The organism is Christensenella sp. KGMB01412 (assembly GCF_055522415.1).
On sequence record NZ_JBVFVW010000013.1, the window covers coordinates 1 to 44,427 of the forward strand.

General features: G+C 48.6%; 40 protein-coding genes. 14 read left to right on the forward strand and 26 right to left on the reverse strand.

The window, feature by feature from the left end; genetic code table 11:
* Positions 1-116 precede the first annotated feature (116 nt).
* The 6 genes from ACS5WU_RS13130 to ACS5WU_RS13155 all read right to left on the reverse strand — a co-directional run bounded on the left by ACS5WU_RS13130 (position 117) and on the right by ACS5WU_RS13155 (position 6,940).
* Positions 117-1,184, reverse strand: a complete 1,068-nt coding sequence (locus tag ACS5WU_RS13130; protein WP_046442311.1) for a sugar ABC transporter substrate-binding protein — start codon at positions 1,182-1,184, stop codon at positions 117-119.
* A 184-nt stretch (positions 1,185-1,368) separates the two neighbouring features.
* A complete protein-coding gene (locus tag ACS5WU_RS13135) occupies positions 1,369-2,271 on the reverse strand; it encodes a glycyl-radical enzyme activating protein (protein WP_302761843.1) in 903 nt (300 codons plus the stop codon).
* Positions 2,258-4,633 (reverse strand): glycyl radical protein, encoded by a 2,376-nt coding sequence (locus tag ACS5WU_RS13140; RefSeq protein ID WP_302761841.1) that lies wholly within the window; start codon positions 4,631-4,633, stop codon positions 2,258-2,260. The genes ACS5WU_RS13135 and ACS5WU_RS13140 overlap by 14 nt, the downstream gene beginning before the upstream one ends.
* 44 nt (positions 4,634-4,677) lie before the next feature.
* Positions 4,678-5,106: a secondary thiamine-phosphate synthase enzyme YjbQ gene (locus tag ACS5WU_RS13145; protein WP_046442314.1), complete on the reverse strand. Its 429-nt coding sequence runs from the start codon at positions 5,104-5,106 to the stop codon at positions 4,678-4,680.
* 14 nt (positions 5,107-5,120) lie between these two features.
* On the reverse strand, positions 5,121-5,972 hold the full coding sequence (locus ACS5WU_RS13150; RefSeq protein WP_046442315.1) for an amidohydrolase family protein: 852 nt from the start codon (positions 5,970-5,972) through the stop codon (positions 5,121-5,123).
* Between the two features lie 14 nt (positions 5,973-5,986).
* On the reverse strand, positions 5,987-6,940 hold the full coding sequence (locus ACS5WU_RS13155) for a carbohydrate kinase family protein (protein WP_046442316.1): 954 nt from the start codon (positions 6,938-6,940) through the stop codon (positions 5,987-5,989).
* Between the two features lie 246 nt (positions 6,941-7,186).
* On the opposite strand from ACS5WU_RS13155, the gene ACS5WU_RS13160 reads away from it, so the two are divergent.
* Both ACS5WU_RS13160 and ACS5WU_RS13165 read left to right on the forward strand, forming a co-directional pair.
* The gene (locus ACS5WU_RS13160; RefSeq protein WP_052740153.1) at positions 7,187-7,909 is read left to right on the forward strand and encodes a GntR family transcriptional regulator; all 723 of its coding nucleotides are present in this window, start codon (positions 7,187-7,189) and stop codon (positions 7,907-7,909) included.
* Between the two features lie 114 nt (positions 7,910-8,023).
* Entirely contained in the window at positions 8,024-8,746 is a 723-nt protein-coding gene (locus ACS5WU_RS13165) for a hypothetical protein (RefSeq protein ID WP_465089194.1), read from the forward strand.
* A 94-nt stretch (positions 8,747-8,840) separates the two neighbouring features.
* On the opposite strand, the gene ACS5WU_RS13170 is transcribed toward ACS5WU_RS13165, so the two are convergent.
* Both ACS5WU_RS13170 and ACS5WU_RS13175 read right to left on the reverse strand, forming a co-directional pair.
* Entirely contained in the window at positions 8,841-9,461 is a 621-nt protein-coding gene (locus ACS5WU_RS13170) for an HD domain-containing protein (RefSeq protein WP_235811568.1), read from the reverse strand.
* 79 nt (positions 9,462-9,540) lie between these two features.
* The gene (locus tag ACS5WU_RS13175; RefSeq protein ID WP_046442318.1) at positions 9,541-10,080 is read right to left on the reverse strand and encodes a ferritin family protein; all 540 of its coding nucleotides are present in this window, start codon (positions 10,078-10,080) and stop codon (positions 9,541-9,543) included.
* Positions 10,081-10,269: 189 nt separating this feature from the next.
* Here ACS5WU_RS13175 and ACS5WU_RS13180 point away from each other — a divergent pair, with 189 nt between their 5' ends.
* On the forward strand, positions 10,270-11,646 hold the full coding sequence (locus ACS5WU_RS13180; RefSeq protein ID WP_302762071.1) for an aldehyde dehydrogenase: 1,377 nt from the start codon (positions 10,270-10,272) through the stop codon (positions 11,644-11,646).
* Between the two features lie 68 nt (positions 11,647-11,714).
* Here the strand turns inward: ACS5WU_RS13180 and ACS5WU_RS13185 are convergent, their stop codons facing one another.
* Together ACS5WU_RS13185 and ACS5WU_RS13190 are read right to left on the reverse strand one after the other, a co-directional pair.
* Positions 11,715-14,084, reverse strand: coding sequence for a sensor histidine kinase (locus tag ACS5WU_RS13185; RefSeq protein WP_302762073.1), 2,370 nt, complete (start codon positions 14,082-14,084; stop codon positions 11,715-11,717).
* Positions 14,053-14,745, reverse strand: coding sequence for a response regulator transcription factor (locus ACS5WU_RS13190; RefSeq protein WP_046442321.1), 693 nt, complete (start codon positions 14,743-14,745; stop codon positions 14,053-14,055). Before ACS5WU_RS13190 ends, ACS5WU_RS13185 begins: the two co-directional genes overlap by 32 nt.
* A 250-nt stretch (positions 14,746-14,995) precedes the next feature.
* On the opposite strand from ACS5WU_RS13190, the gene ACS5WU_RS13195 reads away from it, so the two are divergent.
* Positions 14,996-16,078 (forward strand): DUF4349 domain-containing protein, encoded by a 1,083-nt coding sequence (locus ACS5WU_RS13195; RefSeq protein ID WP_046442322.1) that lies wholly within the window; start codon positions 14,996-14,998, stop codon positions 16,076-16,078.
* A gap of 55 nt (positions 16,079-16,133) precedes the next feature.
* Here ACS5WU_RS13195 and ACS5WU_RS13200 read toward each other — a convergent pair whose 3' ends face one another.
* From ACS5WU_RS13200 to ACS5WU_RS13220, 5 genes are all read right to left on the reverse strand, one after another.
* Positions 16,134-16,430 carry a winged helix-turn-helix domain-containing protein gene (locus tag ACS5WU_RS13200; RefSeq protein WP_052740157.1) on the reverse strand — a complete coding sequence of 99 codons (297 nt, stop codon included), beginning with the start codon at positions 16,428-16,430 and terminating at the stop codon, positions 16,134-16,136.
* Between the two features lie 172 nt (positions 16,431-16,602).
* Positions 16,603-17,010: a VOC family protein gene (locus ACS5WU_RS13205; RefSeq protein WP_059108919.1), complete on the reverse strand. Its 408-nt coding sequence runs from the start codon at positions 17,008-17,010 to the stop codon at positions 16,603-16,605.
* 76 nt (positions 17,011-17,086) lie between these two features.
* Complete coding sequence (locus ACS5WU_RS13210; protein ID WP_046442324.1) at positions 17,087-17,818, reverse strand: ATP-binding cassette domain-containing protein; 732 nt, start codon at positions 17,816-17,818, stop codon at positions 17,087-17,089.
* Positions 17,815-18,714, reverse strand: a complete 900-nt coding sequence (locus ACS5WU_RS13215) for a glycine betaine ABC transporter substrate-binding protein (protein ID WP_302761153.1) — start codon at positions 18,712-18,714, stop codon at positions 17,815-17,817. Before ACS5WU_RS13215 ends, ACS5WU_RS13210 begins: the two co-directional genes overlap by 4 nt.
* Positions 18,711-19,364: an ABC transporter permease gene (locus ACS5WU_RS13220; protein WP_059108921.1), complete on the reverse strand. Its 654-nt coding sequence runs from the start codon at positions 19,362-19,364 to the stop codon at positions 18,711-18,713. The genes ACS5WU_RS13215 and ACS5WU_RS13220 overlap by 4 nt, the downstream gene beginning before the upstream one ends.
* Positions 19,365-19,714: 350 nt before the next feature.
* On the opposite strand from ACS5WU_RS13220, the gene ACS5WU_RS13225 reads away from it, so the two are divergent.
* The 4 genes from ACS5WU_RS13225 (at position 19,715) to ACS5WU_RS13240 (ending at position 22,986) form a co-directional block, all read left to right on the forward strand.
* Complete coding sequence (locus ACS5WU_RS13225; protein WP_046442325.1) at positions 19,715-20,194, forward strand: DUF6530 family protein; 480 nt, start codon at positions 19,715-19,717, stop codon at positions 20,192-20,194.
* Positions 20,195-20,197: 3 nt separating this feature from the next.
* Positions 20,198-20,542, forward strand: coding sequence for a GIY-YIG nuclease family protein (locus ACS5WU_RS13230; RefSeq protein ID WP_302761157.1), 345 nt, complete (start codon positions 20,198-20,200; stop codon positions 20,540-20,542).
* A 167-nt stretch (positions 20,543-20,709) separates the two neighbouring features.
* Complete coding sequence (locus ACS5WU_RS13235; RefSeq protein WP_046442328.1) at positions 20,710-22,146, forward strand: 4Fe-4S dicluster domain-containing protein; 1,437 nt, start codon at positions 20,710-20,712, stop codon at positions 22,144-22,146.
* A gap of 132 nt (positions 22,147-22,278) precedes the next feature.
* Positions 22,279-22,986, forward strand: coding sequence for a hypothetical protein (locus tag ACS5WU_RS13240; RefSeq protein WP_302761161.1), 708 nt, complete (start codon positions 22,279-22,281; stop codon positions 22,984-22,986).
* Positions 22,987-23,052: 66 nt separating this feature from the next.
* Here the strand turns inward: ACS5WU_RS13240 and ACS5WU_RS13245 are convergent, their stop codons facing one another.
* Positions 23,053-25,248: a DUF2142 domain-containing protein gene (locus tag ACS5WU_RS13245; protein ID WP_059108924.1), complete on the reverse strand. Its 2,196-nt coding sequence runs from the start codon at positions 25,246-25,248 to the stop codon at positions 23,053-23,055.
* A gap of 162 nt (positions 25,249-25,410) precedes the next feature.
* Here ACS5WU_RS13245 and ACS5WU_RS13250 point away from each other — a divergent pair, with 162 nt between their 5' ends.
* The 3 genes from ACS5WU_RS13250 to ACS5WU_RS13260 are packed head-to-tail and all read left to right on the forward strand — an operon-like array spanning position 25,411 to position 27,242.
* On the forward strand, positions 25,411-26,115 hold the full coding sequence (locus ACS5WU_RS13250) for a glycosyltransferase family 2 protein (RefSeq protein WP_059108925.1): 705 nt from the start codon (positions 25,411-25,413) through the stop codon (positions 26,113-26,115).
* Positions 26,105-26,455 (forward strand): DUF2304 domain-containing protein, encoded by a 351-nt coding sequence (locus ACS5WU_RS13255; protein WP_059108926.1) that lies wholly within the window; start codon positions 26,105-26,107, stop codon positions 26,453-26,455. The genes ACS5WU_RS13250 and ACS5WU_RS13255 overlap by 11 nt, the downstream gene beginning before the upstream one ends.
* Complete coding sequence (locus tag ACS5WU_RS13260; RefSeq protein WP_059108927.1) at positions 26,448-27,242, forward strand: glycosyltransferase family 2 protein; 795 nt, start codon at positions 26,448-26,450, stop codon at positions 27,240-27,242. The genes ACS5WU_RS13255 and ACS5WU_RS13260 overlap by 8 nt, the downstream gene beginning before the upstream one ends.
* A 534-nt stretch (positions 27,243-27,776) precedes the next feature.
* Here ACS5WU_RS13260 and ACS5WU_RS13265 read toward each other — a convergent pair.
* The 7 genes from ACS5WU_RS13265 to ACS5WU_RS13295 are packed head-to-tail and all read right to left on the reverse strand — an operon-like array spanning position 27,777 to position 35,017.
* Positions 27,777-29,369, reverse strand: coding sequence for a CTP synthase (locus ACS5WU_RS13265; RefSeq protein WP_302760839.1), 1,593 nt, complete (start codon positions 29,367-29,369; stop codon positions 27,777-27,779).
* Positions 29,370-29,382: 13 nt separating this feature from the next.
* The gene (locus tag ACS5WU_RS13270; RefSeq protein WP_302760837.1) at positions 29,383-29,949 is read right to left on the reverse strand and encodes an ANTAR domain-containing response regulator; all 567 of its coding nucleotides are present in this window, start codon (positions 29,947-29,949) and stop codon (positions 29,383-29,385) included.
* A 13-nt stretch (positions 29,950-29,962) separates the two neighbouring features.
* Positions 29,963-30,676 (reverse strand): GltB/FmdC/FwdC-like GXGXG domain-containing protein, encoded by a 714-nt coding sequence (locus tag ACS5WU_RS13275; RefSeq protein ID WP_059108931.1) that lies wholly within the window; start codon positions 30,674-30,676, stop codon positions 29,963-29,965.
* Complete coding sequence (locus ACS5WU_RS13280; RefSeq protein WP_059108932.1) at positions 30,673-31,905, reverse strand: NAD(P)/FAD-dependent oxidoreductase; 1,233 nt, start codon at positions 31,903-31,905, stop codon at positions 30,673-30,675. Before ACS5WU_RS13280 ends, ACS5WU_RS13275 begins: the two co-directional genes overlap by 4 nt.
* 5 nt (positions 31,906-31,910) lie before the next feature.
* Positions 31,911-32,339: a 4Fe-4S dicluster domain-containing protein gene (locus tag ACS5WU_RS13285; protein WP_046442338.1), complete on the reverse strand. Its 429-nt coding sequence runs from the start codon at positions 32,337-32,339 to the stop codon at positions 31,911-31,913.
* A 5-nt stretch (positions 32,340-32,344) separates the two neighbouring features.
* Positions 32,345-33,850, reverse strand: a complete 1,506-nt coding sequence (locus tag ACS5WU_RS13290; protein ID WP_059108933.1) for a glutamate synthase-related protein — start codon at positions 33,848-33,850, stop codon at positions 32,345-32,347.
* A gap of 48 nt (positions 33,851-33,898) precedes the next feature.
* Entirely contained in the window at positions 33,899-35,017 is a 1,119-nt protein-coding gene (locus ACS5WU_RS13295) for a class II glutamine amidotransferase (RefSeq protein ID WP_302760832.1), read from the reverse strand.
* A gap of 326 nt (positions 35,018-35,343) precedes the next feature.
* On the opposite strand from ACS5WU_RS13295, the gene ACS5WU_RS13300 reads away from it, so the two are divergent.
* Together ACS5WU_RS13300 and ACS5WU_RS13305 are read left to right on the forward strand one after the other, a co-directional pair.
* Positions 35,344-37,428: a glutamine synthetase III family protein gene (locus ACS5WU_RS13300; protein WP_465089195.1), complete on the forward strand. Its 2,085-nt coding sequence runs from the start codon at positions 35,344-35,346 to the stop codon at positions 37,426-37,428.
* A 183-nt stretch (positions 37,429-37,611) separates the two neighbouring features.
* On the forward strand, positions 37,612-39,339 hold the full coding sequence (locus ACS5WU_RS13305) for an ammonium transporter (RefSeq protein WP_046442342.1): 1,728 nt from the start codon (positions 37,612-37,614) through the stop codon (positions 39,337-39,339).
* A gap of 79 nt (positions 39,340-39,418) precedes the next feature.
* Here ACS5WU_RS13305 and ACS5WU_RS13310 read toward each other — a convergent pair whose 3' ends face one another.
* A complete protein-coding gene (locus ACS5WU_RS13310; protein WP_302760828.1) occupies positions 39,419-41,236 on the reverse strand; it encodes a cupin domain-containing protein in 1,818 nt (605 codons plus the stop codon).
* A 222-nt stretch (positions 41,237-41,458) separates the two neighbouring features.
* Between ACS5WU_RS13310 and ACS5WU_RS13315 the strand changes: the two genes are divergently transcribed.
* The gene (locus ACS5WU_RS13315) at positions 41,459-42,478 is read left to right on the forward strand and encodes a LacI family DNA-binding transcriptional regulator (protein ID WP_302760826.1); all 1,020 of its coding nucleotides are present in this window, start codon (positions 41,459-41,461) and stop codon (positions 42,476-42,478) included.
* A 115-nt stretch (positions 42,479-42,593) separates the two neighbouring features.
* Here ACS5WU_RS13315 and ACS5WU_RS13320 read toward each other — a convergent pair whose 3' ends face one another.
* Complete coding sequence (locus tag ACS5WU_RS13320; RefSeq protein WP_046442345.1) at positions 42,594-43,133, reverse strand: inorganic diphosphatase; 540 nt, start codon at positions 43,131-43,133, stop codon at positions 42,594-42,596.
* Positions 43,134-43,152: 19 nt separating this feature from the next.
* Complete coding sequence (larAH6, locus tag ACS5WU_RS13325) at positions 43,153-44,400, reverse strand: nickel-dependent malate racemase, LarAH6 family (RefSeq protein WP_465089196.1); 1,248 nt, start codon at positions 44,398-44,400, stop codon at positions 43,153-43,155.
* Positions 44,401-44,427 lie beyond the last annotated feature (27 nt).

Here is a 44,427-nt window from a genome sequence, read left to right on the forward strand (position 1 = left end):
TTGCAAGGATTTTCCGCACTTGTAAAACATGTGAACAAATGGATAGTCTGCGGCGGCGATAGTTTCGCCGCCGCAGACTATTGTTTGTTCAGATAGAATTGGTATGAATCTTTTGCTTATGCAGCAGGCTTGAATGCTCCGTCTACGAGATCTCCCTGCCATACCGGCGTCGTTTCGTAGTAGATTACTTCCTGCTCGGACGGCACGCCGTTCTCCATGTATTCTTTGAGCTTCTCAACGCCCATGGAACCATATTTTGCAGGCGTGATGTCAATCGTGGAACGGATTACGTTGCTTGTATCTTTGATCTTCGCAACTGCTTCTTCCGTAGCGTCTGCGCCGCCTACGTAGAAGTTGTCAAGAACGTCCTGCGAGAAGTTCATGCCTTTGATCGCTTCGTTTGCGCCAAGTGCGCTCGAGTCATTTACACAGGCAATTACGTTTACTTCCGGATGTGCCTGCAGCGTGTTCTCCGTAACTGTCATAGCAGCGTCCGGGGAGTCGCCGGCCTGACGTGCAACGATCGTTGCCTCCGGGCACAGCTTCTGGATCGTTTCTTCGATACCGTCGCCTCTTCTTACAACGTCTTCCACGTTATCCTGGGAGATGATCAGTACGTTTGCTTTGCCGTCAAGCTTCTCATTGATCCATGCAGCAGCCTGTTCGCCGATAGCAGCGCCGTAGGTGTACTCGTCGATCGTAAGCTGAGCGTCAGCGTTCGGAACAAGCTGAGCCTGCGCTACAACCGGGATGCCCTCTGCTTTTGCTTTGTCAACAACGCTTGTGAGCGCGTTTGCATCGATCGGGCAGATGAACAATCCGTCCATACCCTGCGCGAGGAAGTTCTCAACGTCGGAAACCTGCTTTGCAACATCATAGTTTGCGTCAACAACAGTTACTTCCCAGCCGAGTTCTTTGCACTTTGCTTCAATGCCGTTCGCAACTTCGATGAAGTACGGATTCGACATGTTCTGCAGGGATGCGCCGATTTTCTTTGCGCCTGTTGAAGCTGCGCCGCCATCCGAAGCGGATTCAGAAGCTGCTGCCGAAGCAGATTCACTTGCTTCCGTTGACGCTTCTGTTGAAGGCGATTCACTTGCCGCCGGTGTGCCGCTGCATCCTACAAAGAGAGCCGCAACCAGCATAAGAGCTACTACAGTTGCTAAGATTTTGCTTTTTTTCATTTCTTTTCCTCCTAATAATATGGTTAGGTTATAGTGTATTTTCTGCGTTTTTTACGCAAAAAACTGAAAATCATTAAAATTTGATTATTTCTGACTGACTGAAAAAATAATGGATAATACCGTATTGTATTGATAGAAATCGAAAGTTGTACCCTATGGTTGCTCAGGTTCCCGGCGCGGATGGTTAACCCACCAATCGCACGCCGGTTTCCTTCGCCAGTTTCTGTAACCTCTTATAGTTATCGTGATCCTTTTTGGCATCCGCCAGTTCATTTTCTTTTCCAAGACGGATGTATTTTCCCGCTCCAAGCGGATTATATTCCATCAGCTCAAGGCTGATATTCCCCTTTGTATCCCTCACAAATTCTGCAATCTTGCTGATGTTGTCGTCTGAATCCGTACATCCGGGAATCACCGGTATCCTGCAGGTGATCGTGCAACCCTTCCCGGCAAGATACCGGAAATTATCTTTGATTACTTCATTTTGTACTCCCGTATATTTAAGGTGCTCCTGACCGTCAAAAAGCTTGATGTCTGTATAAAAATGGTCGACCAGCGGCACAAATTTTTCCAGCACTTCCCTCTTGCAGAAGAGCGACGTCTCAATCGCCGTATGCAGGCCTTCCTTCTTTGCCGCTTCAAGCAGCGCTAATGCGAATTCATACTGCTGCGTCGGTTCCCCGCCGGAAAGCGTGAGCCCGCCGCCCGAGATTCCGTAAAACGCCCTGTCCTTGCGTACGATTTCGAGTACTTGCTCCACAGTCATTTCCTGCGAGTCAAATTTGATTGCCGTCGTCGGGCAAGCCTTTGCACACTTTCCACAAAGCCTGCACCTGCCATGGTCGCAAATGATGCCATTGGCTGTCATTACGAGCGCTCCCTGCGGACAGGCATCGATACATGCTCCACATTTGATACATTCGCCTTTATTCTGCCAGATATATTTGTTTTGGCTGATTCCTTCCGGATTGTGACACCAGATACAGGAGAGCGGGCAGCCTTTGAGGAACACTGTTGTGCGTATGCCCTCGCCGTCGTGAACCGCAAATCTTTTTATTTCAAAAATCAGTCCCTTAGTCCCCTCCATGCGCTGTCCTCTCAATGATTTCGTCCTGCAGGTCATCGGCAAGCTCTACAAAATATGCCGTATATCCCGCCACGCGTACGATCAGGTTGGTATGCTGGTCCGGCTCTTTCTGTGCTGCCTTGAGCTCTTCCGCATCCATCACGTTGATCTGTACATGTGCGATCTTCTTCTTTACAAGCCCGCGTATGAGGGCGATAAACTTGCTCTTACCCTCCGCCGTATCAAACATCGATGGTAAAAATTTCATGTTCAGCAGCGAACCGTTGCTTGCATTGTTGTGCTTCAGGCGCGCAACCGAATTGATGAGCGCCGTAGGGCCGTTTTTATCCCTGCCGTACATTGCCGACACCCCTCCGTCCGCAAGGGGGGATTTTGCAAGCCTTCCTTCCGGCGTCGCCGCCACGTTGAGCCCCATCGGCACATGGGCCGATACGGTGTAAAGCCCCATTTGCACACGTCCGCCGCGTACGTTGGTATAGGTGTCGAGCTTTTCCGCGAAATAATCCGTCCATTTGGTCGCAATCGCGTCTACCCATTCAATGTCGTTGCCGTATTTCGGAACCTGGTTGATCAGTATCTGGCGTTCCTGCTCGTAGCCCTCAAAGTTGTTTCTCAGCATATCCAGCATTTGCTGTGCGCTGAACCGTTTCTCATCGAACACAAGTTGCTTTAATACCGCAAGGCTGTCCGCAAGATTTGCCGCCTGTATGAACTGTATGCCGGAGAAATTATAATGCGCTCCCCCTGCCGTAACGTCCACACCCTTTTCAATACAATCCGAGATTACGCTCGAAAGGAACGCGCTCGGAAGCACCCTGGCATGGCACACATCCACAAAAGCGTGGATTTCCATCATAATATCCATGAAATAGTCGATTTGCTTCTGGAAAGCATTTTCGAACTCTTCAAAGCTCTTAAAATCTGTCAAATAACCCGTCTGGGGACCAATCTGCTCGCCTGTGAGCATGCACACGCCGTTATTGACCGTAAGCTCAATCACCTTGACGACGTTGAACATTGCAGCATCGCTCCAGCCAAGGTTGTTCCCCGGCGTGGTAAGCTCCACACACCCGACAATCGCATAATTTTCGGCGTCCTTTTTGTCGATGCCCTTATCGATCATCGCATCCACGACAACCTCGTCGTTGAATATCTGTGGCATTCCGCCGCCCTTTGCAATCGTATCCACACATACGCTCAAAAGCTCCGCCGGAGATTCGTTGTATGCGCGCAGTGAAAGATTGGGCTGCGGCAGCCTGATGTGGTTTTGCGCTGCCAGGAAAATGTAGGAAAGCTCGTTGGAATCGTCTGTCCCGTCCAGATGCTTTCCGCCAATCGCTACATTAAAACCGATTGGAAATCCCGCAAAATAACGTGCGCTCATGTAGCAACGCAGGTATACAAGCTGGTTGAATTTAAGCCAAAGCCCTTCCGTCAGCTCGAGGATTCGTTCCTCGCTGACGCCTGCTTCCACGTCCTTTTTATAGTAGGGATAAAGTATCTGATCCAGTCTGCCCGGCGAAAAGGACGATGCGTTCGACTCAATCTGCAGCAGCACAAACAGGAACCATGTGCTTTGCAGCGCGCTGTGATAAGAATACGCGCCGCCCCTGGAAAGCCTGTCGCATACCTCTGCGACATCGAGCATCCGCTGTTTATCTTCTCCTTCAAGGTCTTCCGCCATTTTTTTCGCAAGCTCTGCGTAGCGCATCATGAAGCGGCACGCCGCCTGCAATACGATCACAAGGCTTCCGTAAAATTCATTGTGGTCAGGATTTTCCGCCATTTTCTGGCGAACCTCCTGGTAAAGCCCGCTGGGGCCAAGCCTGAGCCATTTTTCCACATCCGGGCAAATATGCCCCTGTGCGTGATCCGTCTGGTTGATTTTTACAACCTTGCCGACCTTCTTCATCAGGTCGCCGTATTTTCTCTCAATAACGTTTTCAAGGGTATCCTTGTCATCCCAGTATGGCTCAATCACCTTGCGGCAAATATCATAATCTCTCCCATAGACCGAAAACCGATCCTGGTCGCGGGTTTCAAGCGTATCAAGCTCTTCCCTGAGCCATGCCGTGCCGGACTCCGGGAAAATAACGCCCGCTTTTGAGCCTGCGGTACGGTTTCCCACGATATCCTCTTCCGGATAAATTTTAATTTCGATATTGTCTACTGAAGCCGCAAAGGAAAGCGCACGTTTTAACGGTACGGATACATCTTCGTTTTCCTGATACACATCTGTGATGATACATGCCTGTTCAGTTGAGATATACCGCGGCTCCGCCAAAACCTTTTCTTTCAGTTTGCGTATACGCTCAGATATTTCAATATCCAGAATTCTGTTTTTCGTATAGGTGCAATCCATTTTAACCTTACTTTCCGACCGGAACTCGTTCTTGTCTGTCCTGATTATTCTCCAATGATGCTGATCATGACTTTACGGTTCTGAGGCCCGTCCATTTCCACAAGGTAAGCGTCCTGCGCCGCCCCAAGGGCCAGCTTTCCGTCTTTTACAATAAAATGGCAATGGTTTCCAAACAGCATCCCGCGCAGGTGTCCCGTCGCATTTGCAGACGTTCTTCCGTAGGTGGGCAGGAAATGTGCGTGCGCATAATCGTCATTCACCGGCACTACCTTTCGCATCACCTGCATCATATCGTGCTCAAGGCATTCAAGGCCCTCGTTCACCGTGATGCCTGTTGTCGTATGCGCTGTTTCTGCAAGCAGCTGTCCGTTTTTGATGCCGGATTCCTCAACCGCTTTTTTCAGTTCGTCCGTAATCTTTATCATCTTTTCAAACGCGTCGCTTGAAACCACAAAATCTTTATAAAAAACCATATCCCGCTTCCTCCTTATTTATCAAGCCCAAGGAATACCTGTGCATTCCCGCCGAGGACACGCGCAAGCATCTCTTCCCGCAGCCCGATTGCTTCGAGCGCGCTGCGCATCCTGTGCTGTTCGATCCGCGGATAGTTTGAACCAAACATCACCTTCGTATTGAGGCTGCGGTCGATCCACGTCGCCTTTACCTCTTTGGAGAAACAATGCTCAAAGAACGAAACCGGCGCGTCGAAGTACAAAAGCGCTGTATCGACGTATACGTTTGGATATTTAACTGCCAGCATCGCCGCTTCCGTCATCCAAGGCCATGCAAAGTGCGCAAGCGAGAATTTCAACTCCGGAAAATCGATTGCCACATCCTCAAAGTGGATCGGCTGCGAATATTTGGAATTCGCATTCGGTTCCCAGGACATTCCTGCGTGGAAAATGATTGGAATATTAAGCTCCAGCGCTTTTTCATAAATCGGATATACGGCTTTATCATTCGGATAAAAGTCCTGAGAGGAAGGATTGAGTTTTAAGCCACGAAGACCAAGCTCCTTTACCGCATATTCCAATTTTTCCACTGCCTTCGGATCGTGCGGGTCGACAGAAGCAAACCCGATAAAACGGTCCGGCGCCATATCTACAAGCGTTTTAATCAGTTCGTTCGGCATCAACACTTCACCGTTATATTTACAGGAAGAATCAAGGGGCAAAAGCACCTCTTTATCCACTCCCGCGTTATCCATCTGCTTGATGTGCAAGTCGAGCGGCTCTACATGTACCTTATACAGCCCAAAAATATTCCGTTTTTCCGTTTCGTGCGAAAAATCAAAAATGTCTTTGATAAACGCAGGATGTGTGTGAACGTCAATAATCATTCGTGTTTTCCTCCCTAACGAGTTAATTCAATTCTTGTTTTATTTGAATTTAAAAATTCTTCAATCGTATTTTTGTCAACAGCGCCTTCCATCGGCCCCATCGCACTGATCGCAAAGCCGCCGGCCACATTTGCAAACCGCGCCGCTTCCTGCGGTGTTTTACCATCCACAAGTCCAGTAAGGAACGCCGCGCAGAACGTATCGCCCGCGCCTGTCGGATCGATCTCCGTCGCTTCAAAGGAAGGCACGTCCGTTACTTCGCCCTGATAGAAAATCCTGCTGCCCTTTGCGCCGCGTTTCTGGACGACCATTTTGCCCTGCTTCATCCACTTCATACAGCCGTCATAATCGTCCCCGCCAAAAAATTTGCTCGCCTCGCCTTTGCTGGGGAGGATCAGATCCGCCCGCTCGATCACAGGCCCTACCATTTCCATGATCTCTTCCTGCGTGTGTCCCGGCCGCAGATTCGGATCAAAGCTCACCTTGGTGTTTTTGTCCAGAACCTCCATCGTTTTATATACCAGTTCCTTGGCACGCGGCGAGGATTCCATCGTAAATCCGGTATAGTGCACCCATTTACAATCTTTAAAATATTCCCTGTCGACTTCCCCTTCATAAATCACTTCCGAGCCGGAGCCCTTGAGGTGATACATAAAGTCTCTGGAATCGTCTTCATTGTAATAAACAAATGTGGAGCCCGTATAAGTATTCGGAACAACGAGCGTATGTGTCATGTCTACTCCTGAATGCTTCATCCTGTCGAACACGCACTTACCAAAGCCGTCGTCTCCAACCGAACCAAGAAACCCGCAGTTCATTCCCATCTTTGCCGCCGCATGGATAAAGATCGGAGTATCCCCGCTTGGGAACGGCCCTGCAAACGTGCCCGCCTCACAAAACGTCCTGTTTCGTTCTATCCTGATGATTTCAACAATGAGCGGCCCCATTGTAATGATATCGAATCCCACTTTTCCTGTTCCTTTCCATGAGTTTCTTTTATCTGTTTTATCTCTATCTTATTTATCTATATCCGGTTAAATTATTGTTGATATTTTGTTCAAAATTGAGTATGATTGAATTATAACATCATGACATTATAATGTCAATACGTCATAATTGTATTTTTTGAAATTAATATTTTGAGAATACATTTTGTAATAAATTTGATATAATGTAAATGGGTTGGAATTTATATAGATCAGGGGGCTTTGAAAGTGAAAACAATCGCTTATCTAGCAGTTTATAACAGACTAAAAGAAATGATTGAAAATCATGTATATAAAGTAGGCGATATGCTTCCGCCCGAGCACGCGCTTGAAAAGATGTTTCAGGTAAGCCGTATAACCGTACGGCGGGCGGTCAAGCTTTTGATTGACGACGGTTATGTGATTATCAAGCCTGGAAAAGGTACGATGGTTGTAAACCGTACTGCCACGCAACGCCTGAATTATGTTTCCTCTTTTACGGAAGCGCTGAAAAACAAAGGATTTGATATTCAGCTCAACGATTGTTCGATTGAGGTAATAGATCCAACGCAGGAAGTTGCGGAAAAGCTGAAAATTTCTGAAAAGGAAAAGGTAGTTTGTATCAAGCGGGCGGTTTACGCAAACTCTGATCCGTTTGCACTCATTACAAACTACATCCCCTACTCCATGGTTCCCGGCCTCGAGCACGACGTGGGTCATTTTGTGTCTCTTTATTCCTTTCTGGAATACAAATTCAATTATACGATCGATACCGCTACCGATACGATTTCCGCAATCAACGCCACAAAGGAACTGGCTGAAAAGCTGAAGCTCGAGGAGGGCGCGGCTTTGCTGATCAACGTCCGTACCTCTTTTAAGGAAAGCGTTCCCGTGGAATACGCCATTACGATCGTGGACTCACGACAATTCAGCTATAGCGTCAATATGGTGGGACGCAACCTTTCAAACTGAGCCTGCCCATTTTCAACGCCTGCATTGCGGGCGTTTTTTTATACTTTTTATCTTCTATTAATATAAACCGTTTACGGCGTATATCCTGTGTGTATCGTATCGATATAACAGTTTATGGGGAATATGCTTACGATGTCACGTCTGTATAAAAACAAAAAAATAGTAGCGCTGCTCTTCTGCCTGATCGCCGTTTATACCGGTATGCTTGTTACAGACAGCGTATCTGAGCGCGAACCCGCTGCGCTTACTTTTAAATATCTTGGCGATATTTTTTGCCTGCTGATCGTTTTGGCAGGCTGGCGCCACGCTTACAGTAAGGCGGATATCACGCTTCTGCTTACGGGCTTCTTTTTTGTGCTTGGCGCAGACGCCCTGTTCCTGTTTGCAAGACAGCTGGATTTAGGCATTATATGCTTTGGTTTTGCTCATCTTGTCTTCATGCGCCGCTATCAAAAGAAACCTTCTCCCCTTTGGCCGATCCTGCTGCTGGCTGTGTCGGCCTTTTATGCCATTGGAATGCTGATAGGCCTTCAACTTCCCTATATCTACATTCTGTCTGTCGTTTATGCAGCTCTGTTGTTTATGGACGCGCATTCCGGCTTCCGCTCCGCTCTTCCAACGCCAAATAAAACACTGGTTAAGGTCGGTATGACATTTTTTATATTGAACGACGCAAACAATGCCCTGATGTATCTTGGCGCGCCCGGAAGCGTTTTAAACGAAATTACCTCTTATTTTGTATGGGTATTCTATTTACCTGCGCTTGTGTTGCTTGCACTGAGTGCATATGGCTACCAGGATAAAAATGCCGGCGAAGAGCGGCTGTACCGTGTTTGATTTGGCCAGAATCAACTGTATAACAAAGGGCTGCCTTCGTTTATTATTACAGGACAGCCCTTTTATTTCCAAAAATATTTAATTGTTGCCCGATTCAATCCGCAAAATACGTCGCGTACATATCCGCGATTGCAAGCGCCGGGGCGAGCCGATAAGTTTGAAAGGCATTTGATTGCGTCCTTCCGCCGATATAGCTTCGCGCCGCATCGTCATATCCGCCCATATGCCAGCGGATCGCAATCGCTTCCTCTTCCGTGAGGCGGATATGGCGCATCAAAAGAAAAACGGATTTTTCGCCATGCCCGAACGGAAGTTCGTCGTTTATGGCATAGACCTCTTTTTCATTCCATTCCCTTTTCCCCGGCGTTTTTACATTGCGAATTTCCCTGGTATAAAAGTTGGTTTTGCATACGTCGTGCAATAGCCCTGCGATCACGATGGAATCTTCACGCTCGCATTTGATCATTTTATTGAAATTTTTCAGGATTTTATATACGTTCAGGCTGTGAATGAGCAATCCCCCGTCAAAGGCACCGTGATTGTTTGTGCTCGCCGGAGCCGAATAAAAATCGGTCTCCTCCTCAAGCCACGCCAGTAAGGAATCCATATTCTCGCGCCCCGTTTCGAGCAAAAGCTCCCTGAATTCTTTTTTCTGTTCCTCAATTAGCTCCTGACTGATCATACCATGCCCTGCCATTCCATTTGTTTTTTTCATTATAACACATCCTGTACCGGCATAAAAAGGCATAAAAAATACGGGCAGCCGCAGCCGCCCGTATTGATCCACATTATTCTTATTTTACGACTCTGTCAAGCAGTCCCTGGAATGCGCAACCATGTCTTGCTTCGTCCTTAGCCATCTCATGAACCGTGTCATGGATCGCATCGTATCCAAGCTCTTTGGCGCGTTTTGCAAGCGCGAGCTTGCCAGCTGTTGCGCCGCACTCAGCGTCTGCGCGAAGCTGCAGGTTTTTCTTCGTATCGGCATAAACAACTTCGCCGAGCAATTCTGCAAACCTGGAAGCGTGATCCGCTTCTTCATAAGCCGCTCTTTTATAGGTCTCCGCAACCTCAGGATAGCCTTCTCTATCGGCCTGCCTTGCCATTGCAAGATACATTCCAACTTCAGTGCATTCTCCCATGAAGTTTTCTCTGAGCCCCTGAACTACTTCTTCGTCAAGTCCCTGCGCAACACCGATTTTGTGCTCGTCCGCCCAAACGCGTTCGCCTGCAAATTCATCGAATTTGGAACCGTCCGCACCACACTGTGGGCATTTAGCGGGCCTTTCGCCTTCCGCGGTGTAACCGCAAACCTGACATACATACTTTACCATTTCTTTATACCTCCCAATATACGATTGAGCAAAAAGCTCATCGATTTTAATATACACGGTCTCGGAAGTATTTAAACAAAAATTTTAATCTTTTTTCTGCCTGTTTTTTATCAAATTCCCAATACACGATTGCCAACCGCAAAATCGTGTTATCAATAACTATCAGAAAAAGAAACGAGGCGAGAAAAAATGAGCCACGCCGCAACAATCGTATCGATGCAAAACAACTATTTCTATACGGGGCAAACAAAGGACTATGAATTTCGCAGGGATGCGCTTATAAAACTGAAACAGGCTGTCGTCAAAAACGAGGCCGCAATTTTCGACGCTTTGAAAGCCGACCTGAACAAAAGTGCTTTTGAAGCCTATGAAACAGAAGTAGGCATTGTTTTAGACGAGATTTCTTATGCACTGAAGCACCTGAAAAAATGGATGAAGCCCCAAAAAGTGCATACGCCTATCGACCAGTTTCCCTCCAGAAGCTTTATTCTGCCGGAGCCTTACGGGGTTTGTCTCATTATGTCTCCCTGGAATTATCCCTTCCAGCTCACGCTGGAGCCCCTTGTGGGCGCCATTGCCGCCGGCAATACAGCGATCCTCAAACCATCCGATTATTCGCACAATACCTCGCAGGTGATTGCAAATATCATTCATTCCATCTATCCGGTGGAATATGTCGAGGTCGTTTTGGGTGGCAGGCAGTCTAATCAGGATTTGCTCCAGCAGCACTTTGACTACATTTTTTTCACAGGCGGGATTACGGTTGGAAAGCTCGTAATGGAATCAGCATCCAAATTCGTCACGCCCGTCACGCTCGAGCTCGGTGGAAAGAGCCCCTGTATCGTGGATCAGACTGCGGACATAAAACGTGCAGCCAAACGGATTGCGTGGGGGAAATTTTTAAACGCGGGCCAAACCTGCGTCGCTCCCGACCATCTGTTTCTGCATACGGATGTAAGGACGGAATTCCTGCAGGAATTCCAGGCGGCTATCACTGAATTTTATACTGACGATCCGCTGTCCTGCGCTTATTTGCCAAGAATCATAAACCAGAAGCATTATGACAGGCTTCGCGGGCTTATGGAGGGCGAGGAAATCCTTATCGGCGGAAAAAGCGACGATTCTTCCCTTACAATCGAACCCACCGTGATCGACCACGCAGAATATAACCATCCGATCATGCAGGAAGAAATTTTCGGTCCGTTACTTCCTGTTCTGGAATTCCGTAATCTTGACGACGTGGTCGTAGAAATCCAAAAGCATCCGAAGCCGCTTGCGCTTTACCTGTTCTCGCAAGATCATGGAACGGTCAAGCGTGTTTTAAGAGACGTTGCCTATGGAGGCGGCTGCATCAACGACGTCGTCGTTCAGGTTGCAACCTCGCAAATGCCATTTGGCGGCGTGGGTTCCTCCGGTATGGGCGAATATCACGGGAAAGACAGCTTTCGCACTTTTAGCCATTACAAAAGTATTTTGCACAAATCCAATAAAATCGACATTCCGATCCGCTATCTGCCGGGAACGCCCGATAAATTCAAAAAACTGCGGAAGTTTATCGGAAAATAAAAAAAACTTATCACCACAGATACAAAAAAGAGCGGACTGCAATCCGCTCTTTTTTATTTGCGATATTATTATCCTGTTTCACCCGGCATTTCCGGCATTTGCTCTTTGGGAAAACAAATCCGCACCTTGAACAGGTCTCCGTCGATTTCGATCCGGAATTCGCCATTCATCATCTGCATAAAGTTTTTTGCAATCGACAGCCCAAGTCCGGAACCCTCCGTGTGTCTTGATTCATCGCCGCGCTTAAAGCGTTCCATCAGTTCGTCCTCCGTCATATTGAGCGGATCGCGCGACACATTCTTCACCACAACACAGTTTGTTTCGTCCGTCTGCACAAAATCGATATATACGCGCGTTCCTGCCGCCGCATATTTAATCGCATTGTCGAGCACGTTTCCGATCACGCGCCACAAAAGCTTTCCGTCGGCCTCCACAAACATTTCCTTTTGTGGCGCCTCTACAACGAATTCAAGACCTGAGCCTTCAATTTTGTCAGACATTTCGCCAAGCGCCTGCTCCATAAACTGTACAAGTTCCATGCGCGCCATATCGACCGTCATATCCCCGCTGCTCGCCTTCGCCGCTTCAAACAAATCGTCCGTCAGGAATTTGAGACGCTTTGATTTCATATCCAAAACCTCAAGGTATCTGGGAGCATTTTCGCTCGTAAGGCTCTCTTTTTTAAGCAAGTCCACATAAGTCAGAATAGACGTAAGCGGCGTTTTGATGTCGTGCGATACATTTGTAATAAGCTCTGTCTTCATCTTTTCAGACTTCACCTCATGCGTCACAGCCGCTTCAAAGCCCTCGGCAATGTGCTCGATGCCGGAGGCTATCTCGTCAAGTTCCTTTCCTCCGCCTTTGGGAATCGTATAGCTGAGCGTACCCTCCTTGATGCAGGAAATCCCTTTTGCAATCTCCCGGATGGCCGCCGCCTTTTGCAGGATATATTTCAAAGCCGCCGCAAGATAGATTGCAAGGAATACCAGACCGATAAAAATACCGGTTCCACCCATCAGCAATCCAAATAAAACGGTGAGGCCCACAACGCCAAGCCCGCCAACGAGATACCAGACTGTAAATCCGACTCCCTTTGACTTTACGTCGCTTCTATCATAAGCATCCCTGAAGCCTGTAAAAATTCTTCCTACCAAAGTATAATTTTCTTTCCTTTTTACTCTGCGCGAAACCGACATGCTCCATAAAATGAGCAGTGCCGTCCCAATCGAGATATATATGGCAATCCGCACCGCTTGGACGGCGCTCCACGTGCCCGGCGTCCATACGCGCTCCGATGTAAAGAGCGCTGCCAGTAAAAATTCAATCAGCAGTAGCCCTATCCCGCCGATGTCAAGGTATATGGAATCCATAAACCCAACTTTTACATCGTCGTTGCGCGGAGACCTGCCCGCTGTATATAAAAGCCAGATAAACGCTCCTGCAAAAATCACGATACATACGACCATAAAGATGACCGTAATGAGATAAGCCCGATAGGTCTGTGCATAGTCAGCCATGCTTTGCTTGAAAAAATCGTTGGACATCCCCACATAGATAGGCGTTGCGCCGCCCGACAACAAATATGCTTCCGAACCTGTAGTTGTCCGCTGGTAGCCGTCATCCTGCGGCAAATCCTGAAAAAGCCCCGGCTGGACGCCGTTCCAAGAAAATTGTTTGTTGGAATCGAGGTCTCCAATCCATGCAACCGCATCATTTTTTTCAACATTCGTATGTGTAACTTTGCCGTTTTCCACCACTGCAAAATAGTAATTTTTATTTTCTGCCAAGTTGTCCTGCGCCTGCTGCTGCTTTTCCTTATATTCGTTTTTAATATAATCAGGCGCATCCGAAAGCAGCTTTGCATACTTCTGGTTGACCGAGTTCACCTGACGCTGCGTATATTCGTCCAGCGCAGGCAGTCCGTCCGCTGATGCTCCGCTTTCAGCAAACGCCACCCCGCTTTCTCCTGCGGTAACGCTCAGACTATCAGACTTGCTTTGATCCGCGCCCGCCACCGTCTCTTTTGATGTAGCTGCCGCACTTTCTTCGCTGCCGTCAATCTGCGCTGCAAACTCTTCCTTAAACTTTGCCATATACTCTTCATAATATTCACCTTCCAATTCCGAACTTCCAAGAATGTTTCCGAGCTCTGATTCATAAGAGCTCCTGAGCGTTGAAATATAACTATTTAACTCGGTTGCCATGGCGTCCTCGCCATAACCGAAATATGCTTTGTTTACAGATTCCACATAATCTGTCATTGTGGTGAGATATTCCATACTCTCAACATATTTATCACTGGTAATCGTGTTTGAAGAATCATATTTGGCAAGCCTCACGCCTGAAAAAGCAATGAAACACATCGAGAAGAGGCAAAGTACCCATGCTATGATCTTAAACCTGATATCATACTTTGATTTTATCGATTTTGTATCCAATGCCCCATACCACCTTCAAATATTTCGGTTCCTTCGGATTGATTTCTATCTTTTCCCGAATCCTTCGAATATGCACCGCTATTGTATTTTCAGCGCCTACGGCCTTTTCGTCCCATACGCTCTCATAGATTTGCGTTGTGGAAAGAACCCGTTCCATATTCTGCATCAGATACCGCAATATTTTATATTCCATGGGTGTCAGCTTTACGATTTCCCCGTCAACCGTCACCGTTTTTTTCATGTCGTCCAGCACAAGCCCACCGGTCTGGATGACGCCCTTTTCGGTTGCCATGCTTCCAAGAGACGTATACCTGCGCAGCTGCGATTTGACTCTTGCCATAAGCTCGAGCGGATTAAACGGCTTTGTCAGGTAGTCGTCCGCGCCGGAATTCAACCCCAATATCTTATCGTTGTCTTCAGACTTCGCGCTCAGCATGATCACCGGTATATTTGCATATTCGCGAAGCTTCATCGTTGCCCGGATACCATCCATTCCCGGCATCATGATATCCATAATGATGAGGTGAATCTCTTCATCCTCCGCATATTTCACAGCCTGTGCGCCATCATAAGCCTTCAATACCTCATATCCTTCATTGACCAGATAAATCTCTATCGCATCCACGATTTCTTTATCGTCGTCGCATACCAGAATCTTCATTGCATAAACCTCCGTATCGTGATATCTCATTATACCACAGATACGGCCTTCTCGTTTTTTACTGTCTTTACTATAACGAATAAATCTTAAGATACAACAAATGAATTTCTTAACATATTATGAACTTCATACCCTGCGCTTGCCAAAAAGCGTCATTCCTGTATAATGAAGTTAACTTCATAAATGGTACATTTCTTTAACTCTACTTACCATAATCATGAAAATTAACTGACAGACTGGAGGGAATTACATGAAAAAACTGATTGTTTTGCTCGTTTGTGTAACGCTGCTTTTGACTGCGTGCGCCGCACAATCGCCGGCATCGGAAAACGTCTCCTCGAGCGCAATGGACGCGGGAGGATATTCCGAGCAGGCTATGAGCGCTCCCGAGGCTTCCGCAGAAAAGGCGGAAACAGGGGAAGGCAGTACGGACGCCTTTGCGGATACACCCGTAAATGCCAATCGTAAGATGACCTATTCCGCATCGTTCAGCATCAACACAAAGGCATACGATTCGGATTATGACCAGATCAAAGCAGAGCTTACGGCAGTGGGTGGTTATATCGAAAACGAGGACAGTACCGCTATCCCGTCCGATGGCAGCCGGATTTATGGACGCAGCTCTTACTTCACACTACGCGTGCCGGTTGATCAGCTTGACGGTTTCCTGGAGCGCCTGTCCGAAATTGGCGAGGTGACCAACAAGCAACAGTCGGCAACGGACATTACGGACCAATATACGGATACCGATTCGCGTATCGCCGTGTTGGAAGAACGGAAAAACCGTCTGATGACGCATTTGCAAAACGCAACCGAAACAGAGGACGTGATTGCCATTGAAAACCAGCTTGCGGATACGATCTATGAGCTGGAGCAGTTGCAGGGCAGCAAACGCCATATGGATAATGTCGTGGATTACGCAACGGTAAGCGTATCCCTGACGGAGCTGATCACTCCGGAGACCATCGGCAGCGACGGACAGCCGCTTGGCGACCGCGCCTCCGACGCCTTTGCAATGTCAATGTCCGGCGTTGGCGAATTCATGGAAAACTTCGCGATCTTCTGGGCGGCGGCAGCGCCGGTGCTGATTGTAATCGCGATTTTCGCTGTGATTATTTTCCTGATCATAAAGCTTGTACGCTTCCTGATGAAAAAATACCGTGCGAAGCATCCAAAGCCCGTCAGGCCGCCGGTTTACCAGCAGCAGCCTTATATGCAGCAGCCGATGCGCCCCATGGCGCCGCCGCAGCAAGCGCCAATACCGCCGCAACAGCAGGCTCCCGTGCCAGGGCCCGAAGAGCCCAAAACGGATAACAACGGCGATAAGAAATAACCGGCCATAAGGCAAAAAAAGAGGTATGCGCTGCATACCTCTTTTTATATTGCGTTTAAGCTGTCAAAGAATATCCTTGTTTCCGAAATGTCTTGATCAGTTTTTTATTATGTCCGTCATCGATTTTTGCCCTCAAAAATCTGATATATACATCTACTACGTTGGAGAAACAATCGTAATCGCAATCCCAAACGTGCTCCAAAAGCTCGGAGCGCGAAACAATTTTATCTTTGTGAAGTGCAAGGTATTTCAAAACCTCATACTCCTTCGCGGTTAATTTGATCTTTTCATCGCCACGCTCGACCGTCCGATTATCAATATCTACCGCCAGATTATCTACAATGATACGCATAGTGTTCCTTCCTTTCTTCTTTTGTGCATACCACCCGTTATATTGATAATCTGTTTGGGCATAAGCTAATCACATTTCATGAAGAAAATTGTAAATATTTCATTAACAAGAAAGTCTCGAAAATACCTTTCTTATCGCAAAAACGGAACACTGCCAGTCCTTTGCCGCCTTCCTAAAAAGGCATGATTTCATTAATCTCCAAATGCTCTCCGTCCGGCCCGCGGAAGGTAAGCCATTTTGTCCCGTTTGGGAATACCGATTCGCCAAACAGTACTTCCTTTGTTTCAAACTCCACACCGCGATCTTCAAGCATCTTCCTTACCGACTCAATATCCTCTACCGCAATCGCGATATGGTCTACCCAGCCATCCTGGCGTTTTTGCGGATTTGCAGTTTCCACAAGTTCTATAACCAGATTGCCGTTTTTGATAAACGCAATTTTGGTATAGGAACCATCCGCTTCCGTAATGCCGCCCTCAAAGATCGTCTCAAAGTCGAGCACATCCTCATAGAATTTTCTGGATTTGCCAATCTCCGTAATAAATACGCCCACATGGGCAAGCCCCTGCATTTTTGCCATAGTAAAAATCCCCCTTTTCTTTTATCAGATCCTTACTATACAATATTACTTTTTTTATGGTCATGCAAGCAAAAAATCAAATACATTCAAGCTGCTCCAAAAGCCTTTTCACATACTCCCCGTCCGGATAGTCTATGATCTGCTGCGGAGTCCCCTGCTGGACGATTTTTCCTTCGTTCAGGATCAGCAGCCTTGTCCCCAGCCGTACCGCCTCGCGCAGGTCGTGCGTCACAAAAACGATCGTCACGCCCGTCCGCTCGTGGATATGCAAAATCTCGTCCTGTAACTGCTTGCGCGTAATACCGTCCACCGCGCCAAACGGCTCGTCCATCAGGATGATATCCGGCTGTGCCGCAAGTGCGCGGGCAATCCCCACACGCTGCTGCTGGCCGCCGGAAAGCTCATTTACGTTACGGTGCATCAGGTCTTTGGGCAGCGCCACCATTTGCAGCAGTTGCTCTACCCGTTCCTCCGAGAGGCTGTTTTTACGCAGGCGCGGCACATATTCGATATTCTCGCGCACATCGAGGTGCGGAAAAAGCGCTCCGCCCTGGATGACATAGCCAATCCCGCGCCGCAGCTCGATCAGGTCTGTTTCTTTGGTATCCTGCCCTTTTACGTGCACATTACCGCCATCCGGCATCAAAAGGCCGTTGATCATTTTAAGCATTGTTGTCTTTCCGCCGCCCGAGCCGCCGACGACCGCTACAAATTCGCCTTTTTTGATTTCATAGGAAAAATCGCTTAATGCGTATTTTTCCTCATATTGTTTTTTTACGTGCTCAAATACAATGATCTGTTCACTCATAACAATCCTTTTTGCTGCAGGAATTCAACTGCAACATCTTTTTCGTTTTCCTTGTCGTTATCCACCCTGGAGTTGAGCTTTGCCATTTCCTCATCCGTGAGGATCCCTTCCATCTTCATCAGCACGTCCCTGAGCTCAGGATGCTCGTCGAGCACCTCCTGCCTCACAACTGTGCCGCAATAATACGACTGGAAGAAATTTTTGTCGTCCTTGAGCGTCTTCAGGTCGTAAACCTCCAAGAGGCCGTCCGTCGTAAAGGCGTTGATTACATCCACCTGTTCTTCGCCGATCGCCTTGTATTTCATGCCGATGTCAAGGTCTTTTGTGGAGGCAAAATCAAATCCGTATGCCGCACACAGCGGATCGTAACCGTCCTCGCGTTCATAAAAATCATATTCCGCACCAAATTTCAGGTCAGGCGACAGGGCCGCAAGGTCTGAAAAGCTTTCCAGGCTGTTTTTCCCGGCAAAATCCTTGCTTACTGCAAGCGTATAGGTATTGTTAAAGCCATAAAGCCCAACCCAGTCCATATCGAACTGTTCCTTATACTGCTCCTGCAATTTTTGATACATATCGTCCGGCGATTCCACCGTGGTATTTTTAAGCACATCCGTCCACGCAGTCCCGGTATATTCCGGGTAAAGGTCAAAGTCTCCCTTCACCATTGCCGGGTGGATATTTCCCGTGCCGCCCGCGATACCTTTCGTGATCTCTACCTTGAGATCGGTATCCTTTTCAATCAGCGCGGCGAGCATTTCACTTAATATAAACTGCTCGGTCATGGGCTTGGTCGCGATCCTGATCGTATCGCTTTTTTTGGTGGAGCATCCGCTTATCAACACCGCACCGCACATTATCACTGCCAGAAACAGCGCCGTCCATTTCCATTTTTTCATCTTGTTTCGCCTTTCCCGTTGATTTTCCTGTAGATTCGTTTTTCAAAAATTCCGGCTATAAAGTCGGCAATAAGGGCAAGCGCCGCAATAAGGAGGCTGCCTGCCACTGTCATTGCCATATTGTTCGTTGTAATTCCACGATAAATTGCCACGCCAAGACCGCCCGCCCCAACAAAAGAAGCGATACCACACAGTGCTATCGTCATAACGATCATATTGCGCGCGCCCGCTATGATAACCGGCATTGCAAGCGGGATCTTGATCCTGTATAAAAGCTGGCTTTTGGTGGAGCCCATTCCCTTGCCCGCCTCTATAATCACCGGAGAGATGTTTTTAATTCCTGTATGCGTATTCCGTACCATGGGCAGCAGCCCGTAAACCGTAAGCGCAATCACCGCCGTCATATCCCCGATGCCCGTCGCCGGAACCAAAAAACCAAGCATGGCAATCGACGGAATCGTATAAATAAAATTTGTTATTCCAAGAATAGGGAACGAAAGCCTGGCATGCTCAGAAATTACAATGCCAAAAAAAATGCCGATCAGAGCGGAAAGCCCTATCGCAATAAAAGATAACTGCAGATGCTGTAAAATCAATTCCCCGAAAAAGTCCCAACGTGTTGCGTATAAATTAAATACCTCTGCGATCATTGGCCTTCCCTTCCAATCAAATTTAGCCTTTTATTATTATTAAACCCGATTCGCAAAATAATATCAACTTTTTTAATGAAATCAAAGGCATTTGGTAAACAAACCCCACCGGAAACCTTTGATCATACAAGTTATATCTGTCTTTATTTTTAAAATTTTTTGCCGCTATTTTTCGCGTATCATAAATGATATGCAATTTAACCGCACGACATACCGCTGCATTTTACAACATAAACTTCCCGCCCGATTCCTGCCGACGCAAATCAATATGCTTGACAAATCCAAACCTTCCCATTATACTTGAATTTAGTAATTTACTAATTTACTAAATATATGCAAGGAGATGTATCATGAAGATACCAACAAATTTAAAACACAAACCTGTCATCGTCGCCGAGGACTATGCAAAAGTAGACGGAAAATACGCATACGAGACGGATGTTCAGGGAATGTCTGCGGGGCTTGCCCAGTGGAATGACCGCGGCAAAGTAGACATCTCCGCAAAAATATGGAGATATACCGGACAAAAATGGTCCCGTCAGTCCGAAGAGCTTCCCCTGCACCGTGTGCTGGACCTCGCCATTTTTGTATGTAATACAATGAAGTACTTTCGCGAGGCATACCGTTATCCAAAGTTTTACGATCCGGAACATCCGGAGTTTGAACGCGTAGGGCTCCAGGGCGACGCAATGACCATGGCCGTTTGTACGGAAAACGAGAAGATCGACGAAGATATTAAGCTGTTTCAGCAGGCGCTTTCTGAGGATGGCGAGCTTTTGGGCGAACGGCTCTGCACCCTTGCCCGTACATTGCGGGAAATGGGGTACTGACGTATGGACTCCCAAAAGAAAAAAGAATTGATTGCCGGGTATAAGGAACGCAAGATAAGCGGCGGAGTCTATATGATCACAAATACCAAAACCGGTATGCGCCTGCTTGCCGCTGAAACCAACCTCGAAGGCAGTAAAAATAAGTTTGATTTTTGTATCAAAACAAATCTGTGCAGCTATCCAAAACTCCAGGAGGAGTGGAAACGCTATGGCGCACAGACCTTTACCTTCGAGGTGCTCGACGAAATCGAAAAAAAGGATGCACAGACGCTTTCCTCTTTTCAGGAGGACCTTGAAGGGCTGCTTTCTTTGCGCCGTGCGCAATACCCGCAATCCTCACTGTACTAATATTTATAGAACGCTTTGAAAGCCGCTTTCCAAAAGAATTTTTGGGAGCGGTTTTCTTGCGTATTTTTTCACAAATTCTTGATTAAGTTGTCCCGGATTTATTGACAGCACGTCCCTGAAACAGTATAGTTAATAATAGAAAAAACAAAGGGAGATATTATTTTTAGATGGATTACAGAGTATTCGACACAAGCGTTCAGGAAATCAAATATAAGGTACTCAGGGAGGTCGCTGCGCTTGCCTTTGACGATAAGCTGGACAGCGGACTTTTGCATGTGGCTGAAAAAATCATGCCCGGCCCCAAGCCCACCATGCGCTGCTGCATTTACAAAGAGCGCGCCATTGTCAATGAACGCGTCAAGCTTGCCCTGGGCGGCAATCCGGACAATGAAAATGTCGTTGAGGTTCTCAACATCGCATGCGACGAATGCCCTGTCGACGGCATCCGCGTATCACAGGCCTGCCGTGGCTGCATCGCGCACCGCTGTAAAAACGTGTGCCCTAAGGACGCGATCGAGATCATCGGACTGAAGGCGCAAATCAATCCGGATAAGTGCATTGAATGCGGTAAGTGCGTTTCCGCTTGTCCGTACAACGCCATTGTAAAAATGGTCCGTCCATGTGAAAACGCCTGCAAGGTGGACGCTATCTCTATGAGCGAAGACAAAAAGGCTGAAATTGATAACAGCAAATGTATTTCGTGCGGCGCCTGCGTCTATCAATGCCCGTTCGGCGCGATTTCTGATAAGTCCTATATGCTGGAAGCAATAAACCTTTTGCGCGGCTCGGAAAACAACTCCAAATATAAGGTATATGCCGTGGTTGCGCCTTCCATTTCCAGCCAGTTTGGCGGTATCCATGTCGAACAGACAGTCGCGGGAATCAAAAAACTCGGTTTTTTTAATGTCGTTGAGGCTGCGCTCGGCGCAGATATGACGGCATATAAGGAAGCGGACGAGCTGTATGAAAAAAAATTTCTTACCAGCTCCTGCTGCCCTGCATTTGTGCAGTATATCAAAAATGCCTACCCGGACCTTGCGGTGCATATCTCACATAATTTATCGCCCATGGCGGAGATTTCAGTTTTTCTTAAAAAAATGGATCCCACTGCAAAGATCGTCTTTATCGGGCCTTGTATTGCAAAGAAAAAAGAACGCCAGCTGCCCACAGTGGATGGAATCGTGGATTGCGTGATTACGTTCGAAGAGCTTTTGGCGCTTCTTGACAGCCGCGGCATAGACCTTTCGCAGATGGAGCACGCGCCTCTTGACAACGCTTCCTATTTTGGCCGCATCTTTGCGCGCAGCGGCGGCGTGTCCGCAGCTGTTCAGCAGGCGCTCGACGAGCATGGCTATGACGATTTCGAATGTAACCCCCTGCCCTGCAGCGGCATCGAGGAATGCAAGGTCGCCCTCATGAAAGCTTCCAAGGGCGTGCTGCAAAACAACTTCATAGAAGGCATGGCTTGTCAGGACGGCTGCATCGGGGGGGCTGCCTGCCTCACACACGGCCCCAAAGAAAAACGTCTTGTGGACCAGTACGGAAATGAGGCAAAGGAAAAAACCATCAAGGATGCAATCGGTATTTTGAAGACGATTAAGTAGTGAACCCTGATTGACCGGCTGTCCAGCCGGTCTTTTTTTGTTCCCGGAAACCCTCCCTCTGCCATCTGATTGCATCGCTTCATAAAGTCTGTTATAGTTAAAATAATTAATTTTAAAAATGGAGGATTTCTGATGGCAGCTTCTTATCATTCCTTTTGGCCTGCGTTTATGGTCGCCGGTACAGTGCTTACAGTGATTATTATTATATGCGCGGTTTTCTATTTCTTCTTTGCATTCGGCCTTTATACAATGGCAAAACGCAGGCAGATTGAATACCCATGGCTTGCATGGATTCCGATTGTTATGTTTTACACCATGGGAAAACTGGCAGATACTTATGCGGAAAAATTTTTAGGGAAAAAGACAAATTATGCGGTACTGCTTCTTTCCCTTTATGTGGGAGTGTTCATACTCTATCTTATTATGATGGTCGTATTTCCATTTACCGCAGGGGCAGCCTATCTGTTTTGGCCGGTATATGTCATCCTGATGACTGTCACGATTGCCATTGCGATTACAACCGTCGTCTTTTACCTGATCGCACTTTACCGCATTTACAACTGGCATACATCAAGCTCCTCGGTGCTGCTTGTGCTCTCTATTTTTTTCAGTGTCATCGTTCCCTTTACTGTCTTTGCGATCCGCCAGGGTGATAATCCACTGCTTTACAGGCAGCCTCCTTATGGTGGGAACGGGCAACCGCAGCCTCCCTACGGACAGCCGCCACAGCAGCCTTACCAGCAAACACCACAGCAGCCCTATCAACAGCCACAGCAACAACAACAGCAATATGGCCGGCAACAACAGCCTCCCAATGGAAACGGCCAAAATGAACGGTAATAAACGCACTTATCACAAAAAGCCTTCTGATCTTTCGATCAAAAGGCTTTTTTAAATGGTCTCCCGCTAATTAGCCAGGAAATACCGTCCAAGCAACATATAACCAATATTGAAGAACAGGACAAGCCCGCTGATTGAAAACACAATCGTATTGTAAGTGTTCCTGTTCATACGATTTGAAATCTTGTTCGTCCCGATCACATAAAGCACAGGGAAAATAACCGGCATCAAATACCTTGCCTGGCACCCGTTCACCGTATCAAAACCAACCGGCGTAAACGAAATATAAAGTACGGTTGCAACGCATACAACTGTAACCAGCGCGGCAAAAAGCGTTCTCAGCTTATGGGGCACAGTCGTCGTAAAGCGGTCATATTCATTTCTGTCGGTAAACACAACCACCGCAAGGAGCACCAGTAATATTCCATAAAAAGCGCCGTCGCCAAGATATGCAAACGAGGTCATATACATCTGCGCGTTCCCTATAGACAGATACTGCGGCAGGTAAATTGCCATCATTTTGATAAAGCTGAACGGATTATTCAGGATGTACGCAAGCTGCTCGGCCGAATTTACCCCGCTGCCACCGCGCGCGTCTCCCGCACCCATCCCGCTTGTAAGCACAGGAAGCAAAAATGTCAGCAAAACCACAAACATCGTCAGCAAAACTGAAAGGCGGTAAATAAGGCACGTCTTTTGGGAACGGAACTTGGTTTTAGGCATAAAGAACAATAACGCAATCATCGGAAAATAAATCGCCTTTGGCCCCATGCCCACCGCAAGCGCAGCGAGCATAATAATCCAGTTGCCGACTGTAAGCGGCTTATCCGGCTCCTGCAATTCGCCAAAAAACCATGCAAATCCCAAAATCGTAAATCCGGTCACCCACGGATCATAGCTGAAATGAGACGCCAGAAATACGTTTGTAGGCAACAACGCCAACAAAATGAGGATCATTTTTCCGGATTTCAGCTTCCTGATCGCGAGGAAACACAGCAGCGCAAAAACAACCAGTATTGCGATCCGTCCCAATACCAGCGTATCGTGGAAGGACATCTGGAACATCCTTGCAAGAAACATAGATACCGCACTGGGCACATAGCCGAGCTTTTCATAGCTCATCTGATTATCGCTATTTACAGAAGGCGCGCCTTCCGTGTATTGCTCGTCAAGCTTTTCGTAGATCGCATTTTGCTCTTCTATGGAAAAAGTCTGTGGATACGCCCTTCCGATAAATGCCGCGTCGGCAGTCGTAACCCTTGCATCCTCTCCAAAATAAGAGAGGCCCTGCATCTTTGCATAATGCGTTTCGTCATCCCACGATGAAAGCGCCAGCGTAGTCGGCGTAAAGCATGCCAAAAGCAAAGCCGCCGATAAGAAAATTGCAAGGAAAAAGTATTCCGGCTTTTTCCCTGTATATTTAAAAAACAGGATAAACATGGATAAAACGAATCCAAAGGAAGCGGCAAATGCAAAATAGACGGGCACCGGCGTTTTGTGCAGAGCCTTACACGCTCCAAAGGCCAGCAGGCAAAATCCAATCATTATTACAGCTGTGATCAGAACCACCTTAAGCGTTCTTTTTGGATTTTCGCGGATTACCCGGGCTGCTTTTAAGATTGCGCCCTTTATTTTACCAAACACGTTAAAGTACAGTAAAAGGAAAATAACAATGGCGAGGACGGCGAACATTCCCATCATCCTCGGCAGGTTCCATGGTTCGGGGGTTACTATTTTTTGCGCAGGCGATGCGGAAGTCTCGATGCTTTTCAGTGCAAAACTTCCGTCAATATCGATTCGCAGCTCCGGATACTCTCCGGCTGGAAAATTGAGGACGACTTCGTCCGTTCCCTTTAAATTAATCCTGAGCGCTGAATTCAATTCACTAAAGCCGCCGTATTCATCCGGATAAAACAACTGTACGTCCGTCAAATCCTCAAGCGGCGTCTCAAACGCGATCCTGACCGAGGCAGTCTGCTGTCCCTGTGGAAACGCAACAAACAACTGCGGATCGATATCGCTGGGTACGAATAAGCCGCCCTCCTGATCATATCCGACCGCCGCTATATCAGCAGCTGTAAATTCACTCTGCGTTTCGCCATTGAACTCGTAATGATACAGAGGCGGATTCGCAACCCCTACTGCCCATTCCATAACCAAGGCCAATAAAAAAGCAACAACAACTGCTGCAATCGATTTTTTTACAATACGCCCCATATATTTCTCCCAACCGCGCCCATCGCCCGTTTTTATAATTGCCAATCTGTATACCTCCATCATTTTATCAGAAAACGCTTTCTTCTTCAATATGAAACGGCCTTTGTGCCACATAAAAACCAAATAGCAAAAAAAGTATATCTATGCTACAATAATGAAGGATAAATCCATTTTATTATATCATTGTGTAACGTTAGGAATCATCGGATGAATTTGCTGATCTTTGTGCCTGCCTACAATGAGCAGGACAGTATTTTAAAAGTTGCCCAGGATTTACGGACGCATTGTCCGCAGATTGATTTTGTCGTGATTAACGATGGCTCTGCCGACCGAACGGCGCAAATATGCGCTGAAAACAATATTCCGTGTATTTCCCTTCCTGTAAACCTCGGGCTTGACGGCGTATTCCAGACAGGCAATAAATACGCTCTCCAGCATGGCTACGACTATGCCATGCCCTTTGACGGCGACGGACAGCATAACGCAAAGTGCGTACAGCTTTTGATCGATAAAATGCAGGAAGGCCCTTATGATGTTGTTATCGGATCGCGCTATGCGAGCCGCAAAAAGCCAATGACGCTGCGTATGCTCGGCTCACGCCTTTTGAGCGGCGCCTTCCGGCTGACGACGGGTGTAAAATTCACCGATCCGACGTCCGGGATGCGTCTGATCGGCCGTAAGCTCATGCAGCAGATCGCCTTTGATCCAAACTGCGGCCCGGAACCGGACACCTGGGCCTATTTTGTCCGGCGCGGCGCTAAGCTTGCCGAAGTGCAGGTTGATATGAACGAGCGGGAAACCGGAAAGAGCTATTTTACATTTGCAAAATCCATATTCTATATGTTTCGGATGTTCGTTTCGATCATCTTTATCAATTTATTTCGTGGAAGGGGCAAAAAAAATGGCGCTTGAGCTTCGTATTGTTTTAATTGTAATCTCCGTCCTTGTACTGTTTTATGTTTTGAATAAAATCCGCAAATCCAAACTGAATGTATCGGATTCCATTTTTTGGATTGTTTTTGCCGTATTACTGATTCTGCTCAGCGTTTTTCCGCAAATTGCAAATTTTTTCTCGGGTATTTTGGGGATAGAGACGCCGCTTAATTTCATCCTCTTGTTCTTTATTGCCATTATTATCTTAAAGCAGTTTTTGATGACCATCAAAATTTCCGAGCTGACAGAAAAAAACAAAACGCTGGCGCAGCAAATTGCATTCGACGAATTTGAAAAACAGGAGAAACAGGATGACTGATCTATCCCACAGCTTTGCGGTGTGCGCTTATAGGGAAAGTCCCCATCTGCGCGCATGTCTTGAATCGCTTAAAAACCAGACGGCAAAATCTCCGTTCTTTATTGCGACCTCCACGCCGAACGAATACATCGAGGGCTTAGCGAAAGAATTTGGCGTTCCCGTATATGCCAGCAAGCGCGAAAGCGGAATCGGGCGCGACTGGAATTTTGCGCTTTCATGTGCATCGAGTGACCTTGTGACCATTGCTCACCAGGACGACCTGTATGAGCCGGACTACGCAAAATCCATTATTGAATATTCCAGAAGAGCCAAAGAACCAATTATCTTTTTTACTGATTACGGCGAGCTGCGTGCAGATCAAAAGGTGTATGACAGCAATCTGCTGAACGTAAAACGGAAAATAAATGCCCTATTGAAACCAAAAGCATTTTGGCACAGCAAATTTATGCGTAACCGCGCCTTATCCATTGGCTGTGCGATCTGCTGCCCTTCTGTATGTATCAACAGAAAGCGTTTTCCTGATTTTCGATTCAGCGAAACAATGACGTGTGACCTTGACTGGGACGCGTGGAGCAGGCTCGCCCGGCAAAAAGGCTCGTTCGTCTATATTCCGCAGCCTTTGATGCTGCATCGCATCCATGAGGAATCGGAAACCACCAAACAGCTTTCGGACGGCAAACGCTTTGCGGAGGACTTCGAAATGTTTTGCCGTTACTGGCCAAAACCCATTGCAAAGCTGCTTATGAAACGTTATTCCGGCAGCGCAGACAGCAACCAGCTTGATTAATGCAAAAAGGCGCCTGCAGGCGTCTTTTTTTGTATATGATGTCGTGCATGCAAATCCATACGTTATTGCATTATTTCACGTCAGGTCAGATCATTATCTTCACCGGGCAGGCGCAGGACAGCTTGCGACTCAGGGACGCGCGTACATTGTAACTATGGAAACAAAAACGCACTCTGCGTCCGCCTTTCCGAATATATGTAAAATCCGGTTAAAGTGCAACGGCTCCCGAAGCCCTTCGCTGCAAACTGTCCTGTGCCTGCCGGAAGCAGAGGGGTATACCCGGGTAACGTACCACCGCAGCGCAAGGCGTATAAGCGCCAGTGTCTGTTTCAGGACATTGCCAGCTTGCCGGCGGGCACATAAGATGCCGCACTGAGGAGCTTGAGAAGCCGTGACCACGTTGTATTGCCTATGCTTCAACAGGCGGATGCAGAGCGCCGTATTCAGTTTGATTTTTGAACTGTACGGCGCGTCTCCGAAGGGCGGCGTTTTATGCGCTCGCCTTCGGATACATCGCACGATATCGCATGGTTTCTACTTCATTGCCGCCGCGATAAATTCGCGAAACAGCGGATGCGCTTTGTTGGGGCGGCTTTTAAATTCCGGATGAAACTGTACTCCGATAAAGAAATCATTTTCCGGTATTTCGACCGCTTCTACAAGCTTTCCGTCCGGAGATAACCCTGTAAACATTAATCCCGCTTCCTGCATTTGCACCCGGAAAGCGTTGTTAAACTCATATCGATGTCTGTGGCGCTCTGTAATTTCGATTTTTCCATATGCGTGCTCCATAATCGAGTCTGCCACAATCCGGCACGGATAGGCACCAAGCCTCATCGTTCCGCCTTTTTTGTCGATATCGACCTGGTCCGGCATCAGGTCGATCACCGGGTAATCACATATCTCGTCAAATTCGCGTGAATTTGCGCGGGCAAGCCGCAGGACATTGCGCGCATACTCGATCACCGCAGCCTGCATACCAAGACAGATTCCCAGGAAGGGAATATTGTTTTCCCGGGCATACCGCACCGCTTCTATTTTCCCTTCGATCCCGCGGTTTCCAAATCCGCCCGGAATCAGGATTCCATTGCAGCCGCAAAGCGCTTCTGCGATGTTGCCTTTACCGATTTCCTCCGAATCCACCCACCTGATGCCGACGTCCGCGCCGTTTTCATATCCGGCGTGTGCAAGGGCTTCCGCCACCGAAAGATATGCGTCGTGCAGCTGCACGTATTTACCTACCAATGCAATTTCTACAGGCTCCGACGCATGGTGAATCCGCTCGATCATTTGTTTCCATCCGGTAAGGTCCGGCCGAGGGCATTCCATGTGCAATTCCCTGCATACAATATCCGCGAGACCATTTTGCTCGAGCATCATTGGCGCTTCATACAGCACAGGCAGCGTGATGTTTTCAATCACGCAATCCGGCTTCACATTGCAGAAAAGTGCAATTTTTTGCTTAATCGTCTCTCCAACCGGTTCGTCGCTGCGCATCACGATAATGTCCGGCATAATGCCAAACGATTGCAGCTCCTTAACCGAGTGCTGCGTTGGCTTAGACTTGTGCTCCCCTGAACTTTTGATGTAAGGAACGAGCGTAACGTGAAGGAACAGGCAGTTTTCACGCCCTACTTCATGCGATACCTGGCGGATTGCCTCCAAAAACGGCTGGCTCTCGATATCACCCGTGGTCCCGCCAATCTCTGTAATGACAACGTCCGCGTCCGTTTTTTTGCCAACCGAATAAATAAAGCCCTTGATCTCATTTGTTACATGGGGTATGACCTGTACGGTCTCTCCAAGATATTCGCCTTGGCGCTCCTTGGTGAGAACGTTCCAGTATACTTTGCCCGTGGTTAGGTTGGAATACTGGTTCAGGTCTTCGTCGATAAACCGTTCGTAATGTCCAAGGTCGAGGTCTGTCTCCGCCCCATCCTCTGTCACAAATACCTCTCCATGCTGGAAGGGGCTCATCGTTCCCGGATCGACATTAATGTAGGGATCCAGCTTTTGTGCCGCAATTTTCAGCCCCCTCGCCTTCAACAGCCGTCCCAGTGACGCCGCCGTAATTCCCTTTCCAAGTCCGGAAACCACACCGCCTGTCACAAATATAAACTTTGTCATAACTTCCCCTTTGCTATTCGTAAGTTTTGAGCAGTTCCTCCGCCACCTGCCGCCGCGTTACCCGCATATTCATCGCCTGTTTTTCTATATACCGGTGCGCCTGTGGTTCGGTCATCTTAAGAACCTGTATGAGTACGCATTTTGCACGATCCACGATGCCCATGTCCTCAATCTTCCTGCATAGCTTTCTGTTTTCCTGCAACAGTCCCGCCATACGGTTTTTGGATGCGTACGCAAGGCGGAATGCCTGTTTAAACAGTGCCTTGCTGAGCGGCGTTTTTACGACCATTGCCCCCGCTGATTCTGCCTGCAGGATAATCCGTTCATCCGTTTCGTTTTTCGCCACCATGATAATCCCGCACGCGGAATTTCTTGCCGCATATTCCGCAAGGGTTTCCCCAAACTCATCCTTAAGCGGCGCGTTGATGATGAGCAAACCAATATCCTGCCTGCTGAGGATGGTTCGCGCCTCCTTTCCTCCCGGTGCGGTCACGACCTCATGATTCCCGTATTCCTTCACCAGGTTCGTAAAAAAATCCCTTCCTTTGAGTGATCCGGATGCGAGCAGTATCCGGCACATACGATCGCCCCCTCTAATTCTGAGTATAAAGCTGGGTATACGGATTTTTGCTGTCCGGACGCAACGCGTAAAAATCCTTGTTCATAATCTGAACCTTTTTCCTGCCAAACGCCCGGCAAAATTCGTCGACATACGCTTCAATGGCCTGCATATCCTCTTCGCTTGCTTTGACGGCAGTTACCTGCCCGGGCAGATCGGCGGGCGGGGCATCACACCGCAAAAAGATTTGTCCTCCGTGCATTCCCACTCCGCAGAAATTACCAACCGGCTTGCGGCGTTCAATCCCCAGCACAAGGATCGTCCCTCCCGCCTGGTATTCCCCCAGGAAGCTACCCGCACTGCCTCCCACCACAAGCACAGGGCTTTTTTCTTTATATTCTTTCATATGGATGCCCGCGCGATATCCCACGTCTCCATTTACAAAAATCCTGCCGCCGCGCATCGCATAACCGGTTGCGTCTCCCGAGGAGCCGGAAATATAAATCGTTCCATCATTCATCGTATCTCCCGTCGCATCCTGGGCGTTTCCATGGACTGTGATCACACATCCGTCAAGATACGCCCCCAGGGCATTCCCCGGCGTTCCATTGATCACAATGCTTTTATTGGAAAGCCCGCTGCCAATGTAACGCTGCCCCATGCAGTTGTCGATCACCACTTCGTTTTGGGCCGCCTTAATTTCACGGTTTAAGTCCATAAAGTGCATATTGCACGCATTGATATTCATATCTGTGCACCTCCCAGTTTGATGCTTCTATCGCTTCTTGAAAACGCCATAAGCTGCGGTTTTTGCCTGATCAGGTCGTAGTCGATACTGCTTAGCGGAACGCTCTCGCGGATCAGGGATGTATATATCCCTGCGCGGGCTACATTCCCCACGAGGATAAACCCTTTCAATAGGCCGTCTTTTGAGACCAGTTTTTTATATGCTTCTTCCGTTTGCTCCACATAAGTCTCGCCGTCATAATTCCCCGCCGTGATGATATGCAGTCCAAAAAAACCAATCGCATTCATCGGAATCGCTCTTTCATAGCATTTAATGCCGCCCGCCATATTGATTCCCGCACATTCGCCCTGCATATATGCGTTTGGAAGAAGTGCAAGGGGCCTCTCTGTCCCCGATGTAATGTCGTAGCTCTCGGCGCAATCGCCCGCTGCAAAGATATCCTTTACGGACGTACGGCACAGCATATCCGTCACAATTCCTTTGTTCACCCTGATTCCCGCCTCTTTTGCTGTTTCCGTATTGGGACGAACGCCGACCGCAACCACGAGCACATCAAACGGAATTTCCTTTCCGCTCGACAGCACAGCCTTATTTCCGGCAAATTTCTGTATCCCGTCAGACAGATGGAACCGGACTCCGTTTTTTTCTATATGCCTTTGCACGCGCTTTGCCGCATCAGCGTCAAGAATACTTGGCAGTATCCTGTCTGCAAGGTCTACCACGTCTATGCTGCCTGCCTTGTGCGCGATCCCCTCCGCACACTTCAGTCCGATAAGCCCCGCGCCCATCACAAGCACTTTGCTGTCCGCGCGAAGTGCGCCGTCCAGCTTTTTAGCATCGTCAAGCGACATAAACGTATGTTTTTCCTTCACACCGGCAAGCCCTTCGATATTCGGTAAAAACGGTCTCGATCCTGTTGCAATCAGCAATTTTTCGTATTCCACCATCTGCCCGTCGTCCAGGAGCAGCCATTTATCGACCGCGTCAATTTTGGTTACCTTCCTTCCAAACAGCGTTTTGCAGTTCATATCTTCATAAAAGCCGTCAGGGCGGTATTTCATCCTCTCTTCCGTCGTCTTTCCATACAGCAGGTAAGAGATTGCAGGGCGTGAATAGGTATGATATGGTTCATCTGAAATTACAACAATCCGGTTTTCAGCGTCCTGCTGCCTGATTCCCTCGACACACCCCACCGCGGCAGCGGAATTTCCAACGATTACATACTTCATTTCTATCATCTCTCCTCAAATACGATCGCCTGGTTCGGGCAGCCGTTTACACATGCCGGTACCCCGTCTGAGTTTTTTACGCACAGCTCGCATTTTTGCATCACGCCGGTATCCGAAGGCATGATCGCACCGTACGGGCACATCAGGATACATGTGCAACAGCCAACGCATTTGTCCTGATCGATCAGGATTACGCCGTTTTCTATGGAGAGCGCGCCCATAATACATCCCTGTACACATAACGGCTCGTCGCAATGCCTGCAGGAAACCGCAAAGCATACGTTCCCGTTTTCCTCGATTTTGATGCGCGGATTGATTTTTACATCCTTAAGGGCTTTCACCATATCCGTCTCCGCAGAATTTGAAAACGCACAGTTGTATTCGCAAAGATGGCATCCCAGACACCACTTTTCATTGACATAAATTCGCTTCATAGTCCTCATTCCCCCGCATATCTCACGCCCAATATCCCGAGCTCTTTTTCATTGAGTCCGATTCCGCGCAGCATCAGCCTGTTTCCACGCAGCGCCTCAATGGAATTGATGCCCATGCCGCCCATCATTTCCTTGATTTCGTGGCCCCACGAGCGTACCAGATTCATCAGGCGTTCGCTGCCCATATCCGGGTTCAGGCGCTTCACAAGCTCCGGTTCCTGCGTGGCGATTCCCCAGTTACACTTTCCGGTCTGGCAGCTTCGGCACAAGTGGCATCCAAGCGCGAGCAACGCTCCCGTTGCAATGTATACCGCATCCGCGCCAAGGGCGATCGCTTTCACAACGTCCGCGCTGTTCCGAATACTTCCTCCCACTACAACAGATACGTTGTTCCGGATTCCTTCCTGCCTCAGGCGTTCGTCCACGCTGGCAAGTGCAAGCTCAATCGGAATACCGACATGATCGCGTATGCGTGTGGGCGCAGCGCCCGTCCCCCCGCGAAAACCGTCTATCGCAATGATATCCGCACCACTGCGCGCTACACCGCTTGCAATCGCAGCTACATTGTGCACAGCCGCAATCTTGACAATAACAGGCTTTTTGTAATCCGTCGCTTCCTTAAGCGAATAAACAAGCTGGCGTAAATCCTCGATGGAATAAATGTCATGGTGCGGGGCAGGTGAAATCGCGTCGCTTCCCTCAGGGATCATTCTCGTTCGCGATACGTCGCCCACAATCTTCCTACCCGGCAGGTGCCCTCCAATCCCGGGTTTTGCACCCTGTCCCATTTTGATTTCGATTGCCGCTCCCGCATTGAGGTAATCCTTATGGACTCCAAAGCGTCCGGACGCAACCTGCACAATCGTATTTGCACTGTATTCGTAAAAATCCTGGTGCAGGCCGCCTTCGCCTGTGTTATAGAAGGTATTCAACCCCCGCGCTGCCCGCGCAAGGCTTTCATGCGCGTTATAACTGATAGAGCCGTAGGACATTGCAGAAAACATCACCGGAATATCGAGCTCCAGCTGTGGTGAAAGATTGCAGGTAATTTCGCCGTCCTGGTCCCGTTCTATACGCTCCGGCTTTTTTCCAAGGTAGGTTTTGATCTCCATTGGTTCGCGCAGCGGATCGATGGACGGATTGGTTACCTGCGACGCGTTGATCAGCAGCTTATCCCAGTAGACCGGATATGGCTTTGGATTGCCCATGGAGGAAAGCAGCACGCCGCCCGTACCCGCCTGCCGGTACAGCTCCTTGATTGTTTCTCCCGTCCAGTTTGCATTTTCCTTAAAGGTATGGTCCGTTTTTATGATTTTAAGCGCATGTGTCGGACACAGTGAAACACACCGATGGCAGTTGACACATCTTGTATCGTCGCCTGTCATCAGGTTCAGCTCCGGATCGTAGCGATGCGCTTCGTTCGCGCATTGCCGTTCGCAAACGCGGCAGGCAATGCACCGCTGTGCATTACGCGCTATCTCGTAATCCGGATATAAATAATTGATAGGCATCTTTATTCGCTCCTTCGTTCCTGTGATTCGTTACACTGGCAGGCAGGCTTATATCGCCTGCTTTTCCGGCTCCCGTTTTCCTTCGCTTTCCCTGAGCGTTACAATGACCGGTTCCCCGCCTTTTGGAGCCCAGATTGTGTCTGGCTCCGGCTCGATCCGGCGTATCGCACATTCCTCGCTTGCCACATACACCATATCTCCTTTTGTGGCAGCGACCATCGAGCGAAGCTTCAGCCTGTCGTTGAGCGCCATCATTCCCCCCTCAAAGCCAAGCAGAATCGAAAACGGCCCGGTGATGAGCATACTCGCGAATGCGTTGCGCAGGTAAGTGAATTTTGCTTTTTTCCCTGCCGGCATCCGGTCAATCGTGCTCCAGAACGGCGCTGCGATTACGTTTGCAATCTCTTCAAAGGTAAGCCCCTGCCTGCGTCCGAGATAATCTATCATATAAGTAATGACTTCCGTATCCGTGAGCAGCGTACATTGATACCCAAACATTTCAATATAACGGCGGTTCGCGTCGTAGGAGGAAATTTCTCCGTTGTGTACAATGGAATAGTCGAGCATCGCAAACGGGTGGGCGCCGCCCCACCAGCCCGGGGTATTGGTCGGATAACGTCCGTGCGCCGTCCAGCAATAACCGCTGTATTCTTCCAGACGGTAAAACTCGCCCACGTCCTCCGGAAAGCCGACCGCTTTAAAAACACCCATGTTTTTTCCGCTTGAAAAGACGTAAGCTCCCTTAATGCGCGTATTGATCCTGATCACGCAGCGGACCGTGTATTCCTTCTCATCAAGCTGGCTGTCCGTAAGCCTCGTATGCAGCGGCGTTACAAAATATCTCCATATATATGGTTCGTCGGTAATGCGCGGATGCTTGCGCGTTGGAATTTTTGACAAATTGATAATATCGAAATGCTCTTCCAAAAATTCCTCGCAGGCAAGCTTTGCCGCTTTGTTATCATAAAAGATATGGAATGCGTAATAATCCTTATATTCCGGATAGATGCCATAGCCCGCAAATCCGCCGCCAAGTCCATTGGAACGGTCGTGCATGGTCGCAATGGATTTTATAATGTTTTCTCCACAGAGACGGCTGCCGTCCCTTGCGAACATTCCTGAAATCGCGCAGCCCGATGGTATCCTTACCTGGCCTTCTCTTTGCATGGTTTTTCCCGCCTTTACGTATCTGTTTTTTACATTCGTTATGATACGCTGCCTTTTTGGCGATGTCAATAGCAAAATGAAATATTTTAAATTATTCTTGCATATTTTTGCGTTATTATTATTTTATCAAGCGTATTTTTCCATTTTATTGCAATTTATTTTTATAATATTTCATTTTTTCTTAAAAACCTCTTGACTTTTGACAGGCGCAGTTTTATAATCCAAATTGTGGACAGCAAAGGCGCTGCGGAAATATAAAAAACTTTTCCCGCAGCGCCTTTCAAATTTTATAGAATATAAAAAAAAGACAGAAAGGATCGATAACAATGACAAACGTACCGGAACTGTTTGGCAGTATGGTGTTCAACGATGCGGCGATGCGCGAGCGCCTGCCCAAAGAAACGTACAGGGCTCTGCGCAAAACCGTGGAAGACGGCAAAGACCTCGACCTTGGTATTGCAAACGCTGTCGCCCATGCAATGAAGGAATGGGCAATGGGGCATGGCGTAACCCACTTCACGCATTGGTTCCAGCCGATGACTGGAACAACCGCGGAAAAGCACGACAGCTTTATCTCCCCCGCCCCCGGTGGAAAGATAATCATGGAATTCTCCGGAAAGGAGCTCATAAAGGGCGAGCCGGATGCCTCCAGTTTTCCTTCAGGCGGTCTGAGGGCAACCTTTGAGGCAAGGGGTTACACCGCATGGGATCCAACGTCGTACGCGTTCATCAAAGACGGTATTCTATGTATCCCAACCGCCTTCTGTTCCTATGGCGGCGAGGCGCTGGACAAAAAGACCCCCCTGTTGCGCTCTATGGAGACTCTAAGCGAGCAAGCGCTTCGCATCCTTCGGCTATTTGGCAATACAAAAGCAAAAAGGGTTCTATCCACGGTCGGTCCGGAGCAGGAATACTTTCTTATTGACCGCGAAATGTATGAAAAAAGAAGAGACCTGAAATATTGCAACCGTACCCTTTTTGGTGCAAAGCCGCCTAAAGGCCAGGAGCTTGACGATCATTACTTTGGATCGATCCGTCCACGCGTATCCGCTTTTATGAAGGAGCTTGACGAGGAACTGTGGAAGCTCGGCGTGCTCGCCAAGACAAAGCATAACGAGGTCGCCCCGGCACAGCACGAGCTTGCGCCTGTGTTTACCACGACCAATATCGCGACCGATCACAACCAGCTTACAATGGAAGTGATGAAGCGGATTGCCTACAAGCACGGCCTTGCGTGCCTGCTGCATGAAAAACCTTTTGCAGGCGTAAACGGCAGCGGCAAACACAACAACTGGTCAATCACTACCGATACGGGCGAAAACCTGTTAAATCCGACGGATGAGCCGCATGGCAACCTGCAATTCCTTCTCTTCCTGTGCGCAGTCATCAAGGCTGTGGACGAATACCAGGATTTGTTGCGGGTATCTGTCGCCAGCGCAGGCAATGATCACAGGCTTGGTGCGAACGAGGCTCCGCCCGCGATTATTTCCATGTTCCTGGGCGATGAGCTTACAGAGGTATTGGAATCGATCGAAACGGACAGCGACTACACCGACAAGAAAAAATGCGATATGGAAATGGGCGTACATGTCCTGCCAAACTTCCAAAAGGATACTACGGACAGGAACCGCACTTCCCCGTTCGCGTTTACCGGCAATAAATTCGAGTTTCGTATGCTTGGCTCCAGTCAATCGATCGCCGGGCCGAACATCATCCTCAATACGATTGTCGCCGAAGCGCTCGGGCAATTCGCAAACCGCCTCGAAAAAGGCGATTGCTTTAAACAGGATGTTTTGACGCTTGTGAAGGATACCGTGCAGCAGCATAAGCGCATCATATTCAACGGCAACAATTATTCCGCCGAATGGGAGGCCGAGGCGCAAAAACGCGGATTGCTGAATTTGAAATCAACCGCAGACTGTTTGCCGTATTTCATCAGCGAGAAGAATATAGACCTCTTTACCAGGCATCATATCTTCACGAAAACAGAGATATTTTCCAGATATGAAATTACATTGGAGGGATATTGCAAAACGCTTAACATAGAAGCCCTTACCATGCTGCAAATGTCGAAGAAAAGCATCATTCCGGCAGTCAGCGCGTATACAGGGGAACTTGCGGAAAGTGCGCTTGCCAAAAAGCAGCTCGGCGCGGACACCAGTGTGGAAGAACAGCTTGTGAAAGACCTGTCGGCACAGCTTACCTGCTTCCTGCAGGCAGTCGATACGCTGGATTCCGCACTTATCGCGGTGAAGCAATATGAGGACGTCGCCGAATGCGCCAGGTATTACCGCGAGCACGTATTTGCGGCAATGCAGGAGTTACGGGGCATTTCCGACACGATGGAGACTTTTGTCAGCAAGAAATGCTGGCCGTGGCCTACATACGGTGACCTGCTGTTCAGCGTGTAGGCAGGCAAAGGAAATAAATATAGCAGACGACTGTGCCAGATATTGCCTGACGAGGGCATATAAAAGGCAATTCCTGATGCAGGCGTGATCTTATCACATATATTTGACACAAAGGCGTGTATCCCGGGGCAGCAGCCCTTCCCCGGGGTACGCGCCTTATTATTTTCAGGAGGTATCATTATTATGTATTCTGCGGTTGACACAGTATGGGTGTTACTGGGCGCAGCGCTTGTATTCTTTATGCAGGCCGGTTTTGCGATGGTCGAGACAGGCCTTACCCGCGCAAAGAACGCCGGTAACATCGTCATGAAAAATCTGATGGATTTTTCGCTTGGCTCTATTGTTTTCTGGGTGATCGGCTTTGGCCTGATGTTCGGCGTTTCCGCATCCGGTTTTATCGGAACGCCCGACTTCTTCGTACAGGGCGACTACGCCACGGGTGAAATTCCCTCTTACGCCTTCTTTATCTTCCAGACAATGTTCTGCGCGACAGCGGCAACGATCGTATCAGGCGCTATGGCGGAACGGACGAAATTCTCGTCCTACTGCATTTACAGCATCATTATCAGCGCCGTCATTTATCCGATTTCCGGCCACTGGATCTGGGGAGGCGGCTGGCTCGCCGGCCTTGGCTTCCACGATTTCGCGGGCTCTACGGCGGTTCACATGGTAGGCGGCGTAGCAGCGCTCGTGGGCGCTAAAATCCTGGGAGCCCGTATTGGAAAATACGATAAAAACGGGAAGCCAAAGGCCATTCTTGGTCACAGCATCACGCTGGCAGCGCTCGGCGTATTCATCCTCTGGTTTGCGTGGTTTGGCTTTAACGGCTGCTCCACCCTCTCCGCTTCCGGCGAGGCGACTCCCGCAATGGGCAAAATCTTTACCACAACGAGCATCGCAGCCGCGGCAGCTTCTACGGGGGCTATGCTGATCACCTGGATACGTTATAAGAAGCCCGACGTTTCCATGACGCTCAACGGCGCGCTCGCAGGCCTCGTGGCAATCACGGCAGGCTGTGACGCGGTCGAGCCATGGGCAGCGGCAGTCATTGGCCTTATCGCATCCTTTGTCGTGGTGTTCGGCGTTGAATTTGTGGATAAAAAGCTCAGGATCGACGATCCTGTTGGCGCAATCGCGGTCCATGGCTTTTGCGGCGCTGCCGGCACGATCCTCGTGGGAATCTTCGCACTGGATGGCGGGCTTATTTACACTGGAGACGCTTCCTTTCTCGGCGTACAGGCGCTTGGCGTAGTATGCGTTGCGGCATGGGTTGCCGTAACGATGACGGTCGTGTTCCAGATTTTGAAGCATACAAAAGGCCTGCGCGTATCAAAAGCGGAGGAGCTCGCAGGACTCGACATCGAGGAGCACGGCCTTGCCAGCGGCTACGCGGATTTTATGCCCGTGTGCGGCACAGACTTTATTGCAACAGGCGGTATTGACGAAAATGGAAACGCAAAGCTGGAGCTGGAAAGCGCATCTTCCGCTTCTTTTGAAAAGGCGGTTCCAGTGGAACGGATGCCAAGGGAAGCAAGCGCAGGGGCCGCTTCGGATGTGAAGATGACAAAACTCGTCGTGATTGCGAACCAGAGTAAATTTGAGGCGCTGAAATCCTCGCTTGAAAGCATCGGAATTACAGGCATTACCGTTTCACAGGTAATGGGTGCGGGAATGCAGAAGGGACACTCCGAGTATTACCGCGGGGTTGAAGTGGATATCAACCTGCTGCCCAAAGTAAAGGTCGAGGTGGTTGTATGCAGGATTCCTGTAGACACGGTAATCGCGGCGATCAAGGAAGCCCTTTACACCGGACATATCGGCGACGGTAAGATTTTTGTATACGACGTAGAGAACGTCATCAAGGTCCGCACGGGCGAGGAAGGTTACGAAGCCTTGCAGGATGAAGAGTAAAACGCCCTCACGCAAAGGCGTTTGGCATACATAAGGCAACAAAAAAGAGTGGACGCTTTCCACTCTTTTTTGTATCTCTTTATCCCTTTTTCCAGCGTTGGATGACAACGGTCGCGCGGCCCCCGTCTTCGTTTATGATTTCATAATCCCCGAATGCGGCCGGGATGACAAGCGTCTGGAACTTGTCGCAGCCCGCGCCATATTCCGGATTACCGAGGGAACGCACGCTGATTCTGGAACCGACGGTAAGCGTAAGCATGTGCATAAATTTACCCTCCGTGGAATATTCCGCCCGTTTTTCAAAATGGATACGTTCCACATGGTAAGGCATTTCCGGCAGGCTCTTGTAACGGTCGATGAAATAATCCTTCGTCCATTTTACAACGGACGGCGTGGCCCTCAGGTGTTCATCCACCCATGAGGCGCGCCTGCATTTTTCCATATCGAAGCCGTGCTCCAGGTGCATTTTAAGAGGCTTTCCAGTCATGCTCTGCGCCTCGTCGTCCCAGGACGGACGTGCAAAATCATATTCGAAGAAGGAGTATTCCGTACCGTTGATACTTGGATTCGTATCCATTTCAAGCACCATCTGGTTACCACCGTGACCGTGCATCGTTCCCGGCGGGATCAGGTAAAGGTCCCCTTCCCTGCTTTCCCAGTTTTCGATGAAATCCTTCCAGTCCCCGATAGGCTTAATGTTTTGGGATTCCTCGCATTTGCGTTCCCATTCCTCGATATCCGCGTCGTCCTTGAAACCCATCCACGTATTCGCGCCTTCGTAGGCCTCTGCAATATAATAGGTTTCGTAACGCCCGAGCGGCTCGTTAAAATGCTCTTCCACATAACGGCTGCTGGGATGGATGTGCATGGGCATACTGATGCGCTCCGCGCTCTGCGGCGTTTTATGGTACCCGTCGTCCAGCCAGATATCGAGCGGGAACAATCCCGGATACTCTTTATCGATGAGTTCTCCCACCAGCTCTTTGCCATATTGCATGGCGTTAAGCATGGGCATGGATATGCTCCGTTCCCCGCCAAAGTCGATCAGGATGCGAAGCTCCGGGCCGCCAATTTTGTTCCACGCATTGTTCGCAAGGTTCTCCACGCCATAATCCATATCGAGGAAACGATATGCGCCCCACGGTCCGGGTGAAAATATTTTAACCTCGTGAATCGGGTATTTTACCAGTGTGGACATCATCTCATCATATGCCGCACGCGGGATCACTACAAGGTCGTCCTCAAAATAATTCTCAATATAGAAATCCATGGCTCCGTACATAAAATCTTTTTGGCGCTTTAGCATATAATAGTCGGAATAGTTGTATTCCTTCCAGTCATAGTCTGTTGTCGCCTGCGCACTTCCAAAGGATTTCAGCTTTCCGGTCCACATATCCCATTGCACCTTCTGGTGCGTGTTGTCCACATAGCATTTTACATCGATGAGCGGCGCAAGCTCCCTGACGCACGCGCCTGTGCCGTAAATAACGGTTACCTGCCCGCTTTTATGTGCGAGCTTACCCTGCATGGCCGCTACGCTCTCCGGTTCCAGAATATCCTCGATAACCCCTTTCGCATTCACAATGCCAAAGCCCGGATCCTCCGTCACGTACTGCGCGTTATAGGCGGCAATTTCCTCCCTTGTTTTGTAAAGCTCCAGCGCATCCAGCAGCCGCACCTCGAGTCCCATTGCCTTCAGTTCCGTTTCCAGTGCGTAGGCTATTTTTTCAAAATCCACTCCATACCATCCGTCGAGCGCAATGTTTTTTGCCCCTCCGCTGCATTGCCGCGCAAGCATCCTGATCCCCTCGTTCCAGCCAAATACCACGCTGTCCTTGTTTTGCTCCGATATTTTGATCCTGTTATCCGCATTTTTGATTGATTCATATACTGGCATTTTGTCCCCTCCTTTTTTATTTTTGAAATTTACTAAACCGGTTTAAATACAAATTAACATGGATTGAAACTTTTGTCAACGGTTTTGTTTCAATCCAAAATTGTAATTATACAGGCAATATTTGACATATATCAGTAATTATGTTACCTTTTTCGTAGATGTTTTAAAATTACTTTATTCAGATTTATAAAACCGGTTTTATAAATCCGCAAAGGACGACCGATGAAAAATACAAAGCAACTTACGATCTCTGATATCGCAAAACTTGCCGGTGTTTCCAAAACGACCGTATCCTTTATCCTGAACGGAAAAAGCGGCGTCAGTGAAAAAACAAAGGAAAGGGTGCTGCGCATCATTGAGGAAAACGGCTTCAGGCCTTCCCTCAATTCCAGGCGTTTATTTTATAACCGGAGCTATACGGTAGCCGTGGTATTCGAGGACTCCTCCTCCGTATTTGATAATATGTTTTATTTCAGCATCATGAAAACCTTGCTGAAGCGTTGTATGCACTACGGTTACTCGCTCATCTATTCTGAATTCAGCTTTGACGGTGAAGAGCTGCGCCTGCCGGAGCAAATCTTAAGCAGGGACGTCGACGGCCTTATTTTTCTGAAGGATATTCCGCAAAGCCTTGCAGGCATGCTTGGCTCGCTTGGAATACCGTTTGTGGTAGTGGATGACCATTCTTCATCAGGCGATATCTATTCCGTCAGGGCAGATTACGAGCTGGCAGCTTATACCGCTGTGGAATATCTCCTCGCGCAGGGACACAGGAAAATTGGATTTATCGGCAACACATGCCTGCCCGCCTTTTATACGCAAATATTGTCAGGCTATCAAAAGGCGCTCCGCGGGCACGGTCTGAACACTGAGCTCCGTTGGTTTTTCGACGGCATAACAGACCGCCGCTCCCTCACAGGCCAGATTGACCGCTGCGTATGTGCCGACCTTCCTACGGCGTTCTTCTGTATGGAGGATATCCTTGCCATCGAATTGATGAAGCATCTGAAAAGTAATAACATACAGGTTCCTGAGGATGTATCAGTCGTCTCTGTGGACGACATCATTATGGCGGAATATACCGATCCCGCGCTTACTACCGTATCGCTTGATAAGGAGCATATGGCGACAGCCGCAATCGATCTGCTGATTGCACTGATTGAAAACCGGCCCGCGCAAAGCGTGCAGGTTTCCTCTAACAACCTCATCGTGCGTGATTCTGTAAAAAAACTGCATATTTGAAAAAAACAAACCCAACACAAAAACGGCATCATTTACAACGACACCGCTTTTGCGTTAGGCTTTGAGGGTTTCTACAATGTATGAAATAAGCTTTATAAACTATTTGATTGACGCGCTATGCTTCTTCCGGCTCAAACTGCGCCTTGTATTCCTTCAGGCAGTTTTGGATGATCATCGTTGCGTCGTCACGCCCGTCCACTTGCCTGACGGTCGTCTTTTTGTGCTCGAGCGTCTTATAGACCTCAAAGAAATGCGTCATTTCGTCTGAAATATGCGCCGGAAGCGCCGACACATCCCGATATCCGTTATACATCGGATCTCCAAACGGAATTGCAATAATCTTTTCATCCTGCTGCTCGTCGTCCACCATTTTGATCACGCCGATCGGATAACACCGCACAAGCGTCAAAGGCGCGATTGCCTCCGAGCACAGCACAAGTACGTCGAGCGGATCGTTATCCTCAGCGTAGGTACGCGGGATAAAACCATAATTTGCCGGATAGACCGTTGAGGTATACAGTACGCGGTCCAGCTTCAGAAGTCCGGTTTCCTTATCGAGCTCGTACTTCATTTTACTGCCCTTCTGTATCTCGATCACACAGATAAAATCATCCTTTGTGATCCGCTCCTCCGCAATATCATGCCAAATATTCATATGTCAGTTACCTTTCCGCTTACTCCGCGAAAGGCAGCGTGGAACCTCCGTAAGGCATAATGATCACCTTGGCATCCAGCCCCTTATGGGAAAAAGCATGATTCACAGCACTCTGCAGTTCCTGATATGGTTTAAAGAAAATTCCTTTGACGAAATCGTCCGGCAGGTCTGAAACGAGGTACACGTCGCTTTTTTGCATTACCATGCCAATCGCGGCGGCCTTGTGCCCGCCAAGCTCAAAATTCCGTTCAATTTCCTCCACCATAAAATCCGGACTTTCCGCTGTCGTCATCCAGCGTTCAAATACGCCCTCGCCAAGGCCTTCCTTGCAGGATGCCACCAGAATAATGATACCGCCATCCTTTACCGCATGCTTTGCATTGTCAAGCGCTTTTTGCGCCTGATACAGGTTGATATCCTTAGGGTACCCGCCCGGTGAAACAATGACGATGTCCGCACGCTCCGGAATGACGACCTTGTACAGCGTGTCAAGAAAATCGCAACCTGCCTTGTGCGCGTCCTTCCAATGTCCGGACACGCATTTGATAATCTGTTTTTTCTCATCTAAAACAACATTTACAATGAAATCGATCGGTACAAAATCCTGCACCTCATCGATGTCTTCCCTTACAGGATTTCCCGCAAGCTTGCCCGCATGGGAGCTTTCCTCCACCATCCGCGAATGGTTGGACTGGATTGCCGCCCGTGTGGATACGCCCGGCATGATCGCCTTCGCGCCGCCGGAATAACCCGCAAAATAATGGAACTCGATATTTCCAAGGCAGATTCTTCTGTCCGCCTGTGCCACCGGCGTAAAAATATCGACGGGAGTCCCGCGCGACGTATCGCCCATATGCACAAAATCCTTTGGATCGGAGTCGATACACTTTACTTCGTCGTAAACCGCGTCGCCTGCCAGATAGCGCATTTCCTCCTCAGTTTGCTTGCGGTGGGAACCGAGCGCAAATACAACCGTTACATCGTCCATACTGACGCCCGCCGCCTTCAGTTCATCCAACACCACCGGCAATACGATTTTCGAAGGCATCGGGCGCGTTATATCGCTTGTGATAATCGCGATCTTTTCGCCCGGCTTTGCGATCTCCCGCAGCCGTTTGCTTGCGATCGGATGTTCCACCGAGCGCCGCACCTCCGCCTCGCCGGTCAGCTCATGCGTTACCTCATTTGGTTTTAAGATACTGATGATACATTCCTCAGGCACCTTTGCCGTTTGCGTTCCCTTGGCAAATCCCAGTTCCACTTTCATATGGTTTCTCCTTATATGAATGCAGCC

Coding starts and splice junctions, on each gene's coding strand:
- ACS5WU_RS13135 (WP_302761843.1), bottom strand. CDS start 2,271: ATGGAGGGGACTAAGGGACTGATTTTTGAAATAAAAAGATTTGCGGTT.
- ACS5WU_RS13200 (WP_052740157.1), bottom strand. CDS start 16,430: ATGCGTATCATTGTAGATAATCTGGCGGTAGATATTGATAATCGGACG.
- ACS5WU_RS13230 (WP_302761157.1), top strand. CDS start 20,198: ATGGACTCCCAAAAGAAAAAAGAATTGATTGCCGGGTATAAGGAACGC.
- ACS5WU_RS13150 (WP_046442315.1), bottom strand. CDS start 5,972: ATGATTATTGACGTTCACACACATCCTGCGTTTATCAAAGACATTTTT.
- ACS5WU_RS13165 (WP_465089194.1), top strand. CDS start 8,024: ATGGGGAATATGCTTACGATGTCACGTCTGTATAAAAACAAAAAAATA.
- ACS5WU_RS13275 (WP_059108931.1), bottom strand. CDS start 30,676: ATGAATATCAATGCGTGCAATATGCACTTTATGGACTTAAACCGTGAA.
- ACS5WU_RS13180 (WP_302762071.1), top strand. CDS start 10,270: ATGAGCCACGCCGCAACAATCGTATCGATGCAAAACAACTATTTCTAT.
- ACS5WU_RS13285 (WP_046442338.1), bottom strand. CDS start 32,339: ATGAAGCGAATTTATGTCAATGAAAAGTGGTGTCTGGGATGCCATCTT.
- ACS5WU_RS13270 (WP_302760837.1), bottom strand. CDS start 29,949: ATGTGCCGGATACTGCTCGCATCCGGATCACTCAAAGGAAGGGATTTT.
- ACS5WU_RS13145 (WP_046442314.1), bottom strand. CDS start 5,106: ATGGTTTTTTATAAAGATTTTGTGGTTTCAAGCGACGCGTTTGAAAAG.
- ACS5WU_RS13305 (WP_046442342.1), top strand. CDS start 37,612: ATGTATTCTGCGGTTGACACAGTATGGGTGTTACTGGGCGCAGCGCTT.
- ACS5WU_RS13315 (WP_302760826.1), top strand. CDS start 41,459: ATGAAAAATACAAAGCAACTTACGATCTCTGATATCGCAAAACTTGCC.
- ACS5WU_RS13190 (WP_046442321.1), bottom strand. CDS start 14,745: ATGAAGATTCTGGTATGCGACGACGATAAAGAAATCGTGGATGCGATA.
- ACS5WU_RS13310 (WP_302760828.1), bottom strand. CDS start 41,236: ATGCCAGTATATGAATCAATCAAAAATGCGGATAACAGGATCAAAATA.
- ACS5WU_RS13175 (WP_046442318.1), bottom strand. CDS start 10,080: ATGGTAAAGTATGTATGTCAGGTTTGCGGTTACACCGCGGAAGGCGAA.
- ACS5WU_RS13255 (WP_059108926.1), top strand. CDS start 26,105: ATGGCGCTTGAGCTTCGTATTGTTTTAATTGTAATCTCCGTCCTTGTA.
- ACS5WU_RS13260 (WP_059108927.1), top strand. CDS start 26,448: ATGACTGATCTATCCCACAGCTTTGCGGTGTGCGCTTATAGGGAAAGT.
- ACS5WU_RS13280 (WP_059108932.1), bottom strand. CDS start 31,905: ATGAAGTATGTAATCGTTGGAAATTCCGCTGCCGCGGTGGGGTGTGTC.
- ACS5WU_RS13195 (WP_046442322.1), top strand. CDS start 14,996: ATGAAAAAACTGATTGTTTTGCTCGTTTGTGTAACGCTGCTTTTGACT.
- ACS5WU_RS13290 (WP_059108933.1), bottom strand. CDS start 33,850: ATGCCTATCAATTATTTATATCCGGATTACGAGATAGCGCGTAATGCA.
- ACS5WU_RS13170 (WP_235811568.1), bottom strand. CDS start 9,461: ATGAAAAAAACAAATGGAATGGCAGGGCATGGTATGATCAGTCAGGAG.
- ACS5WU_RS13295 (WP_302760832.1), bottom strand. CDS start 35,017: ATGCAAAGAGAAGGCCAGGTAAGGATACCATCGGGCTGCGCGATTTCA.
- ACS5WU_RS13250 (WP_059108925.1), top strand. CDS start 25,411: ATGAATTTGCTGATCTTTGTGCCTGCCTACAATGAGCAGGACAGTATT.
- ACS5WU_RS13220 (WP_059108921.1), bottom strand. CDS start 19,364: ATGATCGCAGAGGTATTTAATTTATACGCAACACGTTGGGACTTTTTC.
- ACS5WU_RS13240 (WP_302761161.1), top strand. CDS start 22,279: ATGGCAGCTTCTTATCATTCCTTTTGGCCTGCGTTTATGGTCGCCGGT.
- ACS5WU_RS13130 (WP_046442311.1), bottom strand. CDS start 1,184: ATGAAAAAAAGCAAAATCTTAGCAACTGTAGTAGCTCTTATGCTGGTT.
- ACS5WU_RS13205 (WP_059108919.1), bottom strand. CDS start 17,010: ATGGCAAAAATGCAGGGGCTTGCCCATGTGGGCGTATTTATTACGGAG.
- ACS5WU_RS13320 (WP_046442345.1), bottom strand. CDS start 43,133: ATGAATATTTGGCATGATATTGCGGAGGAGCGGATCACAAAGGATGAT.
- ACS5WU_RS13140 (WP_302761841.1), bottom strand. CDS start 4,633: ATGGATTGCACCTATACGAAAAACAGAATTCTGGATATTGAAATATCT.
- ACS5WU_RS13265 (WP_302760839.1), bottom strand. CDS start 29,369: ATGACAAAGTTTATATTTGTGACAGGCGGTGTGGTTTCCGGACTTGGA.
- larAH6 (WP_465089196.1), bottom strand. CDS start 44,400: ATGAAAGTGGAACTGGGATTTGCCAAGGGAACGCAAACGGCAAAGGTG.
- ACS5WU_RS13235 (WP_046442328.1), top strand. CDS start 20,710: ATGGATTACAGAGTATTCGACACAAGCGTTCAGGAAATCAAATATAAG.
- ACS5WU_RS13215 (WP_302761153.1), bottom strand. CDS start 18,714: ATGAAAAAATGGAAATGGACGGCGCTGTTTCTGGCAGTGATAATGTGC.
- ACS5WU_RS13300 (WP_465089195.1), top strand. CDS start 35,344: ATGACAAACGTACCGGAACTGTTTGGCAGTATGGTGTTCAACGATGCG.
- ACS5WU_RS13210 (WP_046442324.1), bottom strand. CDS start 17,818: ATGAGTGAACAGATCATTGTATTTGAGCACGTAAAAAAACAATATGAG.
- ACS5WU_RS13225 (WP_046442325.1), top strand. CDS start 19,715: ATGAAGATACCAACAAATTTAAAACACAAACCTGTCATCGTCGCCGAG.